46 protein-coding genes are annotated in these 47,667 nt (G+C 40.3%); 29 read left to right on the top strand and 17 right to left on the bottom strand.

Annotated features, from left to right (window positions below; translation table 11 throughout):
- Window positions 1-297: 297 nt before the first annotated feature.
- Both RM368_RS27120 and RM368_RS27115 read right to left on the bottom strand, forming a co-directional pair.
- A complete protein-coding gene (locus RM368_RS27120; protein WP_322696921.1) occupies window positions 298-1,356 on the bottom strand; it encodes a zinc-dependent dehydrogenase in 1,059 nt (352 codons plus the stop codon).
- Window positions 1,357-1,464: 108 nt separating this feature from the next.
- On the bottom strand, window positions 1,465-2,511 hold the full coding sequence (locus RM368_RS27115; RefSeq protein ID WP_322696917.1) for a M50 family metallopeptidase: 1,047 nt from the start codon (window positions 2,509-2,511) through the stop codon (window positions 1,465-1,467).
- 199 nt (window positions 2,512-2,710) lie between these two features.
- On the opposite strand from RM368_RS27115, the gene RM368_RS27110 reads away from it, so the two are divergent.
- Both RM368_RS27110 and patX read left to right on the top strand, forming a co-directional pair.
- Complete coding sequence (locus tag RM368_RS27110) at window positions 2,711-4,480, top strand: FAD-dependent oxidoreductase (RefSeq protein WP_322696916.1); 1,770 nt, start codon at window positions 2,711-2,713, stop codon at window positions 4,478-4,480.
- Between the two features lie 107 nt (window positions 4,481-4,587).
- Window positions 4,588-4,815, top strand: a complete 228-nt coding sequence (patX, locus tag RM368_RS27105) for a heterocyst-inhibiting protein PatX (RefSeq protein WP_322696915.1) — start codon at window positions 4,588-4,590, stop codon at window positions 4,813-4,815.
- 1,089 nt (window positions 4,816-5,904) lie between these two features.
- Here the strand turns inward: patX and RM368_RS27100 are convergent.
- Window positions 5,905-6,804, bottom strand: a complete 900-nt coding sequence (locus tag RM368_RS27100) for a ferritin-like domain-containing protein (RefSeq protein ID WP_322696914.1) — start codon at window positions 6,802-6,804, stop codon at window positions 5,905-5,907.
- 396 nt (window positions 6,805-7,200) lie between these two features.
- Between RM368_RS27100 and RM368_RS27095 the strand changes: the two genes are divergently transcribed.
- Window positions 7,201-7,401, top strand: coding sequence for a hypothetical protein (locus RM368_RS27095; RefSeq protein WP_322677020.1), 201 nt, complete (start codon window positions 7,201-7,203; stop codon window positions 7,399-7,401).
- A gap of 114 nt (window positions 7,402-7,515) precedes the next feature.
- Here RM368_RS27095 and glnA read toward each other — a convergent pair whose 3' ends face one another.
- Window positions 7,516-8,940, bottom strand: a complete 1,425-nt coding sequence (glnA, locus tag RM368_RS27090) for a type I glutamate--ammonia ligase (protein WP_322677021.1) — start codon at window positions 8,938-8,940, stop codon at window positions 7,516-7,518.
- 358 nt (window positions 8,941-9,298) lie between these two features.
- Between glnA and apcB the strand changes: the two genes are divergently transcribed.
- From apcB to RM368_RS27045, 9 genes are all read left to right on the top strand, one after another.
- Entirely contained in the window at window positions 9,299-9,808 is a 510-nt protein-coding gene (apcB, locus tag RM368_RS27085; RefSeq protein ID WP_322696913.1) for an allophycocyanin subunit beta, read from the top strand.
- 243 nt (window positions 9,809-10,051) lie between these two features.
- Complete coding sequence (locus RM368_RS27080) at window positions 10,052-10,528, top strand: hypothetical protein (protein ID WP_322696912.1); 477 nt, start codon at window positions 10,052-10,054, stop codon at window positions 10,526-10,528.
- Entirely contained in the window at window positions 10,525-11,877 is a 1,353-nt protein-coding gene (locus tag RM368_RS27075; RefSeq protein ID WP_322696911.1) for a Z1 domain-containing protein, read from the top strand. The genes RM368_RS27080 and RM368_RS27075 overlap by 4 nt, the downstream gene beginning before the upstream one ends.
- 173 nt (window positions 11,878-12,050) lie before the next feature.
- Complete coding sequence (locus RM368_RS27070; protein ID WP_322696910.1) at window positions 12,051-12,422, top strand: XisH family protein; 372 nt, start codon at window positions 12,051-12,053, stop codon at window positions 12,420-12,422.
- A gap of 63 nt (window positions 12,423-12,485) precedes the next feature.
- Window positions 12,486-12,752: a helix-turn-helix domain-containing protein gene (locus RM368_RS27065; RefSeq protein ID WP_322696909.1), complete on the top strand. Its 267-nt coding sequence runs from the start codon at window positions 12,486-12,488 to the stop codon at window positions 12,750-12,752.
- Window positions 12,701-13,618 (top strand): IS630 family transposase, encoded by a 918-nt coding sequence (locus tag RM368_RS27060; RefSeq protein WP_322696920.1) that lies wholly within the window; start codon window positions 12,701-12,703, stop codon window positions 13,616-13,618. Before RM368_RS27065 ends, RM368_RS27060 begins: the two co-directional genes overlap by 52 nt.
- A gap of 62 nt (window positions 13,619-13,680) precedes the next feature.
- Entirely contained in the window at window positions 13,681-14,016 is a 336-nt protein-coding gene (locus RM368_RS27055) for a XisI protein (protein ID WP_322696908.1), read from the top strand.
- Between the two features lie 139 nt (window positions 14,017-14,155).
- Window positions 14,156-14,590, top strand: a complete 435-nt coding sequence (locus RM368_RS27050; protein WP_322696907.1) for a DUF29 family protein — start codon at window positions 14,156-14,158, stop codon at window positions 14,588-14,590.
- Window positions 14,591-15,409 (top strand): TlyA family RNA methyltransferase, encoded by an 819-nt coding sequence (locus RM368_RS27045; RefSeq protein ID WP_322696906.1) that lies wholly within the window; start codon window positions 14,591-14,593, stop codon window positions 15,407-15,409. It begins immediately after the preceding gene.
- A 123-nt stretch (window positions 15,410-15,532) separates the two neighbouring features.
- Here RM368_RS27045 and RM368_RS27040 read toward each other — a convergent pair whose 3' ends face one another.
- Together RM368_RS27040 and RM368_RS27035 are read right to left on the bottom strand one after the other, a co-directional pair.
- A complete protein-coding gene (locus RM368_RS27040; RefSeq protein WP_322696905.1) occupies window positions 15,533-15,790 on the bottom strand; it encodes a Calvin cycle protein CP12 in 258 nt (85 codons plus the stop codon).
- A 332-nt stretch (window positions 15,791-16,122) separates the two neighbouring features.
- Complete coding sequence (locus tag RM368_RS27035) at window positions 16,123-17,478, bottom strand: GTP-binding protein (RefSeq protein ID WP_322696904.1); 1,356 nt, start codon at window positions 17,476-17,478, stop codon at window positions 16,123-16,125.
- 840 nt (window positions 17,479-18,318) lie between these two features.
- Here RM368_RS27035 and RM368_RS27030 point away from each other — a divergent pair.
- The 6 genes from RM368_RS27030 to RM368_RS27005 all read left to right on the top strand — a co-directional run bounded on the left by RM368_RS27030 (window position 18,319) and on the right by RM368_RS27005 (window position 25,044).
- Window positions 18,319-20,955, top strand: a complete 2,637-nt coding sequence (locus RM368_RS27030) for an EAL domain-containing protein (RefSeq protein WP_322696903.1) — start codon at window positions 18,319-18,321, stop codon at window positions 20,953-20,955.
- A gap of 72 nt (window positions 20,956-21,027) precedes the next feature.
- The gene (locus tag RM368_RS27025) at window positions 21,028-21,948 is read left to right on the top strand and encodes a histone deacetylase (protein ID WP_322696902.1); all 921 of its coding nucleotides are present in this window, start codon (window positions 21,028-21,030) and stop codon (window positions 21,946-21,948) included.
- Window positions 21,949-22,084: 136 nt separating this feature from the next.
- Complete coding sequence (locus RM368_RS27020) at window positions 22,085-22,324, top strand: ATP-binding protein (RefSeq protein WP_322696901.1); 240 nt, start codon at window positions 22,085-22,087, stop codon at window positions 22,322-22,324.
- A gap of 310 nt (window positions 22,325-22,634) precedes the next feature.
- The gene (locus RM368_RS27015; RefSeq protein ID WP_190240853.1) at window positions 22,635-22,772 is read left to right on the top strand and encodes a hypothetical protein; all 138 of its coding nucleotides are present in this window, start codon (window positions 22,635-22,637) and stop codon (window positions 22,770-22,772) included.
- A gap of 176 nt (window positions 22,773-22,948) precedes the next feature.
- Window positions 22,949-23,395, top strand: coding sequence for a tellurite resistance TerB family protein (locus RM368_RS27010; protein WP_322696900.1), 447 nt, complete (start codon window positions 22,949-22,951; stop codon window positions 23,393-23,395).
- Window positions 23,396-23,688: 293 nt separating this feature from the next.
- Window positions 23,689-25,044: a UDP-N-acetylmuramoyl-tripeptide--D-alanyl-D-alanine ligase gene (locus tag RM368_RS27005; RefSeq protein ID WP_322696899.1), complete on the top strand. Its 1,356-nt coding sequence runs from the start codon at window positions 23,689-23,691 to the stop codon at window positions 25,042-25,044.
- Window positions 25,045-25,399: 355 nt separating this feature from the next.
- On the opposite strand, the gene RM368_RS27000 is transcribed toward RM368_RS27005, so the two are convergent.
- Both RM368_RS27000 and RM368_RS26995 read right to left on the bottom strand, forming a co-directional pair.
- Window positions 25,400-25,729, bottom strand: a complete 330-nt coding sequence (locus RM368_RS27000) for a hypothetical protein (protein WP_322696898.1) — start codon at window positions 25,727-25,729, stop codon at window positions 25,400-25,402.
- Between the two features lie 201 nt (window positions 25,730-25,930).
- Window positions 25,931-26,332, bottom strand: a complete 402-nt coding sequence (locus RM368_RS26995) for a fasciclin domain-containing protein (RefSeq protein WP_322696897.1) — start codon at window positions 26,330-26,332, stop codon at window positions 25,931-25,933.
- A gap of 169 nt (window positions 26,333-26,501) precedes the next feature.
- Here RM368_RS26995 and RM368_RS26990 point away from each other — a divergent pair, with 169 nt between their 5' ends.
- Window positions 26,502-27,437, top strand: a complete 936-nt coding sequence (locus RM368_RS26990) for a putative 2-dehydropantoate 2-reductase (protein ID WP_322696919.1) — start codon at window positions 26,502-26,504, stop codon at window positions 27,435-27,437.
- A gap of 99 nt (window positions 27,438-27,536) precedes the next feature.
- On the opposite strand, the gene RM368_RS26985 is transcribed toward RM368_RS26990, so the two are convergent.
- Window positions 27,537-27,764, bottom strand: coding sequence for a hypothetical protein (locus RM368_RS26985; protein WP_322696896.1), 228 nt, complete (start codon window positions 27,762-27,764; stop codon window positions 27,537-27,539).
- Between the two features lie 745 nt (window positions 27,765-28,509).
- Here RM368_RS26985 and RM368_RS26980 point away from each other — a divergent pair.
- Window positions 28,510-28,902 carry a hypothetical protein gene (locus tag RM368_RS26980; protein WP_322696895.1) on the top strand — a complete coding sequence of 131 codons (393 nt, stop codon included), beginning with the start codon at window positions 28,510-28,512 and terminating at the stop codon, window positions 28,900-28,902.
- A gap of 105 nt (window positions 28,903-29,007) precedes the next feature.
- Complete coding sequence (locus RM368_RS26975; RefSeq protein ID WP_322696894.1) at window positions 29,008-30,867, top strand: AAA family ATPase; 1,860 nt, start codon at window positions 29,008-29,010, stop codon at window positions 30,865-30,867.
- A 15-nt stretch (window positions 30,868-30,882) separates the two neighbouring features.
- Here RM368_RS26975 and RM368_RS26970 read toward each other — a convergent pair whose 3' ends face one another.
- Window positions 30,883-31,407, bottom strand: coding sequence for a GAF domain-containing protein (locus tag RM368_RS26970; RefSeq protein WP_322696893.1), 525 nt, complete (start codon window positions 31,405-31,407; stop codon window positions 30,883-30,885).
- Window positions 31,408-31,534: 127 nt separating this feature from the next.
- Between RM368_RS26970 and RM368_RS26965 the strand changes: the two genes are divergently transcribed.
- Both RM368_RS26965 and RM368_RS26960 read left to right on the top strand, forming a co-directional pair.
- Window positions 31,535-32,077, top strand: coding sequence for a Uma2 family endonuclease (locus RM368_RS26965; protein ID WP_322696892.1), 543 nt, complete (start codon window positions 31,535-31,537; stop codon window positions 32,075-32,077).
- Window positions 32,078-32,253: 176 nt separating this feature from the next.
- On the top strand, window positions 32,254-32,997 hold the full coding sequence (locus RM368_RS26960; RefSeq protein WP_322696891.1) for a DUF561 domain-containing protein: 744 nt from the start codon (window positions 32,254-32,256) through the stop codon (window positions 32,995-32,997).
- A 119-nt stretch (window positions 32,998-33,116) separates the two neighbouring features.
- Here RM368_RS26960 and RM368_RS26955 read toward each other — a convergent pair whose 3' ends face one another.
- Complete coding sequence (locus tag RM368_RS26955) at window positions 33,117-34,265, bottom strand: DegT/DnrJ/EryC1/StrS family aminotransferase (protein WP_322696890.1); 1,149 nt, start codon at window positions 34,263-34,265, stop codon at window positions 33,117-33,119.
- A gap of 427 nt (window positions 34,266-34,692) precedes the next feature.
- On the opposite strand from RM368_RS26955, the gene RM368_RS26950 reads away from it, so the two are divergent.
- Window positions 34,693-35,469 carry an ABC transporter permease gene (locus tag RM368_RS26950; protein WP_322696889.1) on the top strand — a complete coding sequence of 259 codons (777 nt, stop codon included), beginning with the start codon at window positions 34,693-34,695 and terminating at the stop codon, window positions 35,467-35,469.
- 485 nt (window positions 35,470-35,954) lie between these two features.
- Window positions 35,955-36,173 carry a hypothetical protein gene (locus RM368_RS26945; protein WP_094350008.1) on the top strand — a complete coding sequence of 73 codons (219 nt, stop codon included), beginning with the start codon at window positions 35,955-35,957 and terminating at the stop codon, window positions 36,171-36,173.
- Between the two features lie 482 nt (window positions 36,174-36,655).
- Here the strand turns inward: RM368_RS26945 and ftsH3 are convergent, their stop codons facing one another.
- The 4 genes from ftsH3 to RM368_RS26925 all read right to left on the bottom strand — a co-directional run bounded on the left by ftsH3 (window position 36,656) and on the right by RM368_RS26925 (window position 40,725).
- Window positions 36,656-38,497, bottom strand: coding sequence for an ATP-dependent zinc metalloprotease FtsH3 (gene ftsH3, locus RM368_RS26940; RefSeq protein WP_322696888.1), 1,842 nt, complete (start codon window positions 38,495-38,497; stop codon window positions 36,656-36,658).
- A gap of 113 nt (window positions 38,498-38,610) precedes the next feature.
- A complete protein-coding gene (locus RM368_RS26935) occupies window positions 38,611-39,405 on the bottom strand; it encodes an aminotransferase class IV (protein WP_322696887.1) in 795 nt (264 codons plus the stop codon).
- A gap of 17 nt (window positions 39,406-39,422) precedes the next feature.
- On the bottom strand, window positions 39,423-39,842 hold the full coding sequence (locus RM368_RS26930) for a GNAT family N-acetyltransferase (RefSeq protein ID WP_322696886.1): 420 nt from the start codon (window positions 39,840-39,842) through the stop codon (window positions 39,423-39,425).
- Between the two features lie 97 nt (window positions 39,843-39,939).
- Window positions 39,940-40,725 carry a hypothetical protein gene (locus RM368_RS26925; RefSeq protein ID WP_322696885.1) on the bottom strand — a complete coding sequence of 262 codons (786 nt, stop codon included), beginning with the start codon at window positions 40,723-40,725 and terminating at the stop codon, window positions 39,940-39,942.
- 525 nt (window positions 40,726-41,250) lie between these two features.
- Here RM368_RS26925 and RM368_RS26920 point away from each other — a divergent pair.
- The 3 genes from RM368_RS26920 (at window position 41,251) to RM368_RS26910 (ending at window position 43,665) form a co-directional block, all read left to right on the top strand.
- Window positions 41,251-41,760, top strand: coding sequence for a hypothetical protein (locus RM368_RS26920; protein ID WP_322696884.1), 510 nt, complete (start codon window positions 41,251-41,253; stop codon window positions 41,758-41,760).
- A gap of 106 nt (window positions 41,761-41,866) precedes the next feature.
- A complete protein-coding gene (locus RM368_RS26915; RefSeq protein ID WP_322696883.1) occupies window positions 41,867-42,697 on the top strand; it encodes a hypothetical protein in 831 nt (276 codons plus the stop codon).
- Entirely contained in the window at window positions 42,694-43,665 is a 972-nt protein-coding gene (locus RM368_RS26910; protein WP_322696882.1) for a hypothetical protein, read from the top strand. The genes RM368_RS26915 and RM368_RS26910 overlap by 4 nt, the downstream gene beginning before the upstream one ends.
- 586 nt (window positions 43,666-44,251) lie before the next feature.
- Here the strand turns inward: RM368_RS26910 and RM368_RS26905 are convergent.
- Window positions 44,252-45,469: an acetate kinase gene (locus RM368_RS26905; protein ID WP_322696881.1), complete on the bottom strand. Its 1,218-nt coding sequence runs from the start codon at window positions 45,467-45,469 to the stop codon at window positions 44,252-44,254.
- A 348-nt stretch (window positions 45,470-45,817) separates the two neighbouring features.
- Window positions 45,818-46,318: a hypothetical protein gene (locus RM368_RS26900; protein WP_322696880.1), complete on the bottom strand. Its 501-nt coding sequence runs from the start codon at window positions 46,316-46,318 to the stop codon at window positions 45,818-45,820.
- A 234-nt stretch (window positions 46,319-46,552) separates the two neighbouring features.
- Here RM368_RS26900 and RM368_RS26895 point away from each other — a divergent pair, with 234 nt between their 5' ends.
- Window positions 46,553-47,428 (top strand): M48 family metallopeptidase, encoded by an 876-nt coding sequence (locus RM368_RS26895; RefSeq protein WP_322696918.1) that lies wholly within the window; start codon window positions 46,553-46,555, stop codon window positions 47,426-47,428.
- Window positions 47,429-47,667 lie beyond the last annotated feature (239 nt).

Raw genomic sequence — 47,667 nt, 5'->3', positions numbered from 1 at the left:
GTACATAAATACTATTAATTAGTGATCGCGCTGTGCCAGTTGCGTAAGTCCTGTTTTAAAAATCTAGTTTTAACAAATTCTGTGGGTTTAAGTCCCCCGCTTCTATCAAGCAGCAAGTTTTGCGGTGGGGTTAAAATCCCCATTGCAAAACTTACAGCAGAATTCGGAAGTCAGAATTCAGAAGTAAAACAGGCTTTATACTTGGCTTTGAGACGCGAGCTTGTGTACCTCACTAACTTGAAATCTGCTGTAATTACGAATTACGAATTACGAATTATTTAACACTCTTTTATCTCCCTAATCTTCCTTTTGCGGATAAATTAAGATTTTATAAGTATCCGGTGTGGGTGCGATCGCAACTTCCACGGCTGCTGATAAATCTTTTAATGGATAGCGATCGCTAATCAACGCTTTTACATCAATTCGCTGATTAAACACAATATCGGCTGATAAATTCTGAAGCCGATAAGATGAGCTATAACTTCCTATCAAGTCAATTTCTCGACGGTAGAGAATATTGGGGTTAATGGGAATTTCCACTTCATCAGGAAATTCGGCGAAAAACAAGATTTTACCGCCTTTGCGGGTACTATCAAGTGCTTGAAAGAAAGCTTTCTCACTCGGAACCGCCAGCAGGGTGACATCAACGCCTAGTCCACCAGTTAAGGCATGAATTTTGGCAGATAAATCGGGATCGCGAGCATCAAAAGCCGCCTCTGCACCGACACTCAAGGCTTTATCAATTCTAGAAGGTAGTAAATCAGTAGCGATCGCTTTTGCTCCAAAATACTTCACCAACATAATGAACATTAACCCAATTGGCCCAGCACCAGTAACTAACACAGTTTGTCCTGGAGCAATTTGAGCTTTTCTCACTGCCTTCAAACAGCAGTTAGTTGGTTCTACAAAACTGGCTTCTTCAAAACTGATGTTATCCGGGATGGAAATTAACCCACCGTTTTCCACAATATGTCCAGGTACTTTGACATAATCGGCAAAACCGCCACCACTGGCGTTAAAGCCTGCGGTAGTGGAAATGTTTTTGTAAACATCGCACATGGAGAAATTATCATTTAGGCAATAGGCGCAACGCATACAAGGGATGTGGTGCATCACTGCTACCCGTTGTCCAACTTGCCAACCTTTGACATTATTGCCTACTGCTGCGATCGTACCGGCAGTTTCATGTCCAAAAATGCGCGGTGGTTCATACAGAGGATAACGAATTTTTTTTATATCTGACTGACACAACCCCACAACCCGCACCTGTACCAGAACTTCATCTGGTTCCACAGTTGGAACTGGGATATCTTCGTAAGAAAGTTGATTAACGCCTCTAAATACCTGTGCTTTCACGTTGGTTTTTCCCCGCTCAACGATACTAGATGTAGCATTAGTGGTCAACGTTAGGCTATCATACCTGTGATTTTTGTGTGTTGGCTTGTTTTAAGCAAAATTTGTAATTTATATAAAATAATTAATTTCTTTTTGTATCCTTAGTAAAATGCGGGGAGCAGCACCAACTTGTTTAGCTTTTTTTAACCAATCTTTGACCTGATTTTCATTACCTAAAAAATAATCTGCTTTAGCAATGTAGCAACAACTACATGCGATATCAATAAAATCGTTACCTGCCTTTGTCAAAGGTAAAAGCATTTGTTTACCTTCACTATATCTACCTAATTCTATTAATATAGCCCCTCTACTTCCTTGAATAGTTTTAATATCACCAGCTAATGCTAGTGCTTGAGCAGACCAAGTATCAGCTTTTTGCAAATATTGAATTTGTTCATGCTCAATAACAATCGAAACTAAAATATCAAGGATATATAGTTTATCTCTTACGATCAGACAATCTTTGATTACAATTGCCTCCAATAATTCAATTACTCGACTAAAGTTTCTTTTTTCAAATTCTACTTGAGCTTCATATAGCATTTGCAATATTTTTAAGTCGTTATTAAAAAACCCAATCAAAGAATCATTTTTATTAATTGTGTATCTAGTCAAACCTAACTTTTTTTGAATAAACTGTTCATTAGTTTTAGTTAAAACATCAAGTACTTGTTTCCCATCTGTTGAATGCTTTTGTCCGTATTTAGTTAATTCTAATGGTAAAAGATTATTAATGATTAGGAAAAGCTCAAAACCAATGAAAAACTCTAGAATATCTAGATATTTTATAAATATATGATGAAAAATACTCAGATTGTAAATACTAATAACTAATATAAATAACAAACAATTAATCATCGTCCCAGCTAAATATATAAATATCAGCTTAGGTTTGATTTTATGCAAATTTAAATTAGATATATAAGTTATACCGCCACTTGGAAGAATATAAAACTCAATTATACAATTAGACAATTTAAAATATATTATTCTTTTTCCAGTTCCAATTTTCACTGAGTATGGATTAAACCCAATCATTTTAGCTGCCATAAAATGTCCCATTTCGTGACAAGAGATAGAAAAATAAGCCCATATATAAATTAATAAAAGTTCCATTTTAATCACAAGTTACTCTTGATTTATTAGTATTCCCAAATAATTCATGATTTTTTTCGGTAAAAATACGATAAATAGATAATAAATTTGACACTGTTAATTATTTAATCATTAGCTAATACCAACATTAGACAATAATAAAATACTTATACAATCGGATAAATTCTCATGTATCTCGTCAAAAATACGTAAATTATTTATGGCTAATAAAACATACACAGCTGATGTTTTAGTTGTTGGTGGAGGAACCGGAGGAACTGCGGCTGCTATCCAAGCGGCACGACGGGGAGCCAAAACCATTTTGGTGAGTGAATTTCCTTGGTTGGGAGGAATGCTAACTTCGGCTGGTGTATCTGTACCCGATGGCAATGAATTAGAATCCTTTCAAACGGGGTTATGGGGTGCGTTTTTGCAGGAATTGCGACAACGACAGCCTGGAGGATTGGATAACAGTTGGGTAAGCTTTTTTAGTTACGATCCCCGAATTGGAGCAGAGATTTTTGCAGATTGGGTGCAGGAATTGCCCAATTTACATTGGATTTCTGGACAAGTGCCTTTAGAGGTATTTCGACAAGGTGATTTGATTACTGGTGTCCGCTTTGCTGATTTTGCTGTCACAGCCAAGATTATTCTTGATGGCACAGAATTAGGAGATTTATTAGCTTTAGCTGACATACCTTACCGTTGGGGTTGGGAATTGCAATCAGAGTGGGGAGAACCCAGTGCCCCAGTCACTTTTAACTCTTTAACTCAGAAATATCCTGTGCAAGCGCCCACTTATGTAGTGATTATGCAGGACTTTGGTGAAGCGATTGCACCAGAGATTCCATCTGCGCCTAACTATAATCCATCACAGTTTACTGGTGCTTGGGATGGCTATGGAGCAGAAACATTTTTAAATTATGGACGTTTGCCCGGTGGTCTGTTTATGATGAATTGGCCAATCTGTGGCAATGACTACGGCGAAGGGGTAGGGCGATTGATAGAGTCAGATGTATCCAGAGGTGAATTCATCCAAGAATCTCGCTGGCACAGCCAAAATTTTGCTCATTTCATCCAAAAACAGCTTGGTCGTCGCTATGGTTTAGCAGAAAAAGTATTTCCTCACACTTCTACAGCTTTTGCACTGCATCCCTATTACCGGGAAAGCCGCCGCTTGGTGGGGCTAACTACTGTCCGAGAACAGGATATTTTACCGATCGCAAAAGGTAGAGTTGCATCTATATTTAATGATGCGTTCGCCTTTGGCGTTTGCACAGCGATCGCAGTTGGTAATTACGCCAATGACCATCATTATCCTGGTGTACAATTCCCACTGCAACCTAAATCCATCCGCTGGGGAGGGCGTTGGACTGGAACTCCTTTTACAATTCCCTACAGTTGTCTAATTCCAGCCACAACAGATGGTTTCTTGGTTTGTGAAAAGAATATTTCTGTCTCCCACATTGCCAATGGCGCTACCAGATTACAACCTGTGGTTATGGGCATTGGTCAAGCAGCAGGGATGGCGGCGGCGATATGTGTTGAATTAAACTGCCAGCCGAGGGATTTACCTATCAGAAAGCTGCAAACGGCTTTATTAGAAGATAATCGCTCAAAAGCGCTAATTATTCCTTTGTTTAATCTTCCCCCCAATCGTTCGGATTGGCGGCACTGGCAACTGTATTACTTAGATAACCCACAAGCCTATCCAATTAGTGGCGATTGCCCTGACTCTGCTTTTGACAAAGCATTAATTCAGGAAAGTAACTGTTTCAAAGGGATTTTTTACCGCTTGGAACAGCAGGAATATAGATTCACTGTCACAGCCCCAGCAGCATATCAAGGGCAAAATTGGCAGCTAGTGACTTTGCGATCGCATATCGACGAGCAATTACGCGCTTATCCCCACGAACAATTAGTTACATTGTGGGGTCGTTACAATCACTCTGGTAATTGGTTCTTAGTCGAACATTTAAATGGTGGATAAGAAGAGTTTATTTTCAGTAAAACAGAATACTTTTTGATGAATTGTCCGGATATTAATCAAAAAGCTAAGTATCAGTGAAGTGGAGAGTTCCAAAATAGACATTTGCTATGCGTGCTGCCATTTCACTTTTAGTCTCGAGTCTGGTGTTCGGCCCCTTAGCTTTTAACTGCCAAGCAATGGTCAATCACTTATCAACAGGGCTGTCTTCCCCGCCTACTTCGTCACGCTGGCTCTCGGCGGCATCTGAACAAGCTTCAGATGATGCGCCACGTCATCGCGGTAGTGGGCGCAGAGAAGTGACAAAAAAAGTCCGAACTATCTATGCTGTGGTTTAACTACTGTAAGGTAATGCCTCTTTTCCCAAAAGAACAGAATTACCAGAAAACAGAATGTTGTGCTAACGTCTTTTACACAGCTTTTCTGGCAAAGATATACACAGTTGACACACGAAAGTCTTTAGCGATCGCTTAGTATTTCAATTGCAAACTTTGTATATATATAGTAGTTGGTCTCAATCCTGCCGATCAAAAAGCAAATCAAATTAAGTGCTTTGATTGATAGCATTACCAACTCCTCAAAAGCTCTACAACTGTTGCTTCTTTTCGGTGGAAAGCTTTGCATCTCAATCCTCAACAGCTCCAGAAATAGATGTTACTTAGGCTATGAGTTAATCTAAAGCACATCTAATTCAGACATTTTGCTTGTTGAAGAAACAGCCTTAGGGCAACTTCACTTTATTCCCCAATAAATTTTCTTCTCATACATCCAGTAGCCGATTATCTACATAAGCAAGTAACCGATCTTCGCTCTGACATCTGTTTAGCGTCTTTTGCCGAAGCATAAAATCCCTTTCGTTTCATTTCTTGCTTATCTAGCGTATGGATTAGCAGCAAGTAGTATAGGTTTATTACACTTGCTAACAAATCTACTAATGTAAACCTACTTTTGTTCCTTAGTTTGTTCTCCTCGTAGATAGCTCCCGACAAGATAAGTGTTAAGAAGGATCTGCCAAATCATCTTAGTCTTTTTAATTATTTTACACCCAAGGCCAGATGCAAAAATTTGCATTTGGCCTTTTTATATGAATTTTTTTTAAAGAAACGTGAGTTCGACAAGTCTTATTTGACCTCTTCCTCCACCCCTCTCCGTGTCGGAGAGGAAAGCAAAAAGCTGAATTTTTCGTTGCTCCTCCCTTTGGATTTCGGGGAGGGAGGCTGGGAGAAAGAGATTCATCGAACTCCTAAGAAATAAGGCAGGAGGCAGGAGGCAGAAGGCAGAAGGAAAGAGGGTTTGACTTGTTTCTTTCGCCCTTCCCGCAGGTGCGCCTTCCTTGGAGACTCACGTTAAAGAAAAAGGAGTGGGAGAGATGAGGGAGAAAAACTATTAATTATTTCAATGCCCCATACCCAATCCCCCATGCCCTTTTACACCGTTGTTTTCTTGCGGTTACTTTCTGTACCCTGGATGCCGTTGAGGAACATTGGCACAAACTTCTCAATGAATGTCTGTGGATCTCGCTGCCAAGCCTTTTGTGCAGCTTGAATCCTAGTAAATTGCAACTCCGGCGCTAGCAAAGTCTGGGGTAAGCGTTCCATCAGGTATTGGGGACGTTGCCAAAGCGGCATAGTATTTGCCACTTCCACCAAGTTGGCAACTCGCCGTAGTTCTGCACCCAAGGTGATATCCATCCCTGATTCAAATGCAGCTTGTTCAATTGCAGTATATTTTCGCTTGGCTTGTTCTACTTTTTGCTGATGTTCTGGACTCTTACGTGCAAGTTCTCCTAGCCAACGATTACCCCAGCGAACGTGTCCTGCTTCCTCTGGGAGAATTTTTTCAATAGTTTCCCGAATTTTGATGTTTTCTTCTGTTTGCGGTGCTTGTTTAAGCGCATGAATGTGGGCAGAGAAATACTCACAGCCCCGTTTTTCCGTGACGTTAATTGCGGCAAGGGAAGAAATCACAAAATCTTCAAGGTTTTGGACTGGATCTTGTTGTTCGCGATCGAGTAGGCGTTCAAATTCATTGATATAGGAAGAACCGGGAGGATTACCAATATCTGCTCCCAGGTCTGTCAACAAGTCAGTTAGCCACATGGCATGACGAGCTTCATCTGAGATGTGATGAGACAAATCCCGCACTAGTTGGCGTGGCTGTCCGTTCAGTTGTTCAATTAGCTCTGTGAGGTCTTTGCAACTGCGTTGTTCGCTGTAACGGTAGCGGTTGAGGGTAATGAGATGAATTTCGCGATCGCATACCACTCGTTTCAATATATCTCTCGCACTCAAAACATTTTGAAATTTGCGTGGGTAGGTAACTGTCATAACTTATGTAAAGTTTTGTAAATCTTTCTTTAATGCTAACTTAATTTTTTTCAACTGTTGTATCTATGCCGCTTCACCGAAGAAAACAGTAAAAATTACAAAAATTAGTCACTTTTAAACTTAAGTGTCAGACCTTTTAAATGTAAATAAAAGTAACGAATAAGTGTTCTGTCTTGAGAGAGGTGTGTTTTTTCAGGTGAGACAAACCTGAAGCCAGATGATTTTACCCCTCAAAGGTGGCTTAGGGGTTTTTCTAGCTTTGGGAAAAAATATCTGATATTGTCAGCAAAGGCAAATATAAATTTTTAAAACAGTAGCTTATGTTACAGAATTTTTGCTATAGTAGTTTCAGGAAAACAAAAATTATATATTCACAAAATAGAGAGGGCTATGGTTATGTCTATCGCAGATAAGTCTCGGGCGTTAATGGCGCGTGAACATCAGCAAGTTAAGAATCGCCAACAATCAATGCTGATGCGGGCTGCACAAGAACTTGGTCTTCCTGAAGAAGCATCTCACTACTGGAACCCAATTCAAGGGAAGGTAGATGCTAACACTCGGATGATTTATGGGCCGAGTCATGCTTCCATGAGCTAAGTTTTAAGGTTGATTTTTTGAGTGAATATCTCAGCCGACAACTCTAAAAAAAGCCACCCTTTATCTAGGGTGGCAAAACTTACTTGTTACTTTTTAGTTAGATACGACTCTTAATTAAGCATCGTAATAGAGGTAAAACTCGTAAGGATGAGGCCGCAGCTGCAACTGTTTGACTTCGTTACCTAGTTTGTAGTCAATCCAATTTTCGATAAAGTCTTCCGTGAAGACGCCTGATTCGGTCAAAAAGGCGTGATCTTTTTCCAGTGCTTGCAGAGCCAGTTCTAAAGAACCTGGAGTTGAAGGAACCTTTGCTAGTTCTTCTGGAGAGAGTTCATAGATATTCTTATCTAAGGGTTCACCAGGATGGATTTTGTTCTTGATGCCATCAAGACCAGCACAAAGCATTGCAGCAAATGCCAAATAGGGGTTAGATGTAGCATCTGGACAACGGAATTCCAAACGTTTGGCTTTGGGGTTAGTACCAGATAGAGGAATACGGATAGAAGCAGAACGGTTCCCTTGGGAGTAAGCCAAGTTAACAGGAGCTTCATAACCAGGTACTAGGCGCTTGTACGAGTTGGTGCTAGGGTTGGTGATTGCCAACAGCGCTGGTGCGTGTTTGAGAAGACCACCAATGTAGTACAAGCCCATATCGCTCAAACCAGCATACTTATCACCTGCAAATAGAGGCTGGCCGTCTTTCCAAATGGACTGGTGACAGTGCATTCCCGAACCGTTATCGCCAAAAATTGGTTTGGGCATGAAGGTAACGGTTTTGCCGTATTTTTTGGCAACGTTCTTGATGACATATTTGTAAATCATCAACCAGTCAGCCGCTTCGATCAACTTACCAAAACGAAAACCTAGTTCGCACTGACCACCAGTAGCAACTTCGTGGTGATGCTTTTCAATGGGTACACCTAATTGTGCCATCGTCAACAGCATCTCTGTACGGATATCTTGGAAAGAATCCGTCGGTGAAACTGGGAAGTAACCTTCTTTGAAGCGAGGTTTGTAGCCCAAGTTGGGTTTGTTATCTGTACCAGCTTTACCGGAATTCCAAGCACCTTCTTCGGAGTCTAAGAAGTAGTAGCCTTCGTTGGCGGTTTGGGCAAACCTAGCATTGTCAAAGATAAAGAACTCAGCTTCAGGACCAAAGAAGGCTGTATCACCAAGACCAGTAGAAACCAGGTAATCTATAGCTTTTTGGGCAATAACACGTGGGCAACGGTTGTACCATTCACCCGTGCGGGGTTCTTTGATACTACAAATTATACTTAGCGTTGGTACTTCCATGAATGGGTCGATCCAAGCAGTGTTGGGGTCGAGTACCATCGTCATGTCCGATTCGTTGATCGCTTTCCAACCCCGGATGCTGGAACCGTCAAACGGTACGCCATCAGTGAATGCAGTCTCATCGATTTGGTTCTGGTACAGTGTGAGGTGCTGCCAAGTCCCTACTGTATCGATGAATTTGAGATCGATCAGCTGAATTTTTTGGTCTTGGATCAATTTCAAGACTTCTTGTGGTGTTGTCATTGTTACTCCTTCTCTACCAATTTTCTAAAGTAAAACCAGAATCTTACATTGCATCCTAACTCTGCCGATCTCAATCAGGCCGTGACACAGCAGAAATATCTTAAATACTAGACATTAGCTGATTTTGTAGCTTGTACTACAGATATCTGGATTATCAGGTTATATTAACCTTTCGGCGATCATCTGTACAAAACTGGAAAGTTCATCATATAGGGGTCAACTTTGGCATAGAATCCATAGATAGTGGATAGATTGTTTTTGTGCCGAATCTATTTTTAATAGCACAAAACTTTACTGGTGCATAAGTGCAGCCAAATAAATATCAAACCATAAATAGCAATGATTGGGAGAAGAAGGAATGCGCGATGCGGTAACAAGTTTAATTAAGAATTATGACCTAGCTGGTCGATATTTTGACCGGAATGCGATCGATAGCCTGAAGTCTTACTTTGATAGTGGTACAGCAAGAGTACAAGCAGCTGCGGCGATAAATTCTAATGCGGCTGGACTTGTCAAGCAAGCTGGTTTACAGTTATTTGAAGAACTGCCAGAATTGATTCGCCCTGGTGGAAATGCTTATACAACTCGTCGTTATGCAGCTTGTCTGCGCGATATGGACTACTATCTGCGCTATGCCACTTATGCGCTGGTTGCTGGGAACACCAATGTGTTGGATGAACGAGTGCTGCAAGGGCTGCGGGAAACTTACAATTCTTTAGGAGTACCTATTGGCCCTACAGTTCGCGGTATCCAGATTCTCAAGGAGCTAATTAAGGAGCAAGTAGCAGCAGCAGGTGTGGTTAATACTGTTTTTGTAGATGAACCATTCGATCACATTACACGTGAGTTGAGCGAGATAGATATTTAGCATCTAGCTCTGTTAATTAGAAATTGTGGAACTATACAAACAAAGTTCCTGTAATCTTAAATGGACTTAATACTTATCGCACTTTGGCTTTATTGGCAAGGTGCGTTTACTTTTATTAATGCAAAAAACTATTTCTTGTGTGACAAATTAATTAGTACTACAACGACTATAAGTACTGGAAAAATTTTATACCTGCTCTTATGATATTTATTATTGATATAAATAATTTTTGCCAATAGTTCTATGAGTATTAATGATCTAGAATTTCTGCACGGTGCGGCTTTTCTTCGACTCCTCAAAAGAACATCTTATATCTCTATCAGTTATTTATCTTATATTCATTCATCTCTCTATACAATAAAAAGCTCAGGCCAAGAATCAGCTATTTTATTTAAAATATCAAAAAAACCTACTTCTTCATGGTCATTTAGCTTCAGTTCACAGGAAGAAAATGCATTAACAACATTTCGTGAAACTTATCCTGATATCAAACTTTTTATAGCATTAATTTGTCATCGGGATGGCATTTGTTGTCTATCAGAACAACAACTATGGACAATTATTGATCCTAGTGAGGGTTTAGCCAAGCAGCGTGTTTCTGTTAAAAGAGAACTAAGAGGAAGTTATTATGTTAAAGGTACAGGGAGAGTTCCCTTAGAACAGACAGTCCCTCAAAATAATTGGCCTGAAGTAATTTTATCAACATCAAATAACCTATGACACCCACTCAGATTAAAACTAATGGCGACTGTATTGACAGATTAATTAAGAGATTAGAGAAAAAAATCGGAGAAAGAGAAGCGAATCAACTTAAAGAAACTGCTATTGAAATTGTCCAAAATTGTGTCAGAGTTTATTCAGAGAATTTTGGTAATGGTGATGTAGGGAAAAATAGTACAGGTTTAGTTAGCCAATCTTATAAGGGAAAAGACGCTATTACTAATGGGACAACTGGGCTTATTTATGGACGAGTTCAAAGTGGTAAAACTAACACAACTATTGCAACTTTAGCACTGGCTCATGAAAACAATTTTCGTTGTTTTATTATTTTAACATCTGATAATACATGGTTAGGAAAACAAACGGCTAATCGTTTTAATAATCAAGTTCAAGCAGACCCTGTTTTCTTTGATTGGGAAGCATGGAAAAAAGATCCTCATGGTTTTGCAGAAACTAAAATTGCACCCTATATTAAAGATACAGGTGTTGTATTAGTTTCTACAAAAAACGGTCATCACTTAGATAATTTATTGACGGTTTTAAGAGCAGCAAAAATTAAATGTGTTCCTACTTTGATTTTTGATGATGAAGCAGATAATGCTAGTTTAAATACGAATGAATCTAAACAAGCTAAAAAAGGAATGGTAACTTATTATGGGCGAGATGCAAAACAAAAAGTAATGGATACAGTTCATCAACACGCTCGAATGTATGGTTATCGTCCACAATTAAAAGATGTAACTCACCTCTTTTTACCAGAACATATACTAGACGCTTTTCGTTCTATTCACGAAGCAGATGAAGCGATGCGGCAAGCAATTGGAGATGATATTTATAATATCAAACTACAACCTGTTTGGATAGGAGGAAATCTTAAACCAACTCGCTCTAATGTTTTAGATCCTTCAGTAATTGATGTATTAGTACCAGGTTCATTAGTTTTTCCTCAAAGCCCAGCCTATAAAAAAGATGAAATCGAGGATAATTTCAAAGAAATTGAGAACCTTTTAAAACATTATCAAGACAACAATCAATATTATGAAGTTGATATAGAATTTATCATTAAAATACTCAATTATACGAAAAGCCATTATGTCCTATCGGAAAAATGGAAAGATAAACGTATTATCAAAAGATTAACAAATATAAAATCAAAGGGCATGACAAAGGGTCGTTTAAATGTTCGTAGAGGTGAAAGAAATAATAATGAAGGATTAGATATGACGAGAAAAGACCCTTTTGAGTGGATGTTTGGCTTCGGTTCAGGTAGGTGGTCATTAGAGGCTAAAGAAAAATATCCCGATGTGCCAACGTTAATTATTTGCTATCAAAAAGGTGAAAAAACCTAGAAATGGGATGGTCATCCTATATATCTACCTATGTTAGTTTTACCTAAACAAAAATTTGTTTTAATGTTTAATTATGATGAGGATGAATAGGTGATATTTTGAATTAGCGATCGCGCCTGTATAAAATGACTTTGCTAGATTAAAGCTGTGTTTTTGAAGCTATCTTTCGACTAATGCCAGCCAGAGACATCTACCACACCGCGATCATTAAAGCACTTATTGCAGATGGTTGGACAATAACCAACGATCCCTTATACCTGGCATACGGGGGTAGAGAACTTTACGTAGATATTGGAGCAAAAAGAGTTACCATTGCTGCTGAGAGAGACGATCAAAAAATAGCTGTTGAAATCAAAAGTTTTCTGAGTCCTTCTCCCGTAAATGACCTCCAGGAAGCTGTAGGACAGTATGAAGTTTATCGTAGTGTGCTTAAAGAACTAGAACCAAAACGCCAACTTTATTTAGCAGTTCCCAAGCGGGTTTACGAAGGTATATTTTCCGAACGCTTTGGTCAGCTAATTCTTAATAAACCTCATCCATCTTGAAAACTGGAGTTTTTCTAGAAAACATATTACTGTGAATAAGTGGGTGTAGAGAATGAAACAGGGATGCTCAAAGTAGAATGCGATCGCTGGAATGAAAGTGCTTCTGTGTTGAGAGAAGAAGCATTGAAAGCAGATCATGCTCGGACTCGCGAACGCTTAATGGCACTGTACGAGATATGTAACGGAAAAAGTGCTACTAAGGTAGGCAGAGAAACAGGGCGTAATCCTCAGACAGTAATGGAATGGGTACATCGTTACAATATTTCAGGTAAAGAAGCATTGTTATATCAGCGTACAGGTGGTCATACGCTTTTTTTTCCAGAGAAATAGAACAAGCAATTGATTGTGAGATTCGTCAAGCTCTGGAGTTAGCAAAAACACCGCCCCAAGAACGACAACAGAAGCGAACGCACTCATCCCGTTGGACATTGAAACGTTTAGTGGCTTGGATTAACAAACAATTCAATCTCAAATGTTGTCGAGAGTCAGTACGTAAAACCCTTCAAAACTTAGGATTTTCATGGAAAAAAGCACGTAAAATATTAAACAAAGCTAATACTAACAAACGTCGCGAGTATCTGGAAAAACTTAAAGGTTTACTTGATGACGCTCTTGACAAGGGGCGTTTACTGATTTTTATCGATGAAGCACACATTCATCTTGATTGTGATGAAGGTTATGGTTGGTCAATCAAAGGTGAACGTTTTTGGGTTAGTTCCAATTCCCCTGGAAGAACCAAAGTTTCATTTTATGGGGTTTATGTTTACAACTATGCTCAGGTAAAAATTTTTCCTGATCTCAAGGCTGACCAATTCAATTCAATTGATGTTTTAAAAAATCTCAGAAGTGAATTCCACGATCGCGACATCACTTTAATTTGGGATGGTGCTCCTTATCACCGGGCACAATTGGTAAAAGAGGCATTGTCAGTGTTACAAATAAACCTGGAACCCTTACCTGGATATAGCCCTGATTTTATGCCTGTCGAGCACCTGTGGCAGTGGTTACGTGAAGATCTTCGTTATCATACATGCTATCAATCTTCTTCAGAACTGATTGAACGGGTTCATTTATTTGAACAAGATATTAATTCCAACTCCTTTGAAATTAGTGTAGGCGTAGCCCCCCGCAGGCATCGCTTGTGGGTGAAAAATCATCTTGACCCTGACGAGGAAAAACTACGGGTTTCAACGTAGATGAGGTTTAGTATAGGAATAAACGTAATTGTCTTTGACGAGCAACTAGAAAGGATTATCAGATGGATAAGCTAGCTCGGTATCGTGAAATTATTCGTCAGGTGATATTTGACTATGCTAGTCACAAGCCTGCTAACGGTCAAATAGAGACAGAAGCAGTCATTGACTTGGAGCGAGACCACTACGAAGTATTACACATTGGCTGGGATGGAGTGCGCCGCGTACATGGTTCGGTGGTACATATAGATATTATTAATGATAAAGTGTGGATTCAATATGATGGTACTTCCCAGCCAGTAGCAGAGGCATTATTAGAAGCGGGTATTTTGCGCGAAGATATTGTCTTGGGTTTCCATCCTGCTGAACTACGGCAATACACGGATTTTGCTGTATCTTAATTATTTTGATGTCGTGTATTCCAAAAGAATAATACATTTAAGTAACGATCGCTCATAAATGAATCGCATTAGCTTATCTTATCGGTACTAGAACCGTCATAAGCCACAATAGAAGTTGCCGATGTTTGAGGCGCTGATTATGGAAGAATTATTAACTCTGAAAGACTTGCTTGTTAAAGGCGATCTTCAAGGAGCGTTGATTATAGTTGAAGAATTAACGGAAATGAGCCGAAATGACATCATCAAGACGATTCGTAGCTATGCAGTGATTTTGCTGTTGCATCTGATTAAACAACAAGCGGAAAATCGCACGACTCGCTCTTGGGAAGTCTCAATTCGGAATTCGGTTCGGGAAATTCAACGAGAAAATAAGCGGCGCAAAGCTGGGGGCTATTATCTCACCCCAGAAGAATTGTTAGAAATCTTAGCAGAAGCCTATTTAAATGCCATTGATCAGGCTTCCTTGGAAGTAGAAGAAGGTCGTTATGAAGTCCAAGAATTAGAAAAGCTGGTTAACCAAAAACAAATTATCAATCGTGCTTTGGCTTTAATCTTACCAGGAGAGTCTAATTAATTGGCTAAACAGCGACTCGACACATTATTAGTAGAATTAAATTTATGTTCTTCTCGCGCCTTAGCACAGAGGTTAATTCAGGCGGGGGAAGTTACTGTTAATCAACAGTTAGTTGATAAACCTGGAACAGAAATTGATATTACAGCTCAAATAAATATTAAAGAGCGATCACCTTTTGTTTCTAGAGGCGGTGAAAAACTCTCCAAAGCTTTGTCAGTATTTGCCATTCCCGTAGTAGAGCGCATTTGTTTAGATGGTGGGATTTCTACTGGTGGTTTTACTGATTGTCTCTTGCAAGCTGGAGCAAAACAAGTTTACGGTATTGATGTTGGTTACGGACAAGTTGACTGGCGGTTGCGGAACGATCCGCGAGTGATTTTGCGGGAACGTACCAATTTACGGCAACTACGACCAGATGAGTTATATGGTGAAAATGACCCGATTCCTGATTTGGCGGTGGTTGATGTATCGTTTATTTCTTTAACTAAGATTCTGCCTGCTTTGTGGCAACTAACTCAAGCTAACCGAGAAGCTGTATTGTTAGTCAAGCCACAGTTTGAAGTCGGCAGATCGCGTGTGGGTAAAAAAGGTGTTGTACGCGATCCAAACGACCAAGCTGATGCCATTTTCCAGGTCTTGCAAGCCGCCCACAAATTACGATGGAAATACAAAGGCTTAACTTGGTCGCCGATCGTTGGCCCTGCTGGGAATATCGAATTTCTGTTGTGGTTGGCAATGGAAAGTGAAACACCACCACTTGATTTAGAGACAATTAAGCGAATAACGCAATCAGCAACAACTGATTTACGCAAGAGTTAAAGAAGAATGCAGAATGCAGAATTCAGAATGCAGAATTCAGAATCAATTAGTGAGAACTTAAATCCACTCATCTCCACTCGGACTCCAATTCATACTGAATTCTGACTCCTGAATTCTTTCTTCTTAAACGTCGTAGATTAGACATTCTACGGAATCTGGATGGCGATCGCAGTAATTTTCCAAAGAGGTTTTTTTGGATTTTGCTTGGTGTTGGTGAGCTTTCTCAGCTTGTAATTCTTCTACAATGTCCCACGCTACAGCACAACCAGCAGAATTGCTGCCATCTAGATCGCAAGTTGTCCGGGCTTCAGTAATGGCATTAGTAATGGCTTCTTCAAGAGTTGCTGCCCCAGCAATTTCAAATTTTAGGGTAGTTGTCATGATACTTTCACCTTTAATTTACAGACAGAGTTATTAGCTGCGAGCTTTTAATGACCTCAATCAGGTCACATTTCTAGTTTAGATAGGCTTCCCACAAGAAGTAGTGGTAAACACCGCCATCTTTTTCGCAAAATTGAGTGGGATTACCCTCTTGTCATCTTTAGATTCAAAAAGGTATGGGAATTCTACTAGTTGCGATCGCTATTCAGAGGTGGTCATGTTCTCAATCTTGCATCCCAAATTGAGAATGTCAGTTAATTGTCAGAAGACTTTGATAGAAGTTGATAAACGCTTATAAACGGTAACAAAAAGATAGCAGTTTTTAATTATTCTCAATACTTTATGTTTAATTCTTGTCGCAAACGATACAGAATTGTATTTTGGTCAACTTGAGAGAGAATTTCTTGAATGACGCTGCTAGCGCCTAATTGTCCCCAAGTGCAGCCTTTTTCGAGATAGACTTGGGCAGCTTTGCCAACAGAATATGCGCCATAACCTGCGATACCAGCTTGAGCGATCGCACTGCCAGCAAAAGCAGTAATATTGCTGGGATTGTCACCACTAGTTATTGCGGCAGTACTCTTACCTAAACCTAAAAGAAAACTACTACCTAGTTCTCCAAGTAGCAAACCGCCAGAACTAAATAAAATCGTTTTTAAAATTTTCCCGGCTTCATAGCTAGTCATCGGCAAACCATACAATCTAGCGAGAGCGCGAATTAAAGCTAAATCAGCAACAGTTCCGCCAAGGATATCTAAGAAGGCGATGGGATTGAGCATTACTGCCAAAGCTTTGTATTTGGTAAACTGCCAAATAATTTCTTCAGCTTCCTTTTCGCGTAAATCGATGGTTTTTTGAGCGATCGCGGTTTCTGCATCCCGTGCTTGGATGAGTGCATTTAAAGCCAGAAGCGATCGCCCTTCCCGATTCAGAATATTCAGAATTATCTCTTTGAGTTCGTCTACTTGCGGTGGTGGTGTTTCCCATTCATAAGTGACACGCCCATCAGGCCATTCAACTCGCACTTCCATTGCTGCTGGTTCTGCTGCCACCATCACAATTTCATCAGGTAGTAGAGGTTTTGCTTCGGGATGTCCAGCACCCAGTTGTTGTAAATTTTGGTAAATTGCTCCTTTGTCTGTATCTGGGTAAAGGTCTATTTTGTTAAACACTAAAATCAGGGGTTTTTGCGATCGCCTTAATTGCAGCAGCGCTTGATACTCAGTACGCGTGATATCACCAGACACGACAAACAAAATCAAATCCGCCTGATGTACTACTTCTCGTGCCATATCCGCCCGTGACTCCCCCTCAATTTCATCTAATCCAGGGGTATCAATTAACTCTACTAGTACCTTATCACTGGGCTGCCACCGCACGGAACGGGGCCATTGGGTGACACCATTCAGGGGTCCAGTTTGCAAAATCTTGTCTCCCAACAAGGCATTTAAAACTGCTGACTTTCCCCGACTCACCAAACCAAAGACAGCAATTCTAATGACGTTTGAATCCAGCTTGTTGAGTGTGGCTCTCAAAGCTTCCAATTCTGGTTTCATCAAACCTACAAATTCTGGGTTAGATGATAACTGTCCTGACTTGCGAAGATATCCATACCAAGAAAGCGCTTGTCTGAGACTGGCGCGGGCACGATTTAAGTGAGTTTCTTGCAGATTACGATAAACCGACATAATGTCAACACTTCAGCCTTCACTCTCTCTAAAATGCTCAAAACACTTACTTTCAGCATTCGATTGTGAATAATAAGTATGAATTCGTACTCATTAACCATACTTAATCAATGCTCACTTTTTCAACCCCACGATCGGGGAAAGGAAAAGTTAAACATACTTCTCTATCTTATATCCCTAAGTTCTTGGACTAATAATCTATATATAGGACATAAAAAGTCTCTAAGTTTATGAGGTCAGAGATTAGGTATTTTATAAAGTCTTAAAAAAGATGTGACTAATAGATAGCTGCAAAGAGAGACTAACACCAAAATCTACACTGAGATCGAAGGCGCATTGGCTCCGACTTTGTTCAGTTTTAGTCGGCTTTGAAATTTTCTTATGTGACTCTCTTCTCTACAAGAGGCTGCCGCAACATCACGTTACGCCTAGCTTGCTTCCCTGTAAGGGTACAATTTTCAAATTTTAATTTTGAATTGTTAATCTGGGTATCCTAAGAAAGACAAGGTTAAATGATATAGATGAAGGAACAAAGTTTATAACTTATCTATGAGTAGAAAAAAAACTATAATTTCTACTACAAAAACTGATTGAATAATTAGCCAACTCATTCTATAAAAAGAAGAGTGCTGAGTGCGGTCAATCATGAAGGTAAAAGCTCGTTTACATTCTTATACCAATTTTGCGATGCCTGCGGTAAATGCTCGCCTACGCAAATGGTGAGAACTTTGATTGAGCAAGTTTTCCCATAAGTGCAGCCGGAAATTCTGGACTTATAGGAGCAGTCTTTTTCAGACTAAGACATAAATATTAATTATATGAAAAATTTGAGGAACAGCCATGCGAGGAAATGAGCGGGAAAAAATACGCCATCTGTTGGTCATCCAAGACCTGGAAGGACGGCGAACTGTCGCCCTGCGAGAGACTACTTATTCTCTGGGGCGGCATCCTGCAAACACTATTGTCTTGGCTTCCCGCTCGGTATCAATGCAACATGCAATTTTATTGCGAGTCACTGTTCCAGAAACTGACCAATACGGCTTCCAGATTATTGATGGTAACTATAAAGGTAAAGGAAGTACTAATGGCTTATTTGTGAATGGTAATAAATGCTTTTCTCATAATCTTAGGCATGGAGATATCATTGCTTTTGGTAGTAATAAAGCTCAGGCTAAATATTATGCTATTTCCAATATTTCCGAACAAGCATTTTCTGAATCTTTTGATGTTGAAGACTTATCTGGTTTTTTATCAGAGCAAGCCAGTCCTGCCAATCCGTTTCAAACCTTAGCCATCGATCCTGGCTTTGAAGCAGCTAGTGAGTCTGCTCTAGCTCGCCTAGCATCCTTTCCTGAACTCATCCCCAATTCAATTATTGAAATGGATTTCGAGGGAAGAATTACGTATCTCAATCCAGCCGCAGCGATCAAGTTTCCCAATCTTAGGGAAGTTGGGACAGAACACCCAATTTTAACGGGACTGTTGATTGGAGCTAAAAATCTAGAAAACAATTCTTTTGTGCGCGAGGTGGAAGTAGGTACAGAAGTTTTTGAACAATCCGTACTTTATCTTCCAGAAAGTGATTTAATTAGAACTTTTATTATTAGAGATATTACAGAGCAAAAGCAAGCTACAGCCGAACTACGCCAGCGCGATCGTTTGCTACAAGCAGTTGCAGAAGCTGCCAATTATTTGCTAGGAGAAATGAATTACGAAACTGGTATCGATCTAGCTCTAGCAGTAGTGGGTGAAGCTGCCAAGGCAGATCGTGCCTATCTCTTTCAGAACCATCTCCATCCTATTACAGAGGAAATGGCAGTCAGCCTACGCTTTGAATGGACACAATTTGGGATTAAATCTACCCTCCACGATTGGCAGAATCAGCTTTATCAAGCTCCTGAATTAGCCCGTTGGTACACAGTTTTCTCTAGCGGCCAATCGATTAGCGGCATCACTCAAAAATTTCCTGTCGCCGAACAAGAATTTCTGATTCGAGATGGCATTAAATCGCTTCTCTTGGTACCTCTTCGCTTGGATAATCATTTCTGGGGGTATCTTGGCTTGGCAGACTGCACCTTTGAACGTCATTGGTCAAAGCATGAAGAATCTACTCTTTTGACCATGGCCGCCAGTATTATTGGTGCGCGGCAGCGTCAGCAAGTAGAAGAAAAGATTCGCCATCAAGCTCTCCATGACTTGCTGACAGGGTTGCCAAATCGTCTCCTATTTAACGAGTTGCTCAGTAAAACTCTGCCCAACGCCACTCGAAATGGCGAAAGTTTAGCTGTGATTTTCCTCGATTTGGATCGCTTCAAGGTGATTAATGATACTTTGGGTCACACTCTGGGAGACCAATTGTTACAAAGCGTCTCTCAAAGATTAAAAAACTCACTCAGAGATGGAGACACTGTAGCCCGTTGGGGAGGCGATGAATTTACTATTTTACTTCCACGAATCAATGATATTGAAGAGGTAACTTTGGTGGCGCAGAGAATCTTACAAGCCTTAGAAGATGCTTTTCATCTCCAAGAGCATGAACTTTATGTAACTGCTAGCCTCGGTATTGCCTTACTCGATCGCAACAGCCCTGACACCGAAACACTAATCCAGCACGCAGATGCGGCTTTATACTACGCCAAGGACAAAGGGCGGAATAACTATCAATTTTACAGTGTTTCTCTGAGTGCTAAAAATCCTGAACTCCTGACTTTAGAAAAGAGCTTGCGCTATGCCCTAGAACGCAACGAATTTAAGCTTTACTATCAGCCTCGTGTGAACATTGCCACAGGAGAAATTACTAGTATGGAGGCTCTGTTGCGTTGGCAGCACTCAGAGATGGGATTAGTTGCCCCCAGTGTATTCATTCCTTTGGTTGAAGAAAGTGGATTAATTGTCCCCATCGGCGAATGGACTCTACAGACGGCCTGTAGCCAAAATAAAGCATGGCAAGATGCTGGATTGCCACCGATTAAGATTGCTGTCAATCTTTCTCTGAAGCAGTTCCGTCAACCCAAATTGGTAGAGACTATAGCTAAGGTTTTAGAACAAACGGGTCTGGAGCCGCGCTTTTTAGAATTAGAAATTATGGAAACCACAGCGATTGAGGACTTGGGTTTTACCAGAAGGGTGTTAGAGGAGCTACAGCAGATGGGTGTTTATATCTCCATCGATGACTTTGGTACAGGTCATTCCTCGCTCTCGCGCCTACAGCTTTTGCCACTCCACAATCTGAAAATAGATAAATCTTTCATTCAATATTTGACGCAGGATGCCAAAGTAGCTCATATTATCCAGGCCATAGTTACCTTGGGACACAGTTTGGGATTAAAGTTAACAGCCGAAGGGGTAGAGAAGGAAGAGGAATTGGAGTTTTTGAAATCTATCAACTGCGAGGAGGTACAGGGCTTTTTATTCTACCGCCCACTTTCTGAACAGAAAGCAACAGAAGTCCTCGAAAGTAAACGACCAACGATCTAATACAAGGGAAACTCTTTGTACCAGTGAGGATACAATAAAATTCATTGTCTTGCTGCCGACCTTTTTCGTCCTATGCTACCAGTCATTTATTCCGACGAATTTTTAGATCACAAGACTGGAAAATACCATCCCGAAAAACCAGAACGTTTAAGTGCGATCGCAAATGCTTTAAAAGCAGCTACATTCGCCGATCAAATTACCTGGCACTTGCCTACACCAGCATCACAACAGCCATCGCTGATGTCTTCGTTGGTTAAAGCACATAGCCCAGCCTACATCAAAAAACTATGGCAGATCGCTTCTAGTGGCGGCGGCCCTTTGGATGGAGATACGCTAGTTTCCCCACGCAGTTATGATGTGGCATTATTGGCAGTCAGTGCATGGTTGGATGGAGTTGAGGTTGTGTTACGGTCGGCTAATCCAGCTTTTGTACTAGCGCGTCCCCCAGGACATCACGCTGAAAGTGATGCAGGGATGGGCTTTTGCCTATTTTCTAATGCCGCGATCGCCGCTTTATTTGCTTTAGAACAACCTGGAATTAACCGCGTCGCCATCCTTGATTGGGATGTACATCACGGTAATGGTACTCAGGCGATCGTTGAAACTGAAGCACGCATCGCCTATTGTTCCCTACATCAGTACCCATGCTATCCCGGTACGGGAAGATCGACAGAACGAGGTTTTCACAATAATGTATTAAATTTACCAGTACGCCCTGGTAGTGATATTGCTGTATATCAGCCACTATTTGAAAACCAGGTAGTACCGTTTTTAGCCAACTTCCAGCCAGATTTACTAATTGTTAGTGCTGGTTACGATGCCAATGCAGAAGATCCTTTGGCAAGTATTAATTTACAGCCAGAAGACTACGCTTTATTTACTGATTATTGTTTGGGGCTAACTCGTAAAATTCTGTTTGGCTTAGAAGGTGGTTATGACTTCGATACTCTTTCTCAATCAGTTGTAGCGACGATTGAACGCTGTTTACTTTGAGCTTGTCTTGTTTATCCCATTTCACGACATGCCTGATATATATACCGACGATCGCAGTTACCAAAATAATAGCTTAAATTCTCTGCAAAAATTTGGGAACACTGAATACTGACGCGGTTATAGCTGACATACAGTTATGAAAATTTCTCACAAACTGGTTGCAAGCTTGGTTGGTGTTTCCTTGTTAAGGATTGTAATTGATACGGTTGCGATCGCCGACAATGGTTGGGCGATACCTGAAACAGTGCGATCGCGCATTTTTGATTTTTTTTTCACCACGACACCTATCGGCAAAGGTACTGGTATGGGCTTATCCATCAGCTACAAAATAGTCATAGAAAAAAATCGTGGCAAGATATGGTGTGATTCCACCTAGTGCGTGTCATTAGTTGAGCCAAATCACAGTAGGAGCAAGATAAATTGCAGCGAGAAAGTTATTTTGCCCAATCCCACTTACCCTGAGCGAACGCGAGTGCATCTCGTAGAGAAGGAGAAGGGATGCCCCATTCCCCATTCCCTTTTTTATAAACTTCATAGAATCTTCAGAAATAAAAATTTTCAGCAGGGTTCTGAAAGAGCTAAAGTTTTGTTAAGATGCAATTGCTAGTAGTTTCTCAGCGAAATTCACCTATCGGGGTGTGGAGAAATAAAAAGCACAAGCAGCACAAATTTCAAAAGGTGAAGCAATGACCACCTATATTTTTTTCGACGAAGCCTTACGAATGCTGACCAACGCCTATCTGATCTCAGTAGTACTGTTAATGGCAGCTTCTGGTATAGGTCTGGCAGTAATTGAGACAATAGAAAAGACCGGAGAACGCTAAGTTTAAAGATGGCAATGTAGTTCCTGCCAAAAACCTTTGGGTACAAGTGTTCGCCGTGAATCAATCCTGGGAACACTAAAGGATGAAAGTCTCAAGCGTCACAACCTTACCTGTAAATCTACCAAACATACAGGTAACAGTAACGCTATTGGGACTCTAACCAAGGAGCTACTACAATGGGTCTATTCGACGCTGTGTTGGGTACAGATAGCCAAGCCCAAGCAGCACTCAGTCCAGCGGAAGCTTTTGCTGTCATTATATTGACGGCAACGGCTTCAGACGGTTATCTTTCTGTTGAGCAAGCAAATTCTATCATTTCTGTGCTGTCTCGGATGAAACTTTTTAAAAGTTATTCTAATGAAATGATGAACAGGCTGTTTGAAAAAATTTTGGGCATTCTCCAAGGTGATGACTTTAATGCTTTGTTTAATGCAGCCAAAGATTCTCTATCTCAAGATTTGCGAGAAACAGCCTTTACAGTAGCCACCGATTTTGTCCTAGCTGAAGGTATTATACCTGAAGAAGAAAAAAACTTCTTAATTGATTTATATCAAGCTTTAGGGGTTTCGAGTGAGATAGCAATACAAATTGTGCAAGTAATCTTGATTAAAAATCGTGCATAGGGCGATCGAACATAACTTGTGATGCCCATTGTCCTTACTTGATTAAACTGTATAAGTAGCTTATAAATAAAGCGTGGCACGGAAGTTAAGCTTCTTTGCCACTATTTTTTGCTTTTATCAATCAAAATTCAGGAGTCAGGAGTCAGAATTCAGTATGAATTAGAGTCCGACTGGCGGATGAATCCCCCACTTTCTTGTTCTGATTTGTGTTAGCGGATAGCTAATGTTTAGCCCATTCTGACTTCTGGATTCTTCTTCAAAATTTTCAACTTTAAATAAATTATCAATTGTTTATGCTTTCTTCTGTCACCCTAACCCAATTGGCTGAAGTTATTTTGGCCCACTCTGTAAACTTATCTGAAACTGCTTTAACACAGGTAACTAGCGCTATCCAAACAGATAGCCGTACCTTGAAGCCAGGTGAAGTATTTGTCGCTTTGAGAGGCGATAAGTTTGATGGACATGAATTTGTGCCAACTGCGATCGCAAAGGGGGCAATAGCTGCAATCGTAGATTTTGAATACGAAAATCCTGGTTTTCCAGTACTACAGGTAAAAGACACCCTCCAGGCGTATCAAAAAATTGGTCGATGGTGGCGCGATCGCTTTAATATTCCTGTAATTGGTGTAACCGGTTCGGTGGGTAAAACTACAACCAAAGAATTGATCGCCGCAGTTTTAGGCACAAAGGGACGAGTTCACAAAACTTATGGAAATTACAACAACGAAATCGGTGTCCCGAAAACTCTCCTAGAACTTGGCGCAGAACACGATTACGCCGTGATTGAAATGGCGATGCGCGGTAGAGGACAAATTGCCGAACTGACACAAATAGCGCGGCCAACAATTGGAGTAATTACCAATGTGGGAACGGCGCATATTGAGTTACTCGGTTCCGAAGAAGCGATCGCTGAGGCAAAATGTGAGTTGTTAGTCGAAATGTCTGCTGATAGTGTGGCAATTCTCAACCACGACAATCCTTTATTAATGGCTACAGCTGCGAAATTTTGGCAGGGAGAAGTTTTGACTTACGGCTTTTCTGGCGGAGATATTCAAGGGCAGTTAATTGATAACGACCAGGTGGAAGTCGCAGGAATCCAATTACCTCTACCTTTACCTGGTCGTCATAATGCGACTAATTTCTTGGCAGCTTTAGCAGTGGCAAAGGTTTTAGGGATCGATTGGGCAACCCTCAAATCAGGTGTAATGGTGGATATGCCTACAGGGCGATCGCAGCGATTTACTTTACCCAACGATGTGGTAATTTTAGATGAAACTTATAATGCTGCACCAGAAGCTATGATTGCAGCATTGCAATTATTGGCAGATACACCCGGAAAACGGAAGATTGCCGTATTGGGTGCAATGAAAGAATTGGGAGAGCGATCGCAGCAGTTGCACCAGCGAGTGGGAGAAACAGTACGTAAGTTAAATTTAGACGGTTTGTTGGTTTTGGTAGATGGACAAGATGCCGAAGCGATCGCTCTTAGTGCTGAGGGTATTACATCGGAGTGTTTTGCAACTCATGCCGAGTTGGTGGCTAGGTTGAAGACATTTGTGCAAGCAGGCGATCGTTTATTGTTCAAAGCTGCTCATTCCGTGGGACTAGATCGGGTAGTCAGTCAGTTACGTGCAGAATTTCCCAAATGATACCACTAGAAACCAAACGTCTTATACTGCAAGACTCTTGGCTATAATGCCATCCTTGAGCATGAATGGAGAGGCGTCAACATAATTCGTAATTGATAATGACGCTCTCTACGAGACGCTAAAAGCGTAGCTTGCTTCCCCGTTGGGGTACGCAGACTCGCTACCGCTACGCTAACATAATTCGTAGTTGCAATTCCTTTGGGGCTTGAACCCTCCACTATCTTGTTGACCACCCTTCAGCAGAGATTATGCTGGGGGCTTAAACCCTCTTTAATTACGAATTACGAATTAGTAATTATTTGGTCAAATGATGATTGATTTTCTGAAAATATCATCCATAGATGCCCGATAGACTTCAGTTGGAAAGACTAGGGCTGTTGCTGTAGCGTCTTTGAAAAAGAATTGCTGCAAAATTAGTAACTAAGCAGGTGATTGCTAGCCACATCAAGATATAAGTAGGAGCCATCACCACGCCAATCATGAACCAAGTATATACGTGCAGTATCATTACAGAAGCGAAAAAGCTAGCGATTCCAGCAGATTGCCAAACTTGATGCGATGGACGACGTAACGCTACCAGGCTCATCGTTAAAATTGTGACAAGTAAGTTCGCTGGTACAAGAAATGCACAAATACTTACGCAGTTGCCACGAGAGAACTCTACTAAGGTGTTAAAATCGAGCATTAATTTCCTGGGATAGATGTTGGCTTTTTAAGAATTTAATTTATTTTAAAACAACGAAATTTACATTAACATAATAGTGAGTACTCACATTGCAAACATAACACAAACTCAACTTTTGAGTTGCGTTTTGATAGTACCAATAGTTAGTTAATTATAAAGATTTTGGATCGGTAGGGTGGAAAATACCCACCCTAGCCAGAATTAACCTGGTAAAATCACCGTATCGATAACGTGTACCACACCATTATCAGCTTCGATATTTGCTGCTAAAACTGTGGCATTTTTAACTTCAAAACCATCAGAAGAATGAATTTTAATGGGTGAACCTTCCACAGAATTAACCGTACCGAGTTGTGCCAAATCAGCCTCTAGCAGCTTTCCGGGAACGACATGATACTTTAAAATCCGTGTTAGCTGGGGAATATTCTGTAACAGAGTTTGGATAGTTCCCGCTGGTAACTTGGCAAAAGCATCGTCATTTGGTGCAAAAACAGTGAACGGGCCAGGACTTTTTAATGTTTCTACTAAACCAGCAGCTTGTACAGCCGCTACCAGTGTTTTAAACGACTCAGATGTAACTGCAATATCAACAATATCAGCCATATATCTTACCTAAATCTCTGCAAAAGATTTTAAAGGATAATAAACCTATTTTAAGTTTTATTAAACAAAATAAATCTAAAATCAGGCGTTGAATAAACTACACCTAGACGCGTACCCTCGTCAGACATCACCTTATGATGTTTCTAGGAAAATTCCGTTATCTAAAGAAATGTCCGATCGCACGTATGCCATTCTGGGAACTGGAGCATTAGGTGGATTCTATGGCGCCAGACTGCAAAAAGCCGGGTTAGATGTCCACTTTTTGCTCAAGAGTGATTACGAACAGGTAAAGAAATATGGTTTAGTGGTAGAGTCCAAAGACGGTGACTTTACCCTTCCCGAAGTCCATGCCTACAACGACGTAGAAAAGATGCCACAATGCGACGTGGTGGTGGTGGCACTAAAGACGACGCAAAACTATTTACTACCAAAGATGTTGCCACCTGTAGTTAAAGACAATGGGGTGGTGTTGGTATTACAGAATGGACTTGGTGTAGAAGAGGAAGTCGCTGAAATTGTTAGTAATGTCGCTGTTATCGGTGGATTGTGCTTTTTGTGTTCTAACAAAGTGGGGCCAGGGCATATACACCATCTAGACTATGGGCAAATTACCTTCAGTGAATATACCCCTAATTATCAGCCTAGTGGGATAACTCAGAGGATGCAGCAAATTGCTGATGACTTTGAAAGCGCTGGTATCTCAATTGAATTAGCCGAAGATTTACTACTAGCACGCTGGAAAAAGTTGGTGTGGAATATCCCGTACAATGGGCTTTCTGTGATTCTCAACGCTAGAACAGATGAATTAATGGCGTATGAGTACACCCGCAAGTTAGTCGAACAATTGATGTATGAAGTAGCGGCGGGGGCAAAAAGTTATGGGCGAATTATTAGCGATCGCTTCATTCAAACAATGCTCGATTATACTGTCAAAATGACACCTTACCGCCCCAGCATGAAAATTGACTACGACGAACATCGTCCTTTGGAGATAGAAGCAATTTTCGGCAACCCATTACGAAAAGCCCAAGCAGTAGGTGTAAATTTAGCGCAGATTAGCTGTTTATACCACCAGTTGAAGTTTTTAGATGCCAGGGGAAAGTGAGGGAGATGAGGGAGATAGGGGAGCAGGGGAAGCAGGGGAAGCAGGGGAGGCAGGGGGAGAAAATAACTTTTAACTCCTAACTCCTAACTCCCCTAATTTTTAACGCAGGGATTCAAAAATGACTGCTATTGTCATTAAACACAACAGGATAATTCCCAGTGGAAGCAAAAACTGTTGTAAAAGGTACAGCAGTATGGGTATGATTTGTAAGATACCCAAACCGCTGGATAAAACGTAAGCGATCGCAATGCCAAATAGTACCAACAAAAAATATTTCAAGGATTTAGAGGCAAAACGAAATAAAAGCGTATCCTGATTTGTGTCCATGTTTTTACTCACGAAATTAGCTAAATTTTTGGCAGTGAATATTTTTTGTGATTTTCCCAAACCTCTGAATAAATGAGGCTATGAAGAATCAACAGTATTAGTTTTACAATTGGATAATTGCGTTGTTAGATGAATTATTCAAAGACTGTTGTTGTCTTTGTGCATTGTTTTGCTTTTCATAATTAACTAGTAGTTGAAATGCGATAAACAAGCTCAATAACAACAGCAATAACGAGCCAAAACCAGAAGAATACTGATTTATTTCTCTCTCAACCCCACATTTGAGGCAGACATATCTATTGGGATTACGCGTATCTTGCGCAAAAGGGCACTGATTCTGATTGCAATCATGATGACAATCTTTGTCTAACATCATTGAACCTCCTGTAGGGTAAAGACTTACATACTTAGTTGTAAATACGCTCTACAGAATCTAGTTAGTTAATACCCACCGCCTGTTTAGTAGACACCACTTTCATGAGTAATTAATATGGGACAATAACATTTGTGATTTACTAAGCTTGCAGTAGTAGCGCTCTCTAAATCTCTCCTCAACCACCTTTTCTTGGCGCTTAACTTAACTTCGCCTGTATTAATTACAAGAGTAATACAGCCGAAAATGCTTTGCAGTCGGATAAAGTAAGTTTCCTACCGAGTAGGAAAAAGTATTTTGTACTATGGAAGGTAGGAATAAGTAGTAAAAATATAGTTATAATAAACTGCAAATGATACATCAAGTTCGCAGATGGGTGCAGAAGAAGCCTTAGAGTTTGTAGATAACTTGGTTTTTCTCAAGACGGGAGAACACTTAGATAAAACTCAAAGGATTATCTTGCGGCATTTGTGGGAGGATGAAAAGCGGACTTACCAGGATATTGCCAGCAGGCGTGGTTATACAGAAGCGCATTTAAAATCAGTTGGTGCAGAACTTTGGCATTTACTGTCAAAAGTGCTAGGAGTGAAAGTCTCTAAATCAACCTTCCAAGGGATAGTTCAGGGATTTAGAACAAGCCAACAGTCGCAAAAAATCTTCCATATTGCCAATTTAGCGACTAATAGCACTAGACCCCAAGATTTAGATTCTAACTTTGTAGGGCGCGATCGCCAAATAGCCGAACTCCACACCCTCGTTAGTTGAGGAGCAAAAGTTATCCTCATCCAGGGTGAAGGTGGTGTTGGCAAAACCACCTTAGCACGCAAATATTTTAAAAGTCAAAAATTTAATTTTGTCCTGGAACTGTGGATGGCTACAGAAATCCAAAACCTCACGCCAGTGGAAAGTGTGGTTGAAGAATGGCTACGGCGATACTTTAACGAAGAACCAGGAGGTGACTTTGGTATCAGCTTAGAACGACTACGGCGCAAACTCCGAGAGCAAGCTTCTCAAATTGGGGTATTTATCGATAATCTAGAAACTGCTCTCGATAAAAATGGCAAGTTTTTAGAATATCGTCGCCCTTATGTTGAATTATTGAGAGTATTAGCAGATTCAGATGTGCATTCAGTTACTTTAGTAACAAGTCGTGAGCGTTTGCGGGAGTCTAGTGTAGAAGTTCATCTCTATCCACTCGAAGGTTTAGATGATGAAGCATGGCGACAGTTTTTCAGCCGTCACCATATCAATTATGATTCTAGTATTCTCAGTGAAATGTGTAGAGCTTATGGAGGTAATGCCAAAGCAATGCAAATTCTCCGAGGAGCAATATTGACAGATTTTTCTGGTGATATACACGCCTATTGGCAGGAAAATTGTACATATTTATTAATAGAAAGAGAGTTAAAAGATTTAGTTGCCAGTCAATTTACGCGACTCCAAACGAATGATTTAGAAGCCTATTGCCTGTTGTGTCGCTTAGGATGCTATCGTTATCAAGATATTACTTCAGTGCCTATTGAAGGAGTTTTATCTTTGCTTTGGGATGTACCAGAACAACAACGTAGACGGGTAATTAAAGCTCTGCAAGATTTGTCTTTAATAGAAGCAAAAAAAGGACAATATTGGCTGCATCCGGTAATTCGTGATGAAGCAATTAGCCGATTAAGGTTAGTCAGTGAAGAATGGGAATTAGTAAACCGAAAAGCCGCAGAATTTTGGACGCGAAGAGTTGCAGACATCAAAAATATTACAGATGCTTTGACTGCTTTAGAAGCTTATTATCACTATGTAGAAATTAATGATTTTGAGCAAGCTGGTGATGTAATTTTACAAGGACGAGGTAAACAGTGGAGTATAGGTTTGCCTTTGGGTTGCTCATTTTACCAACTGGGACTGCTCCAGAAAAACTTCTCTGTCATTAAACGGATAATAGACGATATAAAATCGCAAGAAAGATTAATTAGACTTTACAATATCCTTGGCTATACATATCGAATTATCGGTTGCATTAGAGAAGCTATAGAATGCTATGAGAAATCAGAAGAAGTATTAGACAAATTAGATGTCAAGCAAACAAAAATATCTATTTTGTTCAATACAGGGCTTTGTAAACTAGAACTATGGGAAATAAAAGCAGCCGAAGATTGTTTTAATTCTGTTTGTAGCCTTGCTGAAGCAAATAGCAATATTGATGATTACATGGCTTATGCTCAATGTTGTTTAGCTTTGGTAAAATCACGTTTTGGTAGCAGAAAAGATGCCTTTTCCCTTGCTGAAGATGCCTTTTATACTATGTCATTGTCAAGTAGAGTGACTTTATGGGGAATGGGGCATAGTTTAGTAACTCTCTGCTTAACTTATAAAAATTTAGGTAATCTCAAAAAAGCCTTTAAGTTCTGCCAACAAGCTATATTTCATGCTGAAGAAAACAACTTTACCCAGATTAAAGCTAAAGCTATAAGTTGTCTGGCGGAAATTTTTCGAGAACAGAGGGAATTTACTATAGCAATTTTTCATCATTCAAAAGCAATAGAAATTCTTGATAAAATTGGTGCTAAATCAGACTTAGCTGAAGCTTATTATCAATTGGCATTGACTAATAAAAAAATGGGTAAAATTGAGCAAAGTAGGGAAAGTTCTGTCCAAGCGATCGCCCTCTTTAACGAAATGCAAGCACCCAGACAAGTTGAGAAAGTACAAACAGCAATGAAGTATTTTGAAAAATAGTAATAGTATTTGATTTTAACTGACGATTTTCCGGCTAATAGCCTCTCCAATCTCCATCAGTATCTCTTCCTCTTCGACAGTAAATTCGTAGGGAACTGGCTTTGCAATGCCCAAAGTACCATGCAATTGACCATTCAGCATCAGTGGCACTGCCATAGAACCTTTTACCTTCGTTTCTTTTGCTGAGGGTCTAACCACTCCTGATTCGTCGGTTTGCAGGTTGCAAATCTGTACGGGTCGCTTGCGTTGGGCGGCGACACCAGCCATCCCTTTGCCAGTGGGAATTATCGTCATTTTAGGCAAAAGCAATTCTGGAATGCCTTGGTAAGCCTTTAGGTGCAATAACTGGCTGTCTTTATCTAGGGTATGGATGGTAGCTGTAGAGCAATCGAAAGCAGTCAAGATTTCGGTAAGCAGTTGGTTCCAGTCAATGGCAGACCCTTTATCAGTCAAGATAGCAAAAATGGTTTTGGTATCTGAAATCATAGTCACAGGAAATAAAGTTTGATTGTAAACGCGAAAAATAATTAGGAAATTCATTTAGTAAAATCAATGTACCCTTGCTACATTCCGTAAAAAGTCAAGGTAATTCATGGAGCGATCGCACTTGGAGAGGTCTGTTGTCTCCATAATTAATATAGAAACAAGGCGTGTAATTAGAGGTTTTATGTCCCTAACGCTTGAAGACTTGGAAAAAATGCAGCAACAGCATCCCGACTTTCGTATGGAACTAGTCAAGGGTAATATTATTGTTTCGAGTCCATCAGGATACGAATCAGCGGAAGTCGCTGCGGCAATCATTGCCGAGTTACGTAACTGGGTTAGACCGTACAAACTGGGGCGAACAGCAGCTTCTAGCGCCGGTTTCAGATTGCCAAATTCAGATTTACGCGTACCAGACGCTTCATTCGTTTTAGCCGAACGCTTGCGTCGCAGTCCCAAGTCCTTTGCTCAATTGGCTCCCGATTTGACTGTAGAAGTAAAGTCCCCTAGCGATAATTTAGAGGATCTGAGAGCCAAAATTCAAGAATTTCTGAGTTTGGGAACTAAAGTAGGAATTTTGCTCAATCCAGATGAGCGGATTGTTGAAGTTTACAACTTTGGACAAGAGGCAATAATACTTCGTGATGGCGATATTTTAACAGTTCCCGAACTGCTCCCAGGATGGGAAGTACCAATTGCAGATTTGTGGCCTCCAGAGTTTGACTAGGATAGCAATAAAAGACCCTACAGACTTAAATCGCTTTCAGTACAGATGGCAAAATTTTGATTAGTGGCAATAAAGATAAAATTATCAATATTTGGCAACTACTATAGTGATTTAGTCCCTCAGTTGATGAGGGACGGTAGAATATACCTAATTTTCGTAGCTTCAAAAGCCAAACTATGACGATGCATTCCACACTCCAACGTGCATTTACTAACCGCCGCGTTCTCAAAGTGATTAGCGGTTTAAATAACTTCAACGCCGCTAGCGTCGCTGCTACTGTCAAAGCTGCTGAATTAGGCGGTGCAACTTTTGTCGATATTGCTGCCGATCCCGCTTTAGTCCAACTAGCTAAAAGTTTGACAAATTTACCAATTTGTGTTTCAGCAGTAGAGCCAAAGAAATTTGTGCAAGCAGTAGCAGCTGGTGCTGATTTAATTGAAATCGGGAATTTCGATTCCTTTTATGCTCAAGGACGCCGTTTTGAAGCTCCAGAAGTACTAGCGCTGACTCAGCAAACTCGCGCTCTCCTCCCGGAAATCACCTTATCTGTCACCGTTCCCCACATCCTGGAACTAGATCGACAAGTACAGCTAGCAGAAGAACTGGTGAAAGCTGGAGCAGACATTATCCAAACCGAAGGCGGTACTAGCAGTAACCCAGTTCATCCCGGAACTTTAGGATTAATTGAAAAAGCTGCTCCCACCTTGGCAGCAGCTTTTGAGATTTCCCGTGTAGTTTCAGTGCCAGTATTGTGTGCTTCCGGCATTTCTAACGTTACCGCACCATTAGCGATCGCGGCTGGTGCTGCTGGTGTTGGTGTTGGTTCCGCCATCAACCAACTCAATAGCGAAGTCGCCATGATTGCCGCCGTGCGTGGACTAGTAGAAGTCTTAGCGACTGCAAATGCAGTAATTAAGTGAGTTAAGAGTTAGGAGTTAAGAGTGATGAGTTATGAGTTATGAGTTAAGAGTTGAAGGAACTTATTCATTCCTAACTTCAAACTTCTAACTCCTAACTTCAAACTTCTAACTCCTAACTTCTAACTCCTAACTTCTTTCAACGCATAAATCACCTGATCTTGTTGTTGCTGTGTAAGTTCTGGGAACATAGGCAAGGATATGACCTCATGGCAAGCTTGCTCTGCTATTGGTAAGTCCCCAATTTGATAGCCCAGACTTTGATAAACTGGCTGCAAATGTAAAGGATAGGGGTAGTAAATCATTGAACTCACGCCCTGTTCTTGCAATTGACTACGCACCCAATCTCTGTATTTGGCACTGGAACCATTGCGCCCTTCGCCGGATATACGAATAGTGTATTGATTCCATACCCCAATACCCCCAGGTAATTCTTGGGGCGGGACAATCCCCGGAAGTTGACTGAGGAACTGATAGTAATAGTTGGCGATATCTCGGCGGCGATCGTTCCAAATATCTAAATAACGTAGCTTAATCTGCAAAATGGCTGCTTGGAGAGCATCTAAGCGGCTATTTACACCGATTTCTTCGTGTAAATATCGAATTTTACTACCATGATCTCGTAGTATTCGCAGTTTAGTGGCGATCGCTGGATCGTTAGTCGTTATTGCTCCACCATCGCCGCAACCACCAAGATTTTTGGTAGGATAGAAACTAAAGCAACCAATATGTCCAATACTTCCGACTTTTTCACCGGCCCAAATCGCGCCTGTAGACTGAGCGCAATCTTCAATTATGGACAAATTGTGAGACTGAGCGATCGCCATTAATGATGTCATATCCACAGGTTGTCCAAAGAGGTGAACCGGGATAATCGCTTTGGTTTGGGGTGTAATCGCCGCCGCAACTTGCTCTACATCTAAATTAAACGTAGTCGCGTCAATATCAACAAAAACAGGCTTTGCACCGACGGCGCTAATCACTTCAGATGTTGCAATAAAGGTAAAAGGCGTTGTAATCACTTCATCGCCTGCACCAATGTCCAAAACTCGTAACGCTAAGTAGAGCGCATCAGTACCAGAATTACAAGCCACACATTCAGTAACAGTATTATAAGCGGCAAACTGTTGTTCAAAGCCTTCGACTAAGGGGCCGCCAATATAGCGACCAGAAGCCAAAACCTCTAAAACAGCCGCACTTACTTCTGCTTCAATAGTGGTGTATTGCTGCTTGATATCAAAGGCAGGGATGGGATTTACACTTTGGATCATGAGTTCTCATTTTATCGGAAGATACAAAGGATGCACTTCGACAGTCAATTTTTGCTGATTGAATTGTTAATCAAAAAGGAGCTACTAAAAGACTATCGCCCAAGATACGCATCTATTAGGGTTTTTACTTAAATTGTGGTGCAGTAAATCACCGCACATTGAATTTACAGATAGTAGGCACACTAGTACAATACGGTGTAAATAAACCACCTATTCAAAATCAATGAAACGCTTACGCTGTATTAATTTTGAATTTTGAATTTTGAATTTTGAATTCCGCCTTGCGGTACTAGGTGTTTGCCTTGTTAAGGTCGTACCATTTTGAATTGATGAAAGTGATATATATCAACCAAGATCCAACACATCAGGTCAAAGTTCCTCTTGTGTGGGTTGCTTTGAGCAGAAAATACCAGGAGATAGAGAACCCATGCAGGATCTGATCGAGCTGGATTTCGGGGATTTAGCTATTGGTGTGGGATTGATGGCGATCGCCATTGGTTTATCTGCCTGGGAAAAATTAGGATTAGAGTTGAACCTAGCCCTTGCTACTGGGAGAACCATCTTACAACTTCTTGTATTGGGATACATTTTAGATTTCATCTTGGCTTTAGACAATCCTTCGGCAGTTTTGGCGCTATTAGCAATAATGCTGACAATTACGGCGATTGTCGCACGAAATCGCATTACTCCAAAAATTCCTTATCTGTTGCCTTTGGTGTGGGGTGCAATTTTAATTAGTACCGCCGTGACAGTGTTTTACATCAACTTCTTAATCGTTCAACCAGAGAGATGGTACGAACCACAGTATATAATTCCCCTAGCAGGGATAGTTTTAGGTAATGCTACTAATGCAGCTGCGATCGCAGGCGATCGTCTTGTCAGCACCATTAATTCCAGCCATCTCGAAATAGAAACCCATTTAAGCTTAGGTGCAACTCCAGAGCAAGCAGTTAGCCAGTATCGCAAAGACGCCATCAAAGCCGGATTGATTCCTACTCTTAATCAAATGATACTCATAGGGATGGTCGCAATACCAGGAATTACCACCGGACAGTTATTAGCTGGTGTCAAACCTCTAGATGCTGTCTCCTACGAAATTTTGATTATGTTTATGGTTGCTTTTGCTAATTTGTTGACAACAGTTTTAATCACGAAGGGGTTGTGTCGTCAATTTTTTAATTCTGCCGCGCAGTTGGTGAGATGAAGAGTGTTGTACATGGATAGCGGTACGTTGAGCCAGTCCTGAGTAGGGAAAAGGGATTAATTTACTCCAAAATAAGTATTTCATTTCCTTGTAGGGGTGCATAGCTAGCTGTGCGCCCCTACAAGTCTCTACACAATTGAAATATAAAGAGATTTTGGAAACGCATCTATCCTATGAAGTATTTTATGCAAAGCATAAATAAATATTTATATGGTTATTTAAAAATCATGTAATTTCAGTATTCAAATCTGACGCTGTAAAGCTGAGAACTCAACCTATTGCCGTCTATCGGAGGTAACACAACCAAAAGAGGAATGTCATCGTTAGCAGATGTACCTAAAGGTAGGGATGTCAAGTAGGTGAAATATTTATTAATATTATTAATAGATAGTAAATGTAAATTCAGCGTCAGGAATCGGAAAAAATTCCTAATGGCAGGTATTGAGCATCAATCACCAGATTGTTCATCAACGGAACAGAAAATTATGAAAGATCAAAAACGATCGGACTCTAAAGAATTCGTCGGAAATCTCAAGAATGGGATTTGGCTATTTGGCCTGTCATCTTGGGTATTTGGCATTACCGATCGCAGTATTGCTTCATTTGCAGATGGCTATCTATCTGCTTTGGATTTGACGCAACTATTTACGGCGGCTACATTCTTTGTGGCGTGGCTATTTTTGAAACCGACATCCAGAGTGTAAGTTAACCAACTAATTAATATCCAGTCACAGGCGCTAGTCCGATCGAGATTTAGAAAGTTATCTATTTGATGCCATAAGGGGTGTGCGACAGAATGCATAAATTCTTTTGCATTGATCGCAATCAAGGTAATTCGTAAAATCCCCGAGTTACCCTGATTTCGAGCGATCACGGGAGAGAATCAGCATATATACCAAGTTCGCGTAACCACTATGCCGGGATTTGGGCAAGTTCTGCCGACGTTAGTAATTTGATTTTGGTGTATCTAAAAAAATTTTTCTAATTTTCCGGAACTGATTATGCTCGCGTGGTAGTCTTTATCATCAGATGAGCGATTTATACTGAAACTCTATAACGAACCTCCGGGGAATATAACCCCATTACGGATTAAAAGCCCAGTCATGAAGACCGGGCTTTTGCCATTAACTCCTAACTCTTGTAAAGACGCGATTCATCGCGTCTCTACTCCTAACTATTCATTCAATTAGGCAAACGCAGCAGTTGTCACATCGTTATTCGACAGAATTTCTTGCAACTCTTCAGCGTCTACTGTTTCTTTATCAACCAGCATTTGCGCTAGCTGATCTAGAATGTGGCGATTGCTCACTAACACTTCTTTGGCGCGTGTATAGGCTACATCTACAAGTTTGCGGACTTCTTCATCAATAGCAGCAGCGGTTTCTTCAGAAAAATCGCGCTCTGACATGATATCTCGTCCGAGGAACATGTTACCTTGTTGACGACCAAGAGCAACAGGGCCTAAGCGATCGCTCATCCCAAATCGAGTAATCATTTGACGAGCAACCCGTGCTACTTGTTGGAGGTCATTAGAAGCACCAGTGGTAACTTCTTCTTCACCAAAGATTAATTCTTCAGCAAGCCGACCACCCAAAGCCACAGCCATCTGATTTTCTAAATAAGCGCGGCTGTACAAACCTGTGTCCATCCGGTCTTCACTGGGAGTAAACCAAGTTAAACCACCTGCACGACCGCGAGGGATGATGCTAATTTTTTGTACTGGGTCATAGTCTGGCATCAAAGCACCAACTAAAGCGTGACCAGCTTCGTGATATGCTACCAAGGTTTTGCGCTTTTCGCTCATTACTCGGTCTTTCTTCTCTGGCCCAGCTAATACGCGGTCGATCGCGTCGTTGATTTCATCCATTGAAATTTCAGTCAAATTCCGGCGTGCTGCCAAAATTGCGGCTTCATTCAACAGGTTAGATAAATCTGCGCCAGTAAATCCAGGAGTACGACGGGCGATTTTATCCAAATCCACATCTTTCGCCAAGGTTTTGCCACGGGCGTGTACCTTGAGGATTTCGCTGCGTCCGGCGTAGTCGGGACGGTCTACCACAACTTGACGGTCAAAGCGACCAGGACGCAACAGGGCTGCATCTAGAACATCAGGACGGTTGGTAGCGGCAATAATGATAATGCCAGTGTTACCTTCAAAACCATCCATTTCTGTGAGTAACTGGTTGAGGGTTTGTTCTCGCTCATCGTTACCACCACCTAAACCTGCACCCCGTTGACGACCTACAGCGTCAATTTCATCGATGAAGACGATACAAGGAGCATTGGTCTTAGCTTGTTCAAATAAATCGCGGACGCGGGATGCACCCACACCGACGAACATTTCCACAAATTCCGAACCGGAGATTGAGAAGAAGGGTACACCTGCTTCACCAGCTACAGCACGAGCTAGGAGGGTTTTACCTGTACCAGGAGGGCCAACTAACAACACACCTTTAGGAATTTTTGCACCAACAGCGGTAAAGCGATCGGCGTTTTTCAAAAAGTCTACGACTTCGTTTAATTCCAACTTGGCTTGGTCAATACCAGCAACATCGCCAAATGTCACCTGAGTTTGTGGTTCCATTTGCACTCTGGCTTTGGATTTGCCAAAGTTCATCGCTTGGCTACCCGGGCCACTTTGAGCGCGACGTAGTAAGAAGAATAAGCCAACCAAAAGCAATACAGGGAAAAATAAGCTGCTCAGTGCCTTAAACCAAAATCCTTCGTCGGTTTGGGGCAAAACAGAAATATCAACGCCTTTAGAAGTCAGAGTATTAATCAAGTCTGGATCGTTGACTAAAGTAACAATCCGTTTAGCTGGGTCATATTTGGGTGTAACCAGTGCTGTAGAGCGGTCTGCACTCAAACTGACTTTTTCTACTCTGCCTTGCTGAACTTCTTGAATAAAGCGACTGTATCGCCATGTCTCTCTGCTTTGGGGTTGTTTGTCAAAAAATGCTGTTCCCAACGCAATTACAACAATAAACAGCAGTGCGTACAGCCCTGCATTTCTCCATCTTTTATTCACTAAGGTCTATCCTCCGGTATTTTTCGCGCAATCGCCTAGCTTCTCTGCTCAAAAAGGTGATTATTAAGAATTATGTTAACTTATCTTAAGATATAACAAATTTGGCGTGGTTGTCATACTAAAAAAAGCTCCCTTATTAGCTGAAAACTATGATGGTAGGGATTACATTGTAGCGACCCTGAAGGCAGATGAACTGTATGAATGGGAATAATTTCGACCACACTATTAGTGTAGGCGATCGCTTCAAATCTCTGGACTAACTCGACGCTCCAAGTTTCTTCTCGCACTGGCTGTTGGTGGTTTTGCAACCAGTTTACAAGTTGCGCTCGCCCAATTCCCGGCAAAATTCCGGCCTTTATTGGTGGCGTGTACCAACTGCGATCGCACCATCCCCAAAGGTTGCCTGTACTGGTTTCTAGCCAATTTCCTTGAGCATCGACTAATATTGCTTCTTGAGCATCTGAGCTAGTTTTTGCCAACCAAGCACTCAAATAGTTTCCAGTTTTATGAGAGGGGAGAGAGCGAGAAAATTCTGAACTGGCAACAGCGCATGAAATACCATTCTTTTGTTTTTCTGTCAAATCTTGCGGTAATAATCTCCCAGTTATCCATTCTCGTCCATCAGGAAAGAGGGTAATTCTGAGAACGGGGAAGTGTGCCAGAAGAATTTGAGCGCCTTGACGCAGACGGTTCCAATCGGGTTGCTGCCAACCAAAAGATTGTATTGAGAAAAGCAAGCGATCGCAGTGTGCTTGCCAATTACTTAAATTACTATCTAGGGAGTTCTCATAAACCCGTAATGTTGTAAAAACAGTTGCCCCATAAAGTAAACCCGGATCGTTAATGTTTAATTCTAAGGTTTGAGAGTGAATTAATTTGCCGTCATACCAAAAAATATTATTTGTCACAACCAAATTGCTTGTTGCTACAACTCCATTGAAAAGTGATGACTTGTAATATTCATACGCTGCATGAGATAAAATCTGTGGGCTGCAAATCGTTGAACCCCAGAATCTAGACTCAGGTGTTTACACTCATGATTTCTGGCATATTCAATTAGCCACTTAAATAACTGTTGACCATAGCTATGCGAGCGTTTCAACTCATCAACAACTAAATCATCAATGTATAAAAATTTTCCCAATGCTAAACAATTAGAAATGCGAAATCCAGCGATCGCTACAGCTTGCTTTTCTACCTCTAAGAATGCAAGTTGATATCCTTCTTTCATTTGATATCGAACTTGTTCTACAAACTTAGTCTCCTCAAGGTGAGGGCGCAACTGAGAAATAACAGGAAAACACCCTAATATTTGAAAGTCAGATTCTGCCAATTGTATTGACATCAGTATTACCCTACTCAATCCTACATTAGAGATTTGTAACTTATTCTACAAATAGAATTCATTACTACACTTTCACCAACTTCTTATGAATAATAATTTAATCTTTGGGTGGAAATATAATTTTATTCGTACCTTCAGGAGTTGTAACTATTTTTCCTCCCAAAGCTTTGATTTCTCTAATTGCGCGTTTCTGAGTTCTTTCATCAGCATGATTATTTAAAACCATTGCCCATGTAGAAATTTGAGCATATTTACTGTTAGGATTTCGACTCAGAAATTCCGCAGTCCTTTGGGAAGTATTAGCTATAAGCTGACTCTCTGGATCTGAAAATTTACTTGCCCAGTTTGCCGCCGTTGCAAAAGACTGTTGAGCAGCTTTTGCGTTGCCTAAAAATAATAACTCATCAACTCCTTTATAACGCCATATATAATAAGACTTTTTGGGAACTGAGGGAGATATTGATTTTAAGCCTTTCTCTGATATTGCGATCGCACGTTCTGGCATACCAGCATATAATGAAGTACTGATCGAAAGACTGTGATAGGCTGCTAAAAATCGCGGGTCACGTTCTAGAATAACTTCAAAATATTCTGGACTTAAACTGTAACCTGTTTTATCCCGAATTTCATCATCTCCAAAATATTGGAGAAAATTGAGATATACCAAATCTGCAATGAAGTTATCGTAACCAAAGCTAGACGTTTTTTTGAGAAAATTCAGACGAATATTTTCAGATTTTATTTCTTTTTTTAAACTTTCTAAAGAGGCAGATTGTTTTCTATTTATTAGTTTTTGCAATTGGGGGAATTGAATCAAGCCAACTCCTAAAATACACATAGAAATTACAAAAGGTGTAGCAAAAGCTTGACGAGATAACAACATATTTTCCTTGGCTTTGCGATCGCAGTCATATCATTGTATACATAGTAGTATAAGAAAAGTCAGGCCTATTTGTGCGTCTAAGCTTTGCTAGGTAAGATAAAAAAGTTGATTCAAATAAACTAATTTTATTACTTAGTGATTTTTGATGCTTCAATTTTATCTTTAATCTGATATATACTTGATTTTAGTTTGTATCAAATTATATTTATTTATACTGATTTGAACGAAACGCCCAAAAGCTAATTAAATAATTATTTCAGAATCACGCTATATAGGACAATGGGGAAACCCTGCGGTAGTGCTGGATTCACTGCAACGCAGTTCTTCCAAAATCTAAAATGGTATTATTCTTTTTCTAAGATAAATTTGGCTCTAGGAAATCATAATTTTTTTAGTAAAAATTTCTTAAATATTAAGTTGTTTTGACTTTAATTACTTTTTTGTAGTAAAAGCTTGAAAACATTTTGCATCACCTATAGTTGTATCTTGTTTATATTTAAATCTGTCTGTAACCTCTAAAACATCATGGTGAATAATACTTTTAATGAAAACGCAGAAACTAATGGTCAAGCCATAGAAAATTGGGAGAGTAATAGTAAATATAGCAACCCAAGTAGTGAATTTAAAATCAAAGTTAAGAAGCTGAATAGTAAGGGAGAAGGATTTAATATTGATGAAATTATTGATGCTATTCAAACAGCAATAATTGAAGTTATCGAGCTAGAAATTACCACTTGGGTTCCAGAATCATCTACTCATTTAGAAGAACTACAAGGGCAGCAAATTCCTCAACCAGGTAATCGAATGCACACTATAATCAATCTAATTGATGGTGATATAACTAATGAAGTTGGTAGTCAATTTGTTGGGAGCGGTCCATATACAGAACTTCGCGAATTTCATCTAACTCAAATTAAAGAAAGTCGGGAGATTATGCAAAAAAATATAGAAAGTTTGCAAAAGTTATATGGATTTTTTATAGAAATTATGAAATCTCGTAAAACTTCACAACAATCGCTATCTCGTCCCCAGTAATTATTGATATTAATTAATAGCTAGTAAACCTAAAATATCTATAGAATAGGAATTTATCCAAACCTGTAGGTTAATTTGCTTTAAATAAATCAAGAAAATTATGACTATGGCTAACAAAATTCAAGAACAAGCCAAAGATTTGCTAGAGAAAGTAGTCTCATCTGTACATGAATTAGTTGATGATATTACAGCTCTAGAAATAAATACAATGGTTGTGGAGCAAATTACTGGCGCAAAGTTTAATGCTTGGCAAGCGTATGAAGAGATTTATTCCATAAATGATAAAGACTACTTTGATAGCAAAGGAATTCCAAATCCAGACGATTTACCAGAACCAGAAAAAACTCAAGCTCAAGAGCTACGCAAGCGTTATACAAGTCTATTTTCGCAACTTGAAAGAGAATATTTTTACATTCTCCTTGAACAAAGTACAGAGACTAGTGAGCCAGACTCCAGAATAATCCAATATCAGGAGCGTCTTAAATATCAGGTAGAACATAAAGCAAATATTGTTCCAACTGATGAAGTATACATAAAGTTAGCTCGACCGATATTGCCTGCTCCAACTCCTGTTACAGATGGAGAAGAAAATAATCTAAAAAGTTTGCAGCACAGGTGGCAAGAGATTGAAAAACTTTTGAATAATGATAAATTTATTCGGACACTGCGGAAAATGTCTGAACTTAAAGCTGCACTTAATAGTGATAATATTAACAGCGTAGATATTGATGTTATTTATGCTCAAACTGTTATGCAGTTAGATGGAGATATTATTAGTCGTTATCATAAAAAGCTATTTCAATTACCTGAAGGGGATAGAGATTTAATTCTGAAAATACATAATGAAGGGGTAGTTGCTGGAGAGAAACAGTGGCGTGGAACACTAGATTTTCTGATTGGTATTGTACAAAATATCGCAAAATTATCCCGACAATGAACGCCGAACAAACACACACAGATAATGAAGTTGATGTTCAACTCTCTTTCTTTGTACAAATACCTCAAAGCACTCCTATTGAACTTAAAATTAAGGTTGAACCAGGACAGTATACTTTTTATCTAAATAAAACCATTTTAAAACAAATTGAGGAAGCACGAGAAATAGGCTGCTCTTTATACATTCCACCAAAATTACTAGCTTATCTTTGGTACTACAATTGTTTTAACGATAAGATTTGCTTTAGTACTAACACTAGGCTATACACTAAATTAGTAGTTACTAAAAACAACTTGAAAATATTTGACAATACTTTTATCGGAAATTTCATCAAACTCTTCTGGAGTAAATCATTACAAAAAAAATTGAGATTACAGTATGGACTAACTTTTAATTCTTATTATAGAGAAGATACATCAGCTTTATATTTTTGGAAAGAACAAGATATTATTTTACAAAGCAATATTTTATTTTATGGCGACATAATTCACAAAATTAGGAGTGATTTTATCCAAAATCCTCAGTGTTTAAATATTGTTGATGTGCATTATTGGCTTATTGAACAAATACTAAGCTGTCTTCGGAGTAAATTAAATCTGCTAGTTTGGGAGATAGCTTCTCTCTTTCCTGCTGGTTTTCTAGTTTACAATCTCCATCCAGCAAATTGGATGCTAGTAATATTTGCTTGGTTAGGGTTAACTATATTATTTGCTACTACTCGCTATATAGTTGTTAATCAATTTCAATGTCGTACTTCCATAAACTCTAAATTTATAAATAGGTTGATATGGACGCTGATTTGTTTCATCCCTAGTGTTGTTGCTAGTACTAGCTTTAGTAACCTTACTGCCTTATTCTTACCGCTTTTTTCACTGATTGCCCCAAAACTTGTAGAGTACATTTTAAGCTTTACATGGGGGCGAGTCGTTAAATTGATTATGCGTCCCTTATTAAGAAATTTAAATTAAATAAAATCCTTTTAACTCTCTTGTTTTCACTATCGCTAGAGTAAAATCCAAAATCCTTACTCAGAATTGAGCTTTGAATATTCTCTCCCGAAAGTGATTAAAAAGTGTGAAGCTGAACATTTGGCTTGTAACCTTGCCTTGTCAAAGATGACAATGCTTCCTGTTATTAAATTTAGTATGTCTAATTTATTGATGAAAATATAATTTGTATTTTTGATTACAATTTAACCAACTTTTATAGTCATCACAGCAAGACTCTTATCATGGATTTTAGCTAAAGTCAAACTATTAGAAGGACAATCTGACGTTGACGCAACAATTAGGGAGTTACAATTACTTAATAGAGAATTAGATGCTATTGACCAAGAATTAGATACTTTTGTAGCGCGGCTTGCTATTACAGATTCTTAAGAGTTTCCTTTCAAAGAAAGTTATAGTAGAATTCAGAATTGGCTACGTCCCGGTGCGCTACAAGAATTAAAATAATCTCTCTGTCTAGCTTTAAGACCTAAATACTGTATTTGACTAACTTGAAATCTGCTGCAATTTAGCCAACTTGTAAAATGGGTTGGCTTTTTGATGATTTTTACTTTGTTAATATTTGCCAACAATGCCCGGCGATCGCCCAATCTTCTTGAGTATGAATAACCAATATCCGTACTGCTGAATCGGATGTAGCAATATCCTCATCTACAGGCTGCTGTTGATTTTTCTCAAGGTCTATTTTCAATCCGATAAATCCAAAGGCTTCACAGGCGGCTTGGCGAATTTCTGCGGAGTGTTCGCCTACACCTGCTGTGAATACTAAAGCATCTAATCCTCCCAAACTAGCAAGCATTGCACCGATACCAGAACGCAAGCGATGCACGTAGATATCCCACGCCAGTTGAGCGCGAGAATTATCTTGAGACATTGCTTCTGTGACTTCACGCAGATCGCTAGATACACCGGAAATTCCCTTTAACCCAGAAGCTTTATTTAATAACTCATCCAACTTTTCGATAGAGTAATTGCAGTAGCGCAACAGGTAAATCAAAATTCCTGGATCGACTGAACCAGAACGACTACCCATCATTAATCCGTCTAAGGGTGTGAATCCCATAGTGGTATCAATACTGCAACCGTTTTTTATCGCTGCTAAAGAGCAACCATTCCCCAGATGGCAGATAATTAACCGCTCAGATGCAACATCTCGACCGAGAATTTGGACAGCACGTTGAGAACAGTATTGATGACTGATACCATGAAATCCATAGCGACGAATACCTTGCTCTACCCACTGATAGGGGCCTGGATAAATTGCAGCTGCATCGGGTAAAGTGGCGTGAAATCCGGTATCAAACACTGCTACTTGAGTGACATCTTTGAAGATTTTTTCAATTGCTTCTATACCTTCCAAGGCAACTGGATTATGTTCGGGAGCAAGGTTAGATAGATCGGCGATCGCTTTTTTGACATCCTCCGTAATTACTACACTATCTCGATAATCTTCTCCACCGTGTACGATCCGATGCCCCACCACATCGATTTCTGACAAGCGATCGATTACCTTGGTATCATCACGATCGAGTGTATTGAGCATATAGGTGAGGTGCGCCTGTGGAGAATCACCAGAGATTGATTTTTGCAGCGTTCCACCCGTAGCAGTTTTCACCTCAATTTCTGCCACACCCCGATCTTGAGTCCAGTTGATTTTTCCTTCCCAAAGGGGTTGGGGTGGTTGGGTGGGAAGAGTTTCATCTGCAATTTCGTACAAACAACTCTTTTGGCTGCTCGATCCGGCATTTAGCACCAATATTTTCATAGTGACAACACAAAAAGACGATCTCTTTTGATCGTGTCACTAATTCTAGCTTCATGCTTAGTACAGTTTTGCGTAAAAGCGTAGCCTTAACAATCGAACTCATGTTAACAATACAAGCCGATGTATTAACAAGGCCGCGGCCGCATTCACAATACAAGCCGATGTATTAACAAGGCCGCGGCCGCATTCACAATACAAGCCGATGTATTGGCATTGCACAGTATTGCCTTTCATGAATTCGCTATAAATTAATGAAATTCTGTACTTAGTTTTCTTACGGCACAACAAGACTTTGAAGCTTCTAAATTTCAGAGACTTGGAACTAGGAAACGAAAAGAAGTGGCTTGGTTAGTTATCATTTCGTAGTTTGATTGGGCGGATGTCGCGGATCTTGAGGGTTCTTTTGCCTGCGTTATCGTCGTCATCAATTGTTATCAGGGATTTCACGACCGTATGGTTTGCATTTCCACCAGTCACGGTGACAACAAATGCTGAGTAACTGTTAGTGTTTGTGCTACAACCACTCCGGTCATGGAAGGTTTGATTCCATTCACCAATACGGACACCTTCGCCTCGTGGTTCATCACCACTTTGTTTAATTTCATTGAGGAGAGCTACTTTCAGTTGAGATAGCTTTGATTTTTTATCAGCAAGCATAAGTTTAAGAAACTTCTCGCGATTTACATTGTCAAGATTGCCGCCATTGCTGCATTTATCTTCGTAGTTGGCAAAAGCTGAATTTGGGCTAGTCATCACCAGTGCTGGGATGTTGGCAGACTCAGAGGCGTGTCCACTTGTTGCCGCTAGTGCGAGAACACATAAAGTTAAAGTACAAAAATCAAAGCGCATTCAATTCTCCAAGCCTGAATTAGTGTGTCCAATCAAGATTAACTGCAACGGACACTAAAGGAGAGGGTTTGCTCGGTAGGCGTATGCAGCAAAGGGGTGACATGAGCAGTGATACCAAAGGTTACGAGTATGCAAGAAAGGAAACCTTCAACTGAAATCGTTATACTAACTGTGGGAGGCTGTTTATCTATCCAGCCAGATTCCATAGTTGTGTTTTTTATAGCTTGTTGCACTATGTCTTTCTTCAAAACCCCGCTGATTGGTTTAAAAGCTGACTCATTTCGTCATCCATTAGACCTGGAAGCTACCAGAGCGCTCAAGCAGATACCAGGCATAGATATGTTGGTGCGAAATTGGCTCGGGCCAATGGCAGAGCAGGTTTTTTATGTGGAAAATATTGCCTCTAGCATTTTGGTGGGTGAAAAGCAACTACCCGATTTATACAAGCTATTGTTAGATGCCTGTAAAATCCTGGATATCGATCCTCCCCAGTTGTACGTCCGGCAACATCCGGCTCCTAACGCCTATACTTTTGCCGTGCGGGGTAAGCAGCCTTTTGTGGTGATACACACTTCCCTGATTGATATCCTGACACCAGAGGAAATACAAGCAGTAATCGCCCACGAGTTAGGGCATCTCAAGTGTGACCATAGCGTTTACTTGACACCTGTAAATTTATTAATATTAGCTGCGGCGATTGTGCCCAATGTTGGAACCTTCGTGGCTCAAGCTATACAGGCGCAACTTTTGGAATGGGTACGTTGTGCTGAGTTTACCTGCGATCGCGCCGCATTACTAGCAACTCAAGACCCGAAAGTGGTCATGTCCGTGTTGATGAAGTTGGCTGGTGGTTCTCCCACCTTAGCGCCCCAACTGAATCTCGATGCCTTTGTTGCCCAAGCCCGCGCTTACGATGACATCAGCAAGACAGAACTGGGTGAAATGGTCAAAGCTGCCCGTACAGCCCAATTAACCCATCCAGTGCCAGTACTGCGGGCGCGAGAAATTGACCGTTGGGCAAGCAGCACCGAATATCAAACTCTGTTGCACAGTCACGGGCTGAAATCTAATAATGAAGTTGCACCCAAAGGTGGATGGCGCAATTGGTAGAGCTTTTATTTACAACGGCTTTCTTGCTATATACCCCTCTTCTGTCAGTCTCCGAAAATTTTTATTATTTCTGAATTCTAGAGCTTTTTAGGACTTACGCAAAAATCGCTCAAAAGCTTAATTTGTCGAACCGCCAAGACGCCAAGAACGCCAAGAATTCGTAGAGTGTGCGTAAGTCCCAACATAGTATAGGACTAGTATTTGATTTCTGAAAAAACTCCGTACATCTGGAGAGATAG

The organism is Nostoc sp. DedSLP03 (assembly GCF_034530815.1).
In the GTDB taxonomy this organism is placed as follows: domain Bacteria; phylum Cyanobacteriota; class Cyanobacteriia; order Cyanobacteriales; family Nostocaceae; genus Nostoc.
Note: the sequence above shows the minus strand (reverse complement) of the source record. Positions and strands in the feature narration are given on the sequence as shown.

What these genes read in the sequence shown, in the direction of transcription:
- RM368_RS27115 (WP_322696917.1), bottom strand. Translation starts at nt 2,511, where the DNA reads ATGGAACTTTTATTAATTTATATATGGGCTTATTTTTCTATCTCTTGT.
- RM368_RS27110 (WP_322696916.1), top strand. Translation starts at nt 2,711, where the DNA reads ATGGCTAATAAAACATACACAGCTGATGTTTTAGTTGTTGGTGGAGGA.
- patX (WP_322696915.1), top strand. Translation starts at nt 4,588, where the DNA reads ATGCGTGCTGCCATTTCACTTTTAGTCTCGAGTCTGGTGTTCGGCCCC.
- RM368_RS27100 (WP_322696914.1), bottom strand. Translation starts at nt 6,804, where the DNA reads ATGACAGTTACCTACCCACGCAAATTTCAAAATGTTTTGAGTGCGAGA.
- RM368_RS27095 (WP_322677020.1), top strand. Translation starts at nt 7,201, where the DNA reads ATGTCTATCGCAGATAAGTCTCGGGCGTTAATGGCGCGTGAACATCAG.
- glnA (WP_322677021.1), bottom strand. Translation starts at nt 8,940, where the DNA reads ATGACAACACCACAAGAAGTCTTGAAATTGATCCAAGACCAAAAAATT.
- apcB (WP_322696913.1), top strand. Translation starts at nt 9,299, where the DNA reads ATGCGCGATGCGGTAACAAGTTTAATTAAGAATTATGACCTAGCTGGT.
- RM368_RS27080 (WP_322696912.1), top strand. Translation starts at nt 10,052, where the DNA reads ATGAGTATTAATGATCTAGAATTTCTGCACGGTGCGGCTTTTCTTCGA.
- RM368_RS27075 (WP_322696911.1), top strand. Translation starts at nt 10,525, where the DNA reads ATGACACCCACTCAGATTAAAACTAATGGCGACTGTATTGACAGATTA.
- RM368_RS27070 (WP_322696910.1), top strand. Translation starts at nt 12,051, where the DNA reads ATGCCAGCCAGAGACATCTACCACACCGCGATCATTAAAGCACTTATT.
- RM368_RS27065 (WP_322696909.1), top strand. Translation starts at nt 12,486, where the DNA reads ATGCTCAAAGTAGAATGCGATCGCTGGAATGAAAGTGCTTCTGTGTTG.
- RM368_RS27055 (WP_322696908.1), top strand. Translation starts at nt 13,681, where the DNA reads ATGGATAAGCTAGCTCGGTATCGTGAAATTATTCGTCAGGTGATATTT.
- RM368_RS27050 (WP_322696907.1), top strand. Translation starts at nt 14,156, where the DNA reads ATGGAAGAATTATTAACTCTGAAAGACTTGCTTGTTAAAGGCGATCTT.
- RM368_RS27040 (WP_322696905.1), bottom strand. Translation starts at nt 15,790, where the DNA reads ATGACAACTACCCTAAAATTTGAAATTGCTGGGGCAGCAACTCTTGAA.
- RM368_RS27035 (WP_322696904.1), bottom strand. Translation starts at nt 17,478, where the DNA reads ATGTCGGTTTATCGTAATCTGCAAGAAACTCACTTAAATCGTGCCCGC.
- RM368_RS27030 (WP_322696903.1), top strand. Translation starts at nt 18,319, where the DNA reads ATGCGAGGAAATGAGCGGGAAAAAATACGCCATCTGTTGGTCATCCAA.
- RM368_RS27025 (WP_322696902.1), top strand. Translation starts at nt 21,028, where the DNA reads ATGCTACCAGTCATTTATTCCGACGAATTTTTAGATCACAAGACTGGA.
- RM368_RS27020 (WP_322696901.1), top strand. Translation starts at nt 22,085, where the DNA reads ATGAAAATTTCTCACAAACTGGTTGCAAGCTTGGTTGGTGTTTCCTTG.
- RM368_RS27015 (WP_190240853.1), top strand. Translation starts at nt 22,635, where the DNA reads ATGACCACCTATATTTTTTTCGACGAAGCCTTACGAATGCTGACCAAC.
- RM368_RS27010 (WP_322696900.1), top strand. Translation starts at nt 22,949, where the DNA reads ATGGGTCTATTCGACGCTGTGTTGGGTACAGATAGCCAAGCCCAAGCA.
- RM368_RS27005 (WP_322696899.1), top strand. Translation starts at nt 23,689, where the DNA reads ATGCTTTCTTCTGTCACCCTAACCCAATTGGCTGAAGTTATTTTGGCC.
- RM368_RS27000 (WP_322696898.1), bottom strand. Translation starts at nt 25,729, where the DNA reads ATGCTCGATTTTAACACCTTAGTAGAGTTCTCTCGTGGCAACTGCGTA.
- RM368_RS26995 (WP_322696897.1), bottom strand. Translation starts at nt 26,332, where the DNA reads ATGGCTGATATTGTTGATATTGCAGTTACATCTGAGTCGTTTAAAACA.
- RM368_RS26990 (WP_322696919.1), top strand. Translation starts at nt 26,502, where the DNA reads ATGTCCGATCGCACGTATGCCATTCTGGGAACTGGAGCATTAGGTGGA.
- RM368_RS26985 (WP_322696896.1), bottom strand. Translation starts at nt 27,764, where the DNA reads ATGGACACAAATCAGGATACGCTTTTATTTCGTTTTGCCTCTAAATCC.
- RM368_RS26980 (WP_322696895.1), top strand. Translation starts at nt 28,510, where the DNA reads ATGGGTGCAGAAGAAGCCTTAGAGTTTGTAGATAACTTGGTTTTTCTC.
- RM368_RS26975 (WP_322696894.1), top strand. Translation starts at nt 29,008, where the DNA reads ATGGCTACAGAAATCCAAAACCTCACGCCAGTGGAAAGTGTGGTTGAA.
- RM368_RS26970 (WP_322696893.1), bottom strand. Translation starts at nt 31,407, where the DNA reads ATGAATTTCCTAATTATTTTTCGCGTTTACAATCAAACTTTATTTCCT.
- RM368_RS26965 (WP_322696892.1), top strand. Translation starts at nt 31,535, where the DNA reads ATGTCCCTAACGCTTGAAGACTTGGAAAAAATGCAGCAACAGCATCCC.
- RM368_RS26960 (WP_322696891.1), top strand. Translation starts at nt 32,254, where the DNA reads ATGACGATGCATTCCACACTCCAACGTGCATTTACTAACCGCCGCGTT.
- RM368_RS26955 (WP_322696890.1), bottom strand. Translation starts at nt 34,265, where the DNA reads ATGATCCAAAGTGTAAATCCCATCCCTGCCTTTGATATCAAGCAGCAA.
- RM368_RS26950 (WP_322696889.1), top strand. Translation starts at nt 34,693, where the DNA reads ATGCAGGATCTGATCGAGCTGGATTTCGGGGATTTAGCTATTGGTGTG.
- RM368_RS26945 (WP_094350008.1), top strand. Translation starts at nt 35,955, where the DNA reads ATGAAAGATCAAAAACGATCGGACTCTAAAGAATTCGTCGGAAATCTC.
- RM368_RS26930 (WP_322696886.1), bottom strand. Translation starts at nt 39,842, where the DNA reads ATGTCAATACAATTGGCAGAATCTGACTTTCAAATATTAGGGTGTTTT.
- RM368_RS26925 (WP_322696885.1), bottom strand. Translation starts at nt 40,725, where the DNA reads ATGTTGTTATCTCGTCAAGCTTTTGCTACACCTTTTGTAATTTCTATG.
- RM368_RS26920 (WP_322696884.1), top strand. Translation starts at nt 41,251, where the DNA reads ATGGTGAATAATACTTTTAATGAAAACGCAGAAACTAATGGTCAAGCC.
- RM368_RS26915 (WP_322696883.1), top strand. Translation starts at nt 41,867, where the DNA reads ATGGCTAACAAAATTCAAGAACAAGCCAAAGATTTGCTAGAGAAAGTA.
- RM368_RS26910 (WP_322696882.1), top strand. Translation starts at nt 42,694, where the DNA reads ATGAACGCCGAACAAACACACACAGATAATGAAGTTGATGTTCAACTC.
- RM368_RS26905 (WP_322696881.1), bottom strand. Translation starts at nt 45,469, where the DNA reads ATGAAAATATTGGTGCTAAATGCCGGATCGAGCAGCCAAAAGAGTTGT.
- RM368_RS26900 (WP_322696880.1), bottom strand. Translation starts at nt 46,318, where the DNA reads ATGCGCTTTGATTTTTGTACTTTAACTTTATGTGTTCTCGCACTAGCG.
- RM368_RS26895 (WP_322696918.1), top strand. Translation starts at nt 46,553, where the DNA reads ATGTCTTTCTTCAAAACCCCGCTGATTGGTTTAAAAGCTGACTCATTT.